This window comes from Pseudomonas sp. WSY_20 (assembly GCF_043104335.1).
Lineage (GTDB): Bacteria > Pseudomonadota > Gammaproteobacteria > Pseudomonadales > Pseudomonadaceae > Aquipseudomonas > Aquipseudomonas parafulva_B.
Map to the genome: position 1 here is coordinate 56,926 of NZ_JBICKP010000054.1, position 55,424 is coordinate 112,349.

Annotated in this window: 56 protein-coding genes (2 of these 56 only partly in view); 29 read left to right on the top strand and 27 right to left on the bottom strand. The window is 61.9% G+C overall.

The window, feature by feature from the left end:
* A protein-coding gene (locus tag ACF8E5_RS13460) for a phospholipase D family protein (protein WP_058602781.1) crosses the window boundary here: on the top strand, positions 1-875 show its 3' portion. 679 nt of this gene lie to the left of the window's left edge; the window shows 875 of its 1,554 coding nt (coding positions 680-1,554); its start codon lies off the left edge, out of view; its stop codon occupies positions 873-875.
* Between the two features lie 10 nt (positions 876-885).
* On the opposite strand, the gene ACF8E5_RS13465 is transcribed toward ACF8E5_RS13460, so the two are convergent.
* Together ACF8E5_RS13465 and ACF8E5_RS13470 are read right to left on the bottom strand one after the other, a co-directional pair.
* The gene (locus tag ACF8E5_RS13465; protein WP_196126278.1) at positions 886-2,025 is read right to left on the bottom strand and encodes an MFS transporter; all 1,140 of its coding nucleotides are present in this window, start codon (positions 2,023-2,025) and stop codon (positions 886-888) included.
* A 176-nt stretch (positions 2,026-2,201) separates the two neighbouring features.
* On the bottom strand, positions 2,202-3,695 hold the full coding sequence (locus ACF8E5_RS13470; protein WP_078479347.1) for an aldehyde dehydrogenase: 1,494 nt from the start codon (positions 3,693-3,695) through the stop codon (positions 2,202-2,204).
* Positions 3,696-3,888: 193 nt separating this feature from the next.
* Here ACF8E5_RS13470 and ACF8E5_RS13475 point away from each other — a divergent pair, with 193 nt between their 5' ends.
* Positions 3,889-4,248, top strand: coding sequence for a cupin domain-containing protein (locus ACF8E5_RS13475; RefSeq protein ID WP_058602778.1), 360 nt, complete (start codon positions 3,889-3,891; stop codon positions 4,246-4,248).
* An 83-nt stretch (positions 4,249-4,331) separates the two neighbouring features.
* Here the strand turns inward: ACF8E5_RS13475 and rpmG are convergent, their stop codons facing one another.
* The gene (gene rpmG / locus ACF8E5_RS13480; RefSeq protein ID WP_003253507.1) at positions 4,332-4,487 is read right to left on the bottom strand and encodes a 50S ribosomal protein L33; all 156 of its coding nucleotides are present in this window, start codon (positions 4,485-4,487) and stop codon (positions 4,332-4,334) included.
* Positions 4,488-4,498: 11 nt separating this feature from the next.
* A complete protein-coding gene (gene rpmB / locus ACF8E5_RS13485; protein ID WP_003253504.1) occupies positions 4,499-4,735 on the bottom strand; it encodes a 50S ribosomal protein L28 in 237 nt (78 codons plus the stop codon).
* 361 nt (positions 4,736-5,096) lie between these two features.
* On the opposite strand from rpmB, the gene ACF8E5_RS13490 reads away from it, so the two are divergent.
* Positions 5,097-6,686, top strand: coding sequence for an ABC transporter substrate-binding protein (locus tag ACF8E5_RS13490; protein WP_058602777.1), 1,590 nt, complete (start codon positions 5,097-5,099; stop codon positions 6,684-6,686).
* Positions 6,687-6,789: 103 nt separating this feature from the next.
* On the opposite strand, the gene radC is transcribed toward ACF8E5_RS13490, so the two are convergent.
* The gene (radC, locus tag ACF8E5_RS13495; protein ID WP_196124594.1) at positions 6,790-7,470 is read right to left on the bottom strand and encodes a DNA repair protein RadC; all 681 of its coding nucleotides are present in this window, start codon (positions 7,468-7,470) and stop codon (positions 6,790-6,792) included.
* Between the two features lie 123 nt (positions 7,471-7,593).
* Between radC and coaBC the strand changes: the two genes are divergently transcribed.
* The 4 genes from coaBC (at position 7,594) to argB (ending at position 11,716) form a co-directional block, all read left to right on the top strand.
* A complete protein-coding gene (gene coaBC, locus ACF8E5_RS13500; protein WP_023532606.1) occupies positions 7,594-8,805 on the top strand; it encodes a bifunctional phosphopantothenoylcysteine decarboxylase/phosphopantothenate--cysteine ligase CoaBC in 1,212 nt (403 codons plus the stop codon).
* Positions 8,806-8,810: 5 nt separating this feature from the next.
* Positions 8,811-9,266: a dUTP diphosphatase gene (dut, locus tag ACF8E5_RS13505; protein WP_058638836.1), complete on the top strand. Its 456-nt coding sequence runs from the start codon at positions 8,811-8,813 to the stop codon at positions 9,264-9,266.
* Positions 9,267-9,385: 119 nt separating this feature from the next.
* Positions 9,386-10,777, top strand: coding sequence for a phosphomannomutase/phosphoglucomutase (locus ACF8E5_RS13510; protein WP_392475408.1), 1,392 nt, complete (start codon positions 9,386-9,388; stop codon positions 10,775-10,777).
* 30 nt (positions 10,778-10,807) lie between these two features.
* On the top strand, positions 10,808-11,716 hold the full coding sequence (gene argB, locus ACF8E5_RS13515) for an acetylglutamate kinase (protein ID WP_023532327.1): 909 nt from the start codon (positions 10,808-10,810) through the stop codon (positions 11,714-11,716).
* A gap of 103 nt (positions 11,717-11,819) precedes the next feature.
* On the opposite strand, the gene pyrE is transcribed toward argB, so the two are convergent.
* Entirely contained in the window at positions 11,820-12,461 is a 642-nt protein-coding gene (gene pyrE / locus ACF8E5_RS13520; RefSeq protein ID WP_058602773.1) for an orotate phosphoribosyltransferase, read from the bottom strand.
* Positions 12,462-12,541: 80 nt separating this feature from the next.
* Between pyrE and ACF8E5_RS13525 the strand changes: the two genes are divergently transcribed.
* Complete coding sequence (locus tag ACF8E5_RS13525) at positions 12,542-13,321, top strand: exodeoxyribonuclease III (RefSeq protein ID WP_023532406.1); 780 nt, start codon at positions 12,542-12,544, stop codon at positions 13,319-13,321.
* A 34-nt stretch (positions 13,322-13,355) separates the two neighbouring features.
* On the opposite strand, the gene ACF8E5_RS13530 is transcribed toward ACF8E5_RS13525, so the two are convergent.
* Positions 13,356-13,724, bottom strand: a complete 369-nt coding sequence (locus tag ACF8E5_RS13530) for a DUF4870 domain-containing protein (RefSeq protein ID WP_023532399.1) — start codon at positions 13,722-13,724, stop codon at positions 13,356-13,358.
* A gap of 22 nt (positions 13,725-13,746) precedes the next feature.
* Positions 13,747-14,469, bottom strand: a complete 723-nt coding sequence (gene rph / locus ACF8E5_RS13535; RefSeq protein WP_023532860.1) for a ribonuclease PH — start codon at positions 14,467-14,469, stop codon at positions 13,747-13,749.
* A 225-nt stretch (positions 14,470-14,694) separates the two neighbouring features.
* Here rph and ACF8E5_RS13540 point away from each other — a divergent pair, with 225 nt between their 5' ends.
* Entirely contained in the window at positions 14,695-15,558 is an 864-nt protein-coding gene (locus ACF8E5_RS13540) for a YicC/YloC family endoribonuclease (RefSeq protein ID WP_058638834.1), read from the top strand.
* Positions 15,559-15,571: 13 nt separating this feature from the next.
* Positions 15,572-16,192: a guanylate kinase gene (gmk, locus tag ACF8E5_RS13545; protein WP_058638833.1), complete on the top strand. Its 621-nt coding sequence runs from the start codon at positions 15,572-15,574 to the stop codon at positions 16,190-16,192.
* 68 nt (positions 16,193-16,260) lie between these two features.
* On the opposite strand, the gene ACF8E5_RS13550 is transcribed toward gmk, so the two are convergent.
* Together ACF8E5_RS13550 and ACF8E5_RS13555 are read right to left on the bottom strand one after the other, a co-directional pair.
* Positions 16,261-17,802, bottom strand: coding sequence for an APC family permease (locus ACF8E5_RS13550; RefSeq protein ID WP_058638832.1), 1,542 nt, complete (start codon positions 17,800-17,802; stop codon positions 16,261-16,263).
* Positions 17,803-17,912: 110 nt separating this feature from the next.
* Positions 17,913-19,295, bottom strand: a complete 1,383-nt coding sequence (locus ACF8E5_RS13555) for a glutamine synthetase family protein (protein WP_197844315.1) — start codon at positions 19,293-19,295, stop codon at positions 17,913-17,915.
* 206 nt (positions 19,296-19,501) lie between these two features.
* On the opposite strand from ACF8E5_RS13555, the gene ACF8E5_RS13560 reads away from it, so the two are divergent.
* The 5 genes from ACF8E5_RS13560 to ACF8E5_RS13580 all read left to right on the top strand — a co-directional run bounded on the left by ACF8E5_RS13560 (position 19,502) and on the right by ACF8E5_RS13580 (position 24,236).
* Positions 19,502-20,374 (top strand): LysR family transcriptional regulator, encoded by an 873-nt coding sequence (locus ACF8E5_RS13560; protein WP_078479351.1) that lies wholly within the window; start codon positions 19,502-19,504, stop codon positions 20,372-20,374.
* A 237-nt stretch (positions 20,375-20,611) separates the two neighbouring features.
* Entirely contained in the window at positions 20,612-20,875 is a 264-nt protein-coding gene (gene rpoZ / locus ACF8E5_RS13565) for a DNA-directed RNA polymerase subunit omega (RefSeq protein WP_012312123.1), read from the top strand.
* 59 nt (positions 20,876-20,934) lie between these two features.
* The gene (gene spoT, locus ACF8E5_RS13570) at positions 20,935-23,043 is read left to right on the top strand and encodes a bifunctional GTP diphosphokinase/guanosine-3',5'-bis pyrophosphate 3'-pyrophosphohydrolase (RefSeq protein WP_058638829.1); all 2,109 of its coding nucleotides are present in this window, start codon (positions 20,935-20,937) and stop codon (positions 23,041-23,043) included.
* A 23-nt stretch (positions 23,044-23,066) separates the two neighbouring features.
* Positions 23,067-23,447 (top strand): RidA family protein, encoded by a 381-nt coding sequence (locus ACF8E5_RS13575; protein WP_009684531.1) that lies wholly within the window; start codon positions 23,067-23,069, stop codon positions 23,445-23,447.
* 57 nt (positions 23,448-23,504) lie between these two features.
* Positions 23,505-24,236: a hypothetical protein gene (locus ACF8E5_RS13580; RefSeq protein ID WP_197844316.1), complete on the top strand. Its 732-nt coding sequence runs from the start codon at positions 23,505-23,507 to the stop codon at positions 24,234-24,236.
* Between the two features lie 55 nt (positions 24,237-24,291).
* On the opposite strand, the gene ACF8E5_RS13585 is transcribed toward ACF8E5_RS13580, so the two are convergent.
* Positions 24,292-25,143, bottom strand: coding sequence for an SDR family oxidoreductase (locus ACF8E5_RS13585; RefSeq protein ID WP_078479354.1), 852 nt, complete (start codon positions 25,141-25,143; stop codon positions 24,292-24,294).
* 165 nt (positions 25,144-25,308) lie between these two features.
* Between ACF8E5_RS13585 and exbB the strand changes: the two genes are divergently transcribed.
* From exbB to ACF8E5_RS13615, 6 genes are all read left to right on the top strand, one after another.
* Positions 25,309-26,271, top strand: a complete 963-nt coding sequence (gene exbB, locus ACF8E5_RS13590) for a tonB-system energizer ExbB (protein ID WP_058638825.1) — start codon at positions 25,309-25,311, stop codon at positions 26,269-26,271.
* Between the two features lie 3 nt (positions 26,272-26,274).
* Positions 26,275-26,703: a TonB system transport protein ExbD gene (exbD, locus tag ACF8E5_RS13595; RefSeq protein ID WP_058602766.1), complete on the top strand. Its 429-nt coding sequence runs from the start codon at positions 26,275-26,277 to the stop codon at positions 26,701-26,703.
* Complete coding sequence (locus ACF8E5_RS13600) at positions 26,700-27,431, top strand: energy transducer TonB (protein WP_027913359.1); 732 nt, start codon at positions 26,700-26,702, stop codon at positions 27,429-27,431. Before exbD ends, ACF8E5_RS13600 begins: the two co-directional genes overlap by 4 nt.
* A gap of 93 nt (positions 27,432-27,524) precedes the next feature.
* On the top strand, positions 27,525-28,451 hold the full coding sequence (locus ACF8E5_RS13605) for a hydrogen peroxide-inducible genes activator (RefSeq protein WP_197843917.1): 927 nt from the start codon (positions 27,525-27,527) through the stop codon (positions 28,449-28,451).
* Positions 28,452-28,454: 3 nt separating this feature from the next.
* Complete coding sequence (gene recG, locus ACF8E5_RS13610; RefSeq protein WP_023532570.1) at positions 28,455-30,533, top strand: ATP-dependent DNA helicase RecG; 2,079 nt, start codon at positions 28,455-28,457, stop codon at positions 30,531-30,533.
* 75 nt (positions 30,534-30,608) lie between these two features.
* Entirely contained in the window at positions 30,609-32,012 is a 1,404-nt protein-coding gene (locus ACF8E5_RS13615) for an aminoacyl-tRNA deacylase and HDOD domain-containing protein (protein ID WP_058638824.1), read from the top strand.
* Between the two features lie 32 nt (positions 32,013-32,044).
* On the opposite strand, the gene ACF8E5_RS13620 is transcribed toward ACF8E5_RS13615, so the two are convergent.
* The 4 genes from ACF8E5_RS13620 to ACF8E5_RS13635 all read right to left on the bottom strand — a co-directional run bounded on the left by ACF8E5_RS13620 (position 32,045) and on the right by ACF8E5_RS13635 (position 34,384).
* Positions 32,045-32,419: a helicase gene (locus ACF8E5_RS13620; protein ID WP_078479356.1), complete on the bottom strand. Its 375-nt coding sequence runs from the start codon at positions 32,417-32,419 to the stop codon at positions 32,045-32,047.
* Between the two features lie 145 nt (positions 32,420-32,564).
* Positions 32,565-32,864 (bottom strand): HU family DNA-binding protein, encoded by a 300-nt coding sequence (locus ACF8E5_RS13625; protein WP_058602763.1) that lies wholly within the window; start codon positions 32,862-32,864, stop codon positions 32,565-32,567.
* Positions 32,865-33,053: 189 nt separating this feature from the next.
* Positions 33,054-34,202, bottom strand: a complete 1,149-nt coding sequence (locus tag ACF8E5_RS13630; RefSeq protein ID WP_392475393.1) for an NAD(P)/FAD-dependent oxidoreductase — start codon at positions 34,200-34,202, stop codon at positions 33,054-33,056.
* Between the two features lie 14 nt (positions 34,203-34,216).
* Positions 34,217-34,384: a rubredoxin gene (locus ACF8E5_RS13635; RefSeq protein WP_023532601.1), complete on the bottom strand. Its 168-nt coding sequence runs from the start codon at positions 34,382-34,384 to the stop codon at positions 34,217-34,219.
* 167 nt (positions 34,385-34,551) lie between these two features.
* Between ACF8E5_RS13635 and ACF8E5_RS13640 the strand changes: the two genes are divergently transcribed.
* From ACF8E5_RS13640 to ACF8E5_RS13660, 5 genes are all read left to right on the top strand, one after another.
* Entirely contained in the window at positions 34,552-35,109 is a 558-nt protein-coding gene (locus ACF8E5_RS13640) for a chorismate--pyruvate lyase family protein (protein ID WP_392475394.1), read from the top strand.
* Complete coding sequence (ubiA, locus tag ACF8E5_RS13645) at positions 35,109-35,999, top strand: 4-hydroxybenzoate octaprenyltransferase (RefSeq protein ID WP_100852503.1); 891 nt, start codon at positions 35,109-35,111, stop codon at positions 35,997-35,999. Before ACF8E5_RS13640 ends, ubiA begins: the two co-directional genes overlap by 1 nt.
* A 231-nt stretch (positions 36,000-36,230) precedes the next feature.
* On the top strand, positions 36,231-36,920 hold the full coding sequence (phoB, locus tag ACF8E5_RS13650; RefSeq protein WP_023532543.1) for a phosphate regulon transcriptional regulator PhoB: 690 nt from the start codon (positions 36,231-36,233) through the stop codon (positions 36,918-36,920).
* A 114-nt stretch (positions 36,921-37,034) separates the two neighbouring features.
* Positions 37,035-38,342, top strand: coding sequence for a phosphate regulon sensor histidine kinase PhoR (gene phoR / locus ACF8E5_RS13655; RefSeq protein ID WP_392475395.1), 1,308 nt, complete (start codon positions 37,035-37,037; stop codon positions 38,340-38,342).
* Between the two features lie 139 nt (positions 38,343-38,481).
* A complete protein-coding gene (locus ACF8E5_RS13660) occupies positions 38,482-39,822 on the top strand; it encodes a hemolysin family protein (protein ID WP_058602758.1) in 1,341 nt (446 codons plus the stop codon).
* A 33-nt stretch (positions 39,823-39,855) separates the two neighbouring features.
* Here ACF8E5_RS13660 and ACF8E5_RS13665 read toward each other — a convergent pair whose 3' ends face one another.
* The 8 genes from ACF8E5_RS13665 to ACF8E5_RS13700 form a co-directional block, all read right to left on the bottom strand.
* Positions 39,856-40,749, bottom strand: a complete 894-nt coding sequence (locus ACF8E5_RS13665) for a M23 family metallopeptidase (RefSeq protein WP_058638816.1) — start codon at positions 40,747-40,749, stop codon at positions 39,856-39,858.
* Positions 40,750-40,859: 110 nt separating this feature from the next.
* On the bottom strand, positions 40,860-41,756 hold the full coding sequence (locus ACF8E5_RS13670) for a response regulator (protein WP_058638815.1): 897 nt from the start codon (positions 41,754-41,756) through the stop codon (positions 40,860-40,862).
* 163 nt (positions 41,757-41,919) lie between these two features.
* Positions 41,920-42,690, bottom strand: coding sequence for a phosphate signaling complex protein PhoU (phoU, locus tag ACF8E5_RS13675; protein WP_058638814.1), 771 nt, complete (start codon positions 42,688-42,690; stop codon positions 41,920-41,922).
* Between the two features lie 107 nt (positions 42,691-42,797).
* Complete coding sequence (gene pstB, locus ACF8E5_RS13680; RefSeq protein WP_058638813.1) at positions 42,798-43,631, bottom strand: phosphate ABC transporter ATP-binding protein PstB; 834 nt, start codon at positions 43,629-43,631, stop codon at positions 42,798-42,800.
* A gap of 104 nt (positions 43,632-43,735) precedes the next feature.
* Complete coding sequence (pstA, locus tag ACF8E5_RS13685) at positions 43,736-45,352, bottom strand: phosphate ABC transporter permease PstA (RefSeq protein WP_178091247.1); 1,617 nt, start codon at positions 45,350-45,352, stop codon at positions 43,736-43,738.
* 71 nt (positions 45,353-45,423) lie between these two features.
* Positions 45,424-47,712 carry an ABC transporter permease subunit gene (locus tag ACF8E5_RS13690; RefSeq protein WP_058638811.1) on the bottom strand — a complete coding sequence of 763 codons (2,289 nt, stop codon included), beginning with the start codon at positions 47,710-47,712 and terminating at the stop codon, positions 45,424-45,426.
* Between the two features lie 137 nt (positions 47,713-47,849).
* A complete protein-coding gene (locus ACF8E5_RS13695; RefSeq protein WP_023532412.1) occupies positions 47,850-48,848 on the bottom strand; it encodes a phosphate ABC transporter substrate-binding protein PstS in 999 nt (332 codons plus the stop codon).
* A gap of 159 nt (positions 48,849-49,007) precedes the next feature.
* Positions 49,008-50,297 (bottom strand): MFS transporter, encoded by a 1,290-nt coding sequence (locus ACF8E5_RS13700; RefSeq protein WP_058638810.1) that lies wholly within the window; start codon positions 50,295-50,297, stop codon positions 49,008-49,010.
* A 353-nt stretch (positions 50,298-50,650) separates the two neighbouring features.
* Between ACF8E5_RS13700 and ACF8E5_RS13705 the strand changes: the two genes are divergently transcribed.
* Positions 50,651-51,049 carry an acyl-CoA thioesterase gene (locus tag ACF8E5_RS13705; protein WP_003253317.1) on the top strand — a complete coding sequence of 133 codons (399 nt, stop codon included), beginning with the start codon at positions 50,651-50,653 and terminating at the stop codon, positions 51,047-51,049.
* Positions 51,050-51,119: 70 nt separating this feature from the next.
* Positions 51,120-52,025 carry a D-hexose-6-phosphate mutarotase gene (locus ACF8E5_RS13710; RefSeq protein WP_078479361.1) on the top strand — a complete coding sequence of 302 codons (906 nt, stop codon included), beginning with the start codon at positions 51,120-51,122 and terminating at the stop codon, positions 52,023-52,025.
* Positions 52,026-52,038: 13 nt separating this feature from the next.
* On the opposite strand, the gene ACF8E5_RS13715 is transcribed toward ACF8E5_RS13710, so the two are convergent.
* From ACF8E5_RS13715 to purE, 4 genes are all read right to left on the bottom strand, one after another.
* Positions 52,039-52,572: a DUF3299 domain-containing protein gene (locus tag ACF8E5_RS13715; protein ID WP_058638808.1), complete on the bottom strand. Its 534-nt coding sequence runs from the start codon at positions 52,570-52,572 to the stop codon at positions 52,039-52,041.
* A 47-nt stretch (positions 52,573-52,619) separates the two neighbouring features.
* Positions 52,620-52,865 carry a GlsB/YeaQ/YmgE family stress response membrane protein gene (locus ACF8E5_RS13720; RefSeq protein WP_058602748.1) on the bottom strand — a complete coding sequence of 82 codons (246 nt, stop codon included), beginning with the start codon at positions 52,863-52,865 and terminating at the stop codon, positions 52,620-52,622.
* Positions 52,866-52,973: 108 nt separating this feature from the next.
* Positions 52,974-54,056 (bottom strand): 5-(carboxyamino)imidazole ribonucleotide synthase, encoded by a 1,083-nt coding sequence (locus ACF8E5_RS13725; protein ID WP_392475396.1) that lies wholly within the window; start codon positions 54,054-54,056, stop codon positions 52,974-52,976.
* 10 nt (positions 54,057-54,066) lie between these two features.
* Positions 54,067-54,558: a 5-(carboxyamino)imidazole ribonucleotide mutase gene (gene purE / locus ACF8E5_RS13730; RefSeq protein WP_058638806.1), complete on the bottom strand. Its 492-nt coding sequence runs from the start codon at positions 54,556-54,558 to the stop codon at positions 54,067-54,069.
* A gap of 268 nt (positions 54,559-54,826) precedes the next feature.
* On the opposite strand from purE, the gene ACF8E5_RS13735 reads away from it, so the two are divergent.
* A protein-coding gene (locus tag ACF8E5_RS13735) for a hypothetical protein (RefSeq protein WP_196185254.1) crosses the window boundary here: on the top strand, positions 54,827-55,424 show its 5' portion. It continues 29 nt past the right edge of the window; 598 of the gene's 627 nt are visible here — the first part of the coding sequence; its start codon is at positions 54,827-54,829; its stop codon lies off the right edge, out of view.

The window sequence follows — 55,424 nt, forward strand, 5'->3', positions numbered from 1 at the left end:
CCCTGAGCCGCCCGATCACCGATTTCCTCTGGCACCAGCCCAATGCCGGCGACCTGCGTACCAGCCGCCATCGGCTGGAAGTCTCGCTGGCCGAAGCCAGAACCCGGCGCAAGGTCTTGTACGACCGCTTGATGGCCTACCAATCCCAGCCGCGACTGGACACCTGGCGCAACGAACTCATCTGGGCTCATGCCCAGGCGCTATGGGACGCCCCCAGCAAGGTGCTGGCCGATGACGAGCCTGATCCACAGCTACTGCTGACCCGACAACTCGGCCCTGACCTGCGCGATGTGCGTCACGAGCTGATTCTGGTCTCCGCTTATTTCGTACCCGGCGAACCGGGGCTGCTTTACCTCACCCAGAGTGCCGACGCGGGTATTTCGGTAAAGCTGTTGACCAACTCACTGGAGGCTACCGATGTGCCTGCCGTACACGGCGGTTATGCACCTTACCGCAAGGCGCTACTGGAGCACGGGGTGAAGCTGTATGAAATGCGCCGCCAGCCCGGAGATCCCAGCGCGGGCAAACTGAGTTTCCATGGCAGCTCCAACTCCAGCCTCCACAGCAAGGCGATCGTGTTCGACCGTCACAAGACGTTCATTGGCTCGTTCAATTTCGATCCACGCTCGGTGCTGTGGAACACCGAAGTCGGCGTATTGGTCGACAGCCCCGAACTTGCCGAATACACCCGTGCACTGGCGGTGCAGGGCATGGCACCGGCCCTGAGCTATCAGCCTGAGCTCGTGGCCGGCAAGCTGGTCTGGGTGACCGAGGAAGATGGGCAGCGGCGGGTGCTCACGTCAGAGCCTGGTAGCCTGTGGCGACGATTCAATGCCTGGATCAGCAAGGCGGTCGGGCTGGAAAAGATGCTCTAGCGCTGCACCGTCACGCAGCCGCTGGCTCGAACGCTCCGCGCCGCCGGGTCAGCACCACAAGCCCAGCGGCGCCTGCTGCCATCAGCAGCGGCAAGGCATGCCCACTGATCCACTGGCTGCCTGCGCCGGCCAGCAACGGCCCAAGCAGGCAACCGATGCCCCACAGCTGGGCCACGTGGGCATTGGCCCGCACCAGGGCATCGTCTCGATAGCGCTCGCCGATCAACACCAGCGACAAGGTGAACAACCCCCCAGCGCTAGCGCCGAACAATACCCACACAGGCCAGATGGCCCAGGTGTGCAACAGCAGGGGGATGGCAAGGCTCGACCCCAACAATGCCAGCGCGCAACCGGTGAACAGCGCGCGCCGCGACATATGGTCCGCCAGTGCGCCAATGGGCAACTGCAGCACCGCATCGCCGACCACCACCGTACTGACCATGAACAACGCGATTTCCGTGCTCAGGCCCTGTTGCAGGCAGTACACCGGCAGCAGGGTCAGGATCATGGCTTCGAACGAAGCGAACAACGCAATGGCCCAGGCGATTACGGGCAGCCTTCTGCAGAAGGCGAACAGGTCGGCAAAGGTGACGTTGCAAGCCTCTGTAGAGGGCGCGCCCCCGCGGCCCAGCAACAGCAAGGGCGATACCAGCAGCAGGCCGGTCGCCGCCCAGAAGCCGAAGTCGTCATCCGAGCCCAGCATGCCCAGCACCAACGGACCCGCCAGTTGGCTCAGCGCATAGCTACTCCCGTACAGAGCCACCAGCCGTCCGCGCCACTGCTCGACCACCAGTTGATTGATCCAGCTCTCACCCAGCACGAACACCACGGTCAACGCCATGCCGATCAACAGCCGCAGCACCAGCCAAAGCGGATAGCTTGGCAGCAGGGCCAACAGGCCAATGGACAATGCCCCGCCCCACAGGCACAGGCGCATGGCCGCAGGCACGCCCACCCACCCGGCAAGCCGGCTGGCCAGGCTGGCGCCGGCCAGCACGCCCAGGGCAGGCATGGCGGCCATGACGCCAATGGCGAAGCTGCCATAACCCCAGGCTTCCAGACGCAAGGACACCAACGGCATGCTCACACCCAATGCGAGCCCGACGCTCAGCACCGATGCCAGCACGGCAAAATAGGTTACCCAACGCATGACGGCCTCCCAGGCAGCATTCTTGTACGGCAGAAATGACGAAGCCGGGACGGTATGCGCCGCCCCGGCCAGTATTGGAATGTCAGGCGCCTGGCAGTCGAGCTTGCTCAGTCCCGGCTCAGCTCGCGAAAGCGCGCCAGGGCCTTGGAAGCCGACCTGCCGAGGGGCCGCTGGGCTTACAGCTTGATCCAGGTGGCCTTGAGCTCGGTGTACTTCTCCAGCGCGTGCAGCGACTTGTCACGGCCGTTACCCGACTGCTTGAAGCCACCGAATGGCGCGGTCATGTCGCCGCCATCATATTGGTTGACCCAGACACTGCCGGCGCGTACGGCACGGGCCGTCCTGTGCGCCTTGGAAATGTCCGAAGTCCAGATGCCCGCCGCCAACCCATAGGGTGTGTCGTTGGCGATGGCAACCGCCTCCTCGGCCGTGTCGAAGGCAATCACGGACAGTACCGGGCCGAAGATTTCTTCCTGGGCGATTTTCATGGCATTGGTCACGCCGTCGAAGATGGTCGGCTCGACGTAGGTGCCGCCGGTATCTTCCAGCGTCCGCTTGCCGCCGGTCAGCAGCTTGGCGCCGTCCTTGTGACCCGCCTCGATGTACGACAACACGGTATTCATCTGCTGGGTATCGACCAGTGCACCCACGGTGGTCTGCGGGTCCAGCGGGTTGCCGGGCTTCCAGGCCTTGAGGGCCTCGACCACCATGGGCAGGAAGGTGTCCTTGATCGAGCGCTCCACCAGCAAGCGCGAACCTGCGGTGCACACTTCACCCTGGTTGAAGGCGATGGCGCTGGCAGCAGCCTGGGCGGCGGCCTCAAGGTCTGGCGCGTCGGCGAAGACGATGTTCGGGCTCTTGCCACCGGCTTCCAGCCAGATGCGCTTCATGTTCGACTCGCCTGCATACACCATCAGCTGCTTGGCGATCTTGGTCGAACCGGTGAATACCAGGGTGTCGACATCCATGTGCAGGGCCAGGGCCTTGCCCACGGTGTGGCCATAGCCAGGCAGCACGTTCAGCACACCTGCTGGGATACCGGCTTCCACTGCCAACTGAGCGATGCGAATAGCGGTCAGCGGCGACTTCTCGGAAGGTTTGAGCACGACCGAGTTGCCCGTAGCCAACGCTGGGCCCAACTTCCAGCTCGCCATCAGCAGCGGGAAGTTCCAGGGAACGATGGCACCCACCACGCCCACTGGCTCGCGTGTGACCAGGCCCAGTTGATCGTGCGGCGTCGGAGCGACTTCGTCGTACACCTTGTCGATGGCTTCGGCTGTCCAGTGAATGGCATTGGCAGCGCCTGGGATATCGATGCTGGAGGAGTCACCGATCGGTTTGCCCATGTCCAGTGTTTCGAGCAGCGCCAGCTCTTCGACGTTCTTGCGCAGCAAGTCGGCGAAGCGGATCAGGATGGCCTTGCGCTTGGCTGGGGCCAGCTGTGACCATACGCCCGAGTTGAAGGTCGCGCGGGCGTTTTCGACCGCGCGGTTGGCGTCGGCCAGGTCGCAGCTGGCAACCTTGGCCAGGAAGCGTCCGTCGACCGGGCTCAGGCACTCGAAGGTTTCACCGGATGCGGCATCGGTGTATTCGCCGTTGATGAAGGCGCGGCCTTCGATCTTCAGTTGCTGGGCACGTTGTTCCCAGTCTGCACGAGTCAGGGTGGTCATACGAAACTCCTCCTCTTGTTTAGGTGCAACGCTGCACTGAGGACTTGCAGGCGTTGTCGGGGTCCGGGCGTGCGACAGGCGCACACAGGCATGCGATACCCTAAACCAGCGCTTTCAAACTATCAATATATTTGACACTATCAGCTCAAACGCCCAGTGATGTTAATTTTATTGAACATGCAGGAGCCTCTTTATGAGTATCGACAGTATCATCGACTTCGCCCAGGCCATCACCGAGGCCGAGCGCTATCGCCCCGCAGCCGAAAAAGTGCTCAAAGGCGAGCCGGACCAGGCCGTGTACAACCACTATGCAAGCCCCTGCGGGCAGTTCGCCGCTGGCGTCTGGGAGGGGGAAGTGGGCCAGTGGGAGGTCAACTACACCGAGCATGAGTACTGCGAAATCGTGCAGGGCGTGTCGGTGCTGCGCGACGAACAGGGCGCCAGCAAGACGCTGCGTGCGGGTGATCGGTTCGTCATCCCCGCCGGATTCAAAGGGACATGGGAAGTGCTGGAGCCTTGCCGCAAGATCTATGCATTGTTCGAGCAGAAGTGATCCCTGGCCAGCTGACCCTTTCGGCCAGACATAAAAAAACCCGCCTCTCTTCAGAGGCGGGTTTTTTTCAGGTCGCCGATCAATTACTTGATCTTGGCTTCCTTGTACACCACGTGCTTGCGAACAACGGGATCGTATTTCTTGATCTCGATTTTGTCCGGGGTGGTGCGCTTGTTCTTGTCGGTGGTGTAGAAGTGGCCGGTACCGGCACTCGAAACCAGACGGATCAATTCACGCATGATGCTCTCCCTTAAACCTTGGCGCCAGCTTTACGGATGTCAACCAGTACGGCATCGATGCCGCGCTTGTCGATGATGCGCATGCCTTTGGCGGAAACGCGCAGACGCACGAAACGCTTCTCGGATTCAACCCAGAAACGGTGGTGCTGCAGGTTTGGCAGGAAACGACGACGGGTTTTGTTGTTTGCGTGGGAAATGTTGTTCCCGGTTACTGGACCCTTACCAGTAACTTGACAGACTCTCGACATGACTCAGCCCTCTAAAACCACATGCCCAACCCGGCATGGGTTGGCCGCTTAATCTCTCAGTCTTTGGCGCCGAGGCGCCGTGATTCTGGAGGTCTTATCGACCGGATTCGCTGATGCGACAGGCCGAGCCCCTAGAAAAGAGCGCTGCTTTATACCAGAAAGACTCGATTGCAACAATACCTGATCAACATTCGAGCCGAGGCGAACCGCCGCGAGCAGCATGACCGAAGGCCCTATCAGGCGCCGACCGTTCGTCGCCAATATTGTAAAAAAGAGTGTGGTCATTTTCTGGCAGTCACACTAGGGTAGGCCTTTTCCAGACTGCACTGGCAGATGGGCCACTGACAGCCAAGGAGCCACCATGCGTGCCGCCGCCCTTTCCTTATTGTTCACCTCCCTGCTTGCCGTGGGTGCAGCCCAGGCAGCGCCACTGAGCGTTTGCAGCGAAGCCAGCCCCGAAGGCTTCGACGTGGTGCAGTACAACTCGCTGACCACCACCAATGCCACGGCCGATGTGCTGATGAACCGCCTGGTGGAATTCGACGCAGGCAAAGGCAAGGTGGTGCCGAGCCTGGCCGCCAGCTGGACGGTGTCGGCCGATGGCCTGGTGTACGATTTCACCCTGCGCGACAACGTGAAATTCCATACCACTGCCTATTTCAAGCCCAGCCGTACGCTCAATGCCGACGACGTATTGTTCAGCTTCCAGCGCATGCTCTACCCCGCTCACGCCTGGCACAAGACAGCGCCCGGCGGCTACCCCCATGCCCAGTCGCTGCAACTGGGCAGCCTGATCAAGACGATCGACGCGCCGGCGCCCAATACCGTGCGCTTTACCCTTACCCACCCGGATGCGACCTTCCTGGCCACCCTGAGCATGGGCTTTGCCTCGATCTATTCAGCCGAATATGCCGACAAGTTGCTCAAGGCAGGCACGCCCGAGAAACTCAACAGCCAACCCATCGGCACCGGGCCATTCGTCTTCCAGCGGTTCCAGAAGGACGCGGTGGTGCGCTATCGCGCCAACCCTGACTACTTTGCCGGCAAGCCAGCCGTCGACCCACTAATCTTCGCCATCACCACCGATGCAAACGTGCGCCTGCAGAAACTCAAGCGCAACGAGTGCCAGGTAGCCCTGTCGCCCAAGCCACTGGACATTGCCGAGGCCAGCCAGGACAGCAGCCTCAAGGTGGCCAGCACGCCAGCGTTCATGACGGCATTCATCGCGCTCAACAGCCAGCACCCACCACTGGACAAGCCAGAGGTGCGCCAGGCCATCAACCTGGCCTTCGACAAACAGGCCTACGTGAAAGCTGTTTTCGAAGACTCGGCGATTGCGGCCAATGGCCCGTATCCGCCCAATACCTGGAGCTATGCCAAGGACCTGCCCGGTTACCCACTGGATGTGAAGAAAGCCAAGGCCCTGCTGGCCAAGGCCGGTCTGGCGGACGGCTTCAGCACAACGATCTGGACACGCCCTTCCGGTAGCCTGCTCAACCCCAACCCCAGCCTGGGCGCGCAGATGCTGCAGGCTGATCTCGCCAAGGTGGGCATCAAGGCTGAAATTCGGGTGATCGAATGGGGCGAACTCATCCGCCGCGCCAAGGCCGGCGAGCATGACCTGCTGTTCATGGGCTGGGCAGGCGACAACGGCGACCCGGATAACTTCCTCACCCCGCAGTTCTCCTGTGCAGCGGTCAAGTCCGGGACCAACTTCGCGCGGTTCTGTGACAATCGCCTGGATCAGCTGATCAGTGCCGGTCGCACCACCAATGATCAGAGCGTGCGCAGCCGGCTGTACCAGCAGGCGCAGACCCTGATCCAGCAGCAGGCGCTGTGGGTGCCATTGGCGCATCCGACGGCGGCGGCCCTGCTGCGTCAGGGTGTCGAGGGTTATCAGGTCAACCCGTTCGGCCGGCTGGACTTCAGCAAGGTGAGCGTGACCAAGTAGGCCTCGATCACGCTTGAGCGTTGCGGTGATCGGGGAAGGCGCCACCCTTACCCCCGGTCATGACAGGTCATCCTGAACTGCGCCGCGCTCGCGGTGGCGTGCCCTAAGCTACGACCCACCCGTGCTCGGCCATGGACAGCGGCTCCCCGTCGCCAATGATGATGTGATCCAGCACGCGTACATCGATCAAGGCCAGCCCACGCTTGAGCGAAAGGGTCAGGTGCACATCCTCTTTGCTGGGTTCGCTGTTGCCCGAAGGGTGGTTGTGACAGAGGATCAGCGCCGCGGCGTTGTGCATCAATGCACGCCGCACCACTTCCCGCGGATAGACACTGGCTCGGTCGATGGTACCCTTGAACAGGATCTCGAACGCCAACGGTCGGTGTTTGGTGTCCAGAAACAGGCAACCGAACACCTCGCTGGGTTCATGGCGCAGCATGGCCTTGAGGTAGCGCCTTACGGCCTGGGGTTCCTCCAACGCCGCTGCGCGGGTGATCCCTTCATTGAGGTAGCGGCGACCGATTTCCAGCAATGCCTGCAGCTGTGCGTATTTGACCTCCCCTATGCCAGGCTCGCGCAAGACCGCCCGCCGATCGGCCTCGAGAAACGGCCGTAAGCCGCCAAAGCGCACCAACAGGCCACGCGCCAGGTCGAGCACGTTGCGCCCTGCAACGCCTGACCCCAGCAGCACAGCCAGCAGTTCGGCGTCAGACAGCACCCCCGCCCCACGCTGCAGTAGCTTTTCCCTTGGCCGATCCTGAGCCGGCCATTCCCTGATGTTCATCGCTGCCCTGCCCCTGCTGCGGCCCATTTCGGCCCTGTGTTAATCTATTTGCCCTCGTACATGCGACGTTCTGCCGCACGCAGTTTCTGTCGCCGCCCGCTTTCACTGGAAAAAGGCAACCCTATGCAGCGGCTGTATCGCAAGCGCATCGTTCTTGGCGTCGGTGGTGGCATCGCCGCCTACAAGAGCGCCGAACTGATCCGCCGACTCCTGGAGCACGGCGCCCAGGTGCGTGTCGTCATGACCCGCGGTGGCGCTGAATTCATCACGCCGCTGACCTTGCAGGCGCTGTCCGGCCACCCGGTGCACCTGGACCTCCTCGACCCGGCAGCAGAGGCGGCCATGGGCCATATCGAGCTGGCCAAATGGGCTGACCTGGTACTGATCGCTCCGGCCACCGCCGACCTCATGGCACGCCTGGCCCAGGGCATGGCCGATGACCTGTTGACGACCCTGGTACTGGCCACCGATGCCACCGTTGCCGTCGCCCCGGCCATGAACCAGGCCATGTGGCGTGACGCTGCCACCCAGGCCAACCTCCAAGTGCTCAGGAGCCGCGGCATTCAGGTGTTCGGCCCTGCCTCGGGCAGCCAGGCCTGTGGCGACGTAGGCCTGGGCCGCATGCTCGAGGCCACCGACCTGGCCTGGTGCGCCGCCGAGAGCTTCAAGCGCCAGGCATTGACCGGCAAGCACGTGCTGATCACCGCCGGCCCCACCCAGGAGAACATCGACCCGGTGCGCTACATCACCAATCATAGCTCCGGGAAGATGGGCTTTGCCCTAGCCGAGGCGGCCGCCGAAGCCGGGGCTCGGGTGACCCTCGTGACCGGCCCCGTGCACCTGCCCACCCCCGATCGGGTCAGCCGTATCGACGTGGTCAGCGCGCGGGACATGCTGGCGGCCTGTGAGGCGGCCATGCCATGCGACCTGTTCATCGCGTCGGCGGCGGTGGCGGACTACCGCCCAGAGGTGATAGCGCCACAAAAACTGAAGAAAGATCCCACGACTGGCGATGGCATGCTGCTGCAGATGGTGCGCAATCCCGATATCCTTGCCACCCTGGCCGGTCGCACCGACCGCCCTTTCAGTGTCGGCTTCGCCGCCGAGACCGAACACTTGCTCGATTACGCCACGCGCAAGCTCAAGGATAAAAACCTCGACCTGATCGTCGCCAACGATGTGGCCAACCCCAGCATCGGCTTCAACAGTGAAGAGAACGCCTTGACCGTGATCGATCGCCAGCAGCACCAGACCCTCTTCGCGCAGACCAGCAAGGGCAAGATCGCCCGCCAGCTGGTTGCCTTCATCGCCGAACGGCTCAACCAGGTTCAATAAGTTACATGCACGCATTACAAGCCAAGATCCTCGACCCACGCCTGGGTACCGAATTTCCGTTGCCGCAATACGCCACGCCGGGCTCTGCCGGCCTGGACCTGCGCGCCCTGCTCGCGCAAGACACGGTGCTCGAACCCGGCCAGACGGTCCTGATTCCGACAGGCCTGTCCATCCATATCAGCGACCCGGGTCTTGCCGCACTGGTGCTGCCGCGCTCGGGCCTGGGCCACAAGCATGGCATCGTGCTGGGCAACCTGGTTGGGCTGATCGATTCGGATTACCAGGGCGAGCTGATGGTGTCGTGCTGGAACCGCGGCACCACCACCTTCACCATCGCAGTCGGTGAGCGTATCGCCCAGCTGGTGCTCGTGCCCGTGGTACAGGCGCAGTTCGAGATCGTCGAGTCGTTCGACCAGAGCCAGCGCGGCGCCGGTGGCTTTGGTCATTCCGGCACCCGTTGAACCGGACATGAGCGAAATCGCCACGGATGGCGAACTCCGGGCCGCAACCTTCGTCCAAGCGCTCTGCGTGCGCCTGCAACCGAGCGCTTCTGACTGATGGGGTTTTCCAGATGAACGACATGGCCCCGGCGGGTCGCGCCCACTTGCCGCCAGGTATCTTTCGCGCTTACGACATCCGCGGCATCGTCGGCAAGACGCTGTACGCCGATACCGCCTACTGGATAGGCCGCGCCGTCGGCGCACAGAGCCTGGCCATGGGCGAACCCCAGGTCAGCGTGGGCCGCGACGGTCGCCTGTCCGGCCCACTGCTCGTCGAGCCTCTGATCCGCGGCCTGGTCGAGGCAGGCTGCCATGTGAACGACCTCGGTCTGGTCCCCACGCCGGCGCTGTACTACGCCACCCACGTACTAGGCGGCAAGTCGGGCGTGATGCTCACCGGTAGTCACAACCCCCCGGACTACAACGGCTTCAAGATCGTCATTGCCGGCGACACCCTGGCCAACGAGCAGATCCAGGCGCTGCTCGGCCGCTTGCAGGCCAATGACTTGACCTTCGGCACAGGGCATGTGCAACAGGTAGCGATTCTGGAGCGCTATTTCCAGCGGATCGTCAGTGACGTGAGGCTGGCCAGAAAGCTCAAGGTGGTCGTGGACTGCGGCAATGGCGTCGCTGGCGTGATCGCACCGCAACTGATCGAAGCGTTGGGCTGCGAGGTGATTGCGCTGTTCAGCGAAGTGGACGGCAACTTCCCGAACCACCACCCCGACCCCAGCAAGGCGCAGAACCTTCAGGTGCTGATCGACACGGTCAGGCGCACGGGGGCGGACCTCGGCCTGGCATTTGACGGCGACGCGGATCGCGTCGGTGTGGTAACCGAGGCCGGCAGCATCATTTACGCCGACCGCTTGCTGATGCTGTTTGCCCAGGATGTCCTGGCTCGCAACCCAGGCGCCGAAATCATCTTCGACGTCAAATGCACCCGACGCCTGATCCCCCTGATCGAACGATTGGGCGGTCGTACCCTGATGTGGAAGACCGGTCATTCGTTGATGAAGAAGAAGATGCAGCAGACCGGCGCCTTGCTCGCAGGCGAGATGAGCGGTCATATCTTCATCAAGGAGCGCTGGTACGGTTTCGACGACGGCATCTACAGCGCTGCGCGCCTGCTGGAAATCCTCAGCAAGACCGAGCAGAGCGCCGAAACCGTGTTCGCCGCGTTCCCCAACGATATTTCCACGCCGGAACTCAATATTGATGTGACCGACGAAGGTAAATTCAGCATCATTGATGCACTGCAACGCGACGCCGATTGGGGTGACGCGCGCCTGACCACCATCGACGGTGTGCGAGTGGACTATGCACAGGGCTGGGGCCTGGTGCGTGCCTCCAACACCACGCCGGTTCTGGTACTGCGTTTCGAGGCCGACAGCGAGGCCGAGTTGCAGCGTATCAAGGATGTTTTTCGCACGCAGTTGCTGCGGGTAGAGCCTGACCTGCAACTGCCGTTCTGACCGACTATCTGGCCCTCACAGGAGCCCTGCATGACCCTCGATCGCGATGCCGCCACCCACGTAGCCGAAGTGCTGTCCGAAGCCTTGCCCTACATTCGCCGCTTCGTCGGCAAGACGCTGGTGATCAAGTACGGCGGCAACGCGATGGAAAGCGAGGAGCTCAAGACGGGCTTCGCCCGCGACATCGTGCTGATGAAGGCCGTGGGCATCAACCCGGTGGTGGTGCACGGTGGCGGCCCGCAGATCGGTGATCTGCTCAAGCGTCTCTCCATCGAAAGCCATTTCATCGACGGCATGCGCGTGACCGATTCGGCGACCATGGACGTTGTGGAAATGGTACTGGGCGGCCAAGTCAACAAGGACATCGTCAACCTCATCAACCGGCATGGCGGCAGCGCCATCGGCCTGACCGGCAAGGACGCGGAGCTGATCCGTGCACGCAAGCTCACCGTCAGCCGCCAGACGCCGGAAATGACCACCGCCGAGATCATCGACATCGGCCATGTGGGTGAAGTGGTGAGCGTGAACACCGACCTGCTGAACATGCTGGTCAAGGGTGATTTCATTCCCGTGATCGCCCCCATCGGCGTCGGCATCAATGGCGAGTCCTACAACATCAATGCCGACCTGGTAGCAGGCAAGGTCGCCGAAGCGCTGCAGGCCGAGAAGCTGATGCTACTGACCAACATCGCCGGACTGATGGACAAGCAGGGCCAGGTCCTGACCGGGTTGACCACAGAGCAGGTCAACGAGCTGATCGCCGACGGCACCATCTACGGTGGCATGCTTCCGAAGATCAAATGCGCCCTGGATGCGGTGCAAGGCGGCGTGAACAGCTCACACATCATCGACGGCCGCGTGCCGAACGCGGTGCTGCTGGAAATCTTCACCGACAGCGGCGTAGGTACTTTGATCACCAACCACAAGTCGCTTTCCTGACCTGCATGGCCCTGTCGCCGGCAGCCGGTAACAGGGCCAAACTGGCGACACAAAAAAAGGCGACCTCAAACCGAGGTCGCCTTTTTCGCTTCCAGGCCCTGGGTCAGATCCCGTACTGCGCCCGATAGGCCTCAACCGCCGGCAGGTGCTGCTTGAGCTGCGGATCGTCAGCCAGGAACTCCAGTACCTGAGTCAGCGAGACGATACTGACCACCGGTATGCCGAAGTCGCGCTCCACCTCCTGGATGGCCGAGAGCTCACCATTGCCACGCTCTTCACGATTCAATGCGATCAGCACGCCAGCGGCGTTGGCCTGCTGCGCCTTGATGATCTGCATGACTTCGCGAATGGCGGTACCGGCAGTGATCACGTCGTCGATGATCAGCACATCGCCTGCCAGGGGCGCACCGACCAGGCTGCCGCCTTCGCCGTGGTCCTTGGCTTCCTTGCGGTTGAAGCACCAGGGCACGTCTTGCCGATGCTGGTCAGCCAGCGCGACGGCAGTGGTCGCGGCCAGGGGAATACCCTTGTAGGCCGGGCCGAACAGCACGTCGAACGAGATCTTGCTGTCAACGATGGCGGCGGCGTAGCAACGCCCCAGCTCGGCCAGCGCCGAACCTGTGTTGAACAGGCCGGCGTTGAAGAAGTACGGGCTGGTACGCCCAGACTTGAGAGTGAATTCACCGAAACGCAGGACCCCGCGATCGATGGCAAAACGGATGAAGTCGCGCTGATACGGCTGCATGGAAAGTCCCGGACACCACGGATTTAGCTAAATGGGTTGAGCTCGGGTATCATACACGCACGAGATTTATGGGGCCATTTATGCGGATCATCAGTGTGAACGTTAATGGCATTCAGGCTGCGGCCGAGCGTGGTTTGCTCAGCTGGCTACAGGCCCAGAATGCCGACGTCATCTGCCTTCAGGATACCCGCGCCTCGGCCTTTGAACTCGATGACCCAGCTTTCCAGCTCGATGGCTATTTCCTTTATGCCTGCGACGCGGAGGTGCCTGCCCAAGGTGGTGTGGCCCTTTATTCGCGCATGCAGCCCAAGGCAGTCATCACCGGCCTGGGCTTCGAGACAGCCGACCGTTACGGGCGTTACCTGCAAGCAGATTTCGACAAAGTCAGTATTGCCAGCCTGCTCTTGCCTTCGGGCATGAACGGGGATGAAGACTTGAACCAGAAATTCAAGTTGATGGACGACTTCGCCAAGTACCTGGACAAGCAGCGTCGCAAGCGCCGCGAGTACATCTATTGCGGCTCGTTCTATGTGGCCCAGCAGAAGCTCGACATCAAGAACTGGCGTGACAGCCAGCAGTCGCCGGGCTTCCTGCCGCCAGAGCGTGCCTGGATGGATGCCATTACCGGCGAGATGGGTTACGTGGATGCCCTGCGAGAAGTCAGCCGTGAGGGTGACCAGTACAGCTGGTGGCCGGACAACGAGCAGGCCGAAATGCTGAACCTGGGCTACCGGTTCGACTACCAGATCCTTACCCCCGGCCTGCGCCGCTTCGTGCGCAACGCGCGCTTGCCACGCCAGCCGCGCTTCTCCCAGCATGCGCCGCTGATCGTCGACTACGACTGGACGCTGACCATCTGAGCAACCAGTGGGGCTGCCTTGCAGCCCCACCTGGCTATTTGATCGGTCGCCAGATCATGGGGTAGCGGTAAGGCTTGCCTTCGTTGGCCCGTACCGCAGCAATGACGATCAGAATCATCACCGCCACTGACAGCACGGCAAACAGCACCAGCCCGATCACCACGAATATCAGCAGGAGGCAGATGAACCCTGCCACGGTCACGCTGATCTGGAAATTCAGCGCTTCCTTGCCTTGCGCATCGATGAATGGGTCCTGCTCGCGCTTCAGATGCCACAGCACCAACGGCCCCAGCAGGTGCCCGAGCGGGATCACCAGGCCAAGGAGCGCGGAAAGGTGGCAGAGCATCGCCCACTGCCTGACCTCGGCACTGGGCGGGATGATCGAAAGATTCGGATCGGTCATGCCTGCACCCTCCTGATCAGGTTCAGTCTGCCAGCGCGGCTTGCTGCAGCTGGAAGATCTCGTCCATGCCCTTCTGCGCCAGGGCAAGCATGGCGTTGAAGTCTTCTGGCTGGAACGGCGCACCTTCTGCCGTACCTTGCACCTCGATGAACCCGCCAGCGCTGGTCATGACCACGTTCAGGTCGGTTTCGGCTGCCGAGTCCTCCAGGTAGTCCAGGTCGAGCACCGCTTCACCCTGATACATACCCACCGACACGGCGGCGATCATGTGCTTGAGCGGATTGCCCGCCTTCAGGCCACCACGCTTCTTGATCACGGCCAGGGCATCGCAGACGGCAACCATGGCACCGGTAATGGAGGCTGTACGGGTGCCGCCATCGGCCTGGATGACATCGCAATCGATGTAAAGCGTAATGTCACCGAGCTTGCTCATGTCCAGTGCCGCACGCAATGAACGGCCGATCAGGCGCTGGATCTCCAGCGTGCGACCACCTTGCTTGCCACGGCTGGCTTCGCGCTGGTTACGTTCACCCGTCGAGCGTGGCAGCATGCCATATTCGGCGGTCAACCAACCTTGGCCCTGGCCTTTGAGAAAGCGCGGCACGCCGTTTTCCACGCTGACCGTGCAGATGACTTTCGTGTCACCGAACTCGACCAGTACCGACCCTTCGGCGTGCTTGGTGTAGTTGCGGGTGATGCGGATCGAGCGGAGCTGATCGGCGGCGCGACCACTTGGACGTTTCATCTGGGATACCTGTACTGGGACATTGAATCTGGCAGGCATTATAGAGCCCGTAGCCTAGTGAGGACACGCCTATCGTCGCTGACGGTCCAGCGCGCCTGCATTTGCGGCGGTCCTGTCCGTCGCTCAGGCGCAGCGGCGCATTGGGCCGCAAGGCCCCAGTGCGCTACAATCCTGCGCCTCGCAGCCAGCAGGCTGCAATGTCCAACCTATACGCGAGGTACCCCCATGGTGCACAGCATGACCGCGTTCGCACGGGTCGAGCGCGCCGGCAGCCAAGGCACCCTGGTCTGGGAGCTGCGCTCGGTCAACCACCGTTACCTGGAGCCGCACCTGCGCCTGCCCGACGCCCTGCGCGACCTTGAAGGTGGCGTGCGTGAAGGCCTGCGCCAAGGCCTTTCCCGAGGCAAGGTGGAGTGCACCCTGCGCCTGAACGAGGACAGCAGCGGCAAGCCGTTGCAGGTCGACCGCGAGCGCGCTGCGCAGCTAGTGGCCGCCGCCGAGCAAGTGGCGGCGTTGATCCAGCAGCCGGCGCCGCTCAACCCCTTGGAAGTGCTGTCTTGGCCGGGCGTATTGGTCGCTGATGCCAGCGACCCACAGGCACTCAATGCCCAGGCCATGGCACTGTTCAACGACGCGCTTGCCGAACTCAAGGCCGGGCGTCAGCGCGAAGGCCAGGAACTGGCCCGTCTGATCAACGAGCGCCTGGACAGCATGGCCGAAGAGGTCACGACGCTGCGAGCGCTGGTGCCGCAGATGCTGGCCGCGCAACGTCAGAAGATCCTGGACCGCTTCAACGACCTTCAGGTTGAAATCGACCCGCAGCGCCTGGAACAGGAAATGGTCCTGCTGGCCCAGAAGAGCGACGTGGCCGAGGAGCTTGATCGCCTAGACACCCATGTAGCCGAAGTACGACGCGTACTCAAGGGTGCAGGTGCCGCCGGGCGTCGTCTGGATTTCCTGATGCAAGAACTCAATCGCGAAGCCAACACGCTCGGTTCCAAAGCCTTCGATCCCCGCAGCACGCAGGCGGCGGTCAATTTGAAGGTACTGATCGAACAGATGCGTGAACAAGTACAGAACATCGAGTAAGGCCACACCGACCATGAACCACACCAGCGGCACCCTCTATATCGTTTCCGCTCCGTCCGGCGCCGGCAAGACCAGCCTGGTCAACGCCCTGACCCAGGACGACAAGCAGATCCGTGTTTCCGTCTCGCACACTACCCGCGCCATGCGTCCTGGCGAGCAGCATGGTGTGAACTACCATTTCGTCGAGCATGATGCGTTCAGGGCACTGATCGAACAGGGCGATTTTCTGGAGCATGCCGAGGTGTTCGGCAACTTCTATGGCACCTCGCGCAGCGCCCTGCAGCAGACGCTGGACCAAGGCTTCGACCTGATCCTGGAAATCGACTGGCAAGGCGCGCAGCAGGTGCGCAAGCTGATGCCACAGGCGCTGTCGGTCTTCATCCTGCCGCCAAGCCAGGCCGCATTGCGCGAGCGCCTTGATGGTCGAGGCCAGGACAGTGACGCGATCATCGCCGGGCGCATGAAAGAGGCCGTCAGCGAGATGGTGCATTACAACGAGTACGACTACGTGATCATCAACGATGTTTTCGATACGGCACTGGCGGACTTGAAGGCCGTGTTCCGTGCCAATCGGCTGCTCCTGAAGAAGCAGCAACACCGTCATGGGGCACTGCTCGAGCAGTTGATCGGCTGATGTGCACGGGCCTCCTGGGAGGCCCTTGCATAACCTTCAGCACGTCTTAGGCAAGGCCCTGGCCCTGGTCAGTCCTGCAACGGCAAAGTGGCGTGCTGACGCAGCGTAGCCCCCAGGAAGTAGGCCGGGGCTCGCAGCCGGGACATCAGCATCAACACGATCCCCAGGACAGAGATGATCGCCGCGATCACGAACACCAGCCCGACCCCGCCCACGTGCGAGCCACTGCCGAAGTCCGGCGAGGCGCTGTCTATGGCCGTGCGCACGAAGATCACCGACAGAATCACCCCGCCCACCAAAGGGCACAGCCCGCGCATGAGTAAATGCCGAAGGCTGCCGAACAGGCTGCTGCGGAAATACCAGACGCAGGCGAAGGCCGTGAGTGAGTAATAGAAGCAGATCATCATGCCCAGGGCGGTGATGGTGTCGGCCAGTACGTTCTCGCTGAGCGTGCGCATGGTGACGTAGAAAAGTCCGGCGGCCACCCCGGCGCAGATCGTGGCGTAACGCGGCGTCTGTGAGCGCGGGCAGACCTTGGCAAACTTCTGCGGTACCGCCCCGTAGTAGCCCATGGCAAGCAGGGTGCGCGCAGGCGAGACGAAGGTCGATTGCAAGGAAGCGGCAGTGCTGGCCAGTACCGCGATGGACATCAGGATTGCCAGCGGCCCCATGACCGGGCCGGCCAGGTGAGCGAACACGTTTTCCTGGATGCGCGGGTTATTCAGGCCCAGCCCCGACTCGCTGATGCCGGCGAACTGCAAGGTGGCAATGGCCGTCAGCAGGTACAGGCCCAGAATCAACAGCACGGTCCAGGTGGCTGCCTTGCCCGGAACCTCTTCGCTGCCTACCGACTCTTCACTGACGGTCAGGCATACGTCCCAGCCCCAGAAAATGAAGATCGACAACGATAGGCCGGCGGCGAACGCCGAGAAGGATTCAACCCCGAACGGGTTGAACCAGGCGAAATCGAACGCCAGGGGCGGTGGTGCCGTTGTTTCGCCGAACGCTGCGAAGGCAAAGCCCACCAGTACCAGCAGTTGCAACGCCACCAGACCGTACTGCACGGTCATGGTCGTGGTCATGCCTCGGCAACAGATCCATACGGCCAAGGCAATGAACACGCAACAGGTCACGATGTTGATCAGCAAGTTGTCGGCAAGCGCCGCCAGTTCAGGGTTGCCCGTGATCTGGCCGAGGAACAGGTAGAAGAAATCCACCGCCACACCGGCCAGGTTCGACAGCACGATAGTAGTCGCCACCACCAGCCCCCAACCGCCGATCCACCCGATCATCGGGCCGAAGGCTCGCGCCGACCAGGTGAACGACGTACCGCTGTCCGGCTCGGCCGAATTCAGCTCGCGATAGCCCAGGGCGACCAGCAGCATAGGCAGGAACCCGACGATGAACACCGCTGGCAGGTGAGCCCCGACCTCGCGCACGGTCGGGCCCAAGGCGCCGGTAAGGGTGTAGACCGGCGCAATGGTGGAGATGCCCAGCACCACGCTGGCCAACAGCCCCAATCGGCCCTTGGCCAGGCCCTTGCTACCCTGTTGGATGCTTTCGCCAGCCGCCACATCGGGTGGGCGGCCGGCTTCTGTGTAATCGCTCATGAGTATCAGCCGTAGATGTTGGAATTGTTTTTAACAAGCCTCTCGCCAAGGCCTGCCCACTCAGAGCCCGCTGCGAAACCTTCCCCTGGCCTCATGCAGGCGCCTTGGCGCTACACCGTGTGCAGGTACCAGTTGTATTCGAGGTCGGAAATCGACGCCTCGAATTCGGCCAGCTCGCTGTCCTTGCAGGCCACGAAGACATCGATGTAGTGCGCACTGATGTATTGCCTGAGTACGTCACTGTCTTCCAGCGCACGCAACGCGTCGCGCAGGTTGTTCGCAAGGCTCTGCTCCAGTTGCTCGAAAGCATTGCCTTCAATGGGCGCCTGCGGCTCGATCTGGTGGGTCAGGCCATGGTGAACGCCAGCAAGAATCACAGCAAGCATTAGGTAGGGATTGGCGTCTGCACCTGCCACGCGATGTTCCAGGCGCGTGCTTCGGCTGTTTTCTGTCGGTACACGCAGGGCGACGGTACGGTTATCCAAGCCCCAGCCTGGGGCATTTGGCACATTGAACTGGGCGCCGAACCTGCGATACGAATTGATGTTCGGGCACAGGAAGGCCATGGACGCAGGGAGCGTCTGCAGCATGCCGCCGATAGCATGGCGCAGAGCGTCGCACCTCATTGGGTCTTCGCTTGCAAAGAGGTTCCTGCCGCTGTGTTTTTCCACCAGCGACAGGTGAACATGTAGACCACTGCCCGCCTGGCCGGGATAGGGCTTGGCCATGAATGTCGTGTCCATTTCGTGGTCGTAGGCAACGTTCTTGATCAGGCGCTTGAGCAGGATCGCTTGATCACAAGCTTTCAGAGGGTCGGCCACGTGATGCAGATTGACCTTGAACTGCGCAGGCGCGCTTTCCTTGACGATGGCATCCACCGGCAAGCCCTGGGCCTTTGCCGCTTCGAGAATGTCCTGCAAACAGTCGGCGTACTCGTCCAGGTCGTCGATGAAGTAGGCCTGGGTCGAATGGGCACGCTTTCCGGATAACGGCGAGCGCGGCGGCTGCGGTCGGCCATTGAGGTTGTCCTGGTCGATCAGGTAGAACTCGAGCGCCAACGCAACGCACAGGGACAGGCCCAGCGCGTCGAACCGGCTCACGACCTGATGCAAGACCTCGCGCGGATCAGCGAAGAACGGCTGACCGTCCAGTTCGTGCATGGTCATGAGCAACTGGGCGGTGGGACGCTTCTGCCAGGGCTCGTGCGCAAGCGTATCGGCAATGGGGTAGCAGATGCGATCGGCATCGCCCATATCCAGGCCCAGCCCGGTGCTTTCTACGGTGGCGCCGTTGATGTCGAGCGCAAACAGCGATGCCGGCAGGTTGATGCCTCGCTCATACACCTTGTGCAAGCTGGCCCGCTCGATGCGCTTGCCGCGCACGACTCCATTCATATCGGCAATCAGCAAGTCGACGTACTGGGTGTCGGGGTGTGCCTGCAGGAAGTCATTCATCTCGCGTGAGGAACGGGCGCACGGGGCTACCGACGTCATGGCTGTACATCCTTTGCTGGGCTGCGGCGATGTGGAGAGACGGCTGGCGCCTGGTAGGCGACGATGGTTGCAGCTGTTGTTGTTTTCACTTTCCCATCGTGGGGATTGGTAACCGCAGCGGGCGCATTGATTCCCGGGGGTCGTTTCACTATAAAATGGCTCTCACGCAACAGACATTGGCAATTCGGCAACGAGAGCGTGCACCAATGCAATATCAAATTACCCATGCCGATCTTTCCCTGGTTCTGGCGTTGGAACGCGGGCGCTCTCTGGCCAAGGCGGCCGAGTTGCTCAAAGTGGACGTATCGACCGTTTTCCGGTCGATACGCCGCCTGGAGTCGGCGCTGGGCACGGCTCTGTTCGTCAAGAGCCGCAAAGGCTACTTGCCTACCGATACTGCACAGGCCCTCGCCGAGCAGGCCGAGCGCGCCGAGCAAGCACTCGAGGCGGCGCGCATTGCCATGACCAGCGGTGAACAGGTCGTCAGCGGCACCGTGCGCCTGACCTGCACTGAGGCCGTCATGCACAGCCTGCTGCTGCCTGCACTGGCCGACTTCATGCAGAATTACCCCGCGCTGTCGCTGGAGATGGGCACCTCAAACGTGTTCGCCAACCTCAGCCGGCGAGATGCAGACATCGCCCTGCGTTTGACCAACACGCCTCCCGAACACCTGGTGGGGCGCAACCTGGGGTCAACGTCCTACGTGATATGTGGCCAACCTCAGTGGCGCGACCGCCTCGGTGAAAGCGCCAGCGCGGTGCCATGGATCGCGCCGGATGACGCCATGCAGGACCATCCGACGGTAGTCTGGCGCAACCAGCAACACCCTGGCCTGAGCCCGCGCTACCAGTGCAGCAGCATGTCCACCATTGCCCAACTGGTCACCGCTGGCCTGGGCGTGGCAGCGCTGCCGGACTACATGGTGCATAGCCTGCCAGGGGTCGATGCACTCAGCGGGCCGCTGCCAGGTTGCGACACCCAGTTGTGGCTCTTGACCCGACCGGACTGCCGCGCGCTGCGCTCGGTCCAAACCCTTTTCGAGGAGCTCACCCCGCGGTTGCGCGACGCAATGCTCTGAGGTTATTGTCGGGGCCATTGCAAGGCGTCTATGGCGGTCCTTGCACTGCGTCCCAGAGGTATCGTCAGGCCTGGCAAACGCGGGCATGCACCGCAGTACCTGAATGACTCGCACCGCACCGCACGGCGGCGCTCGACAAAACAGCGCTTCCCTATTGGCTGGTGAATTTTTATACTATCGAGTCCGCCTGCCCACTAATGGGCTGCACGCCTACCGCATTTGCTACTGAGGAAGACCATGGCCCGCGTAACTGTTGAAGACTGCCTGGAACACGTGGATAACCGTTTTGAGCTGGTCATGCTCTCGACCAAGCGCGCTCGCCAGCTGGCGACCGGCGGTAAAGAGCCACGCGTTGCGTGGGAAAACGACAAGCCCACCGTCGTTGCCCTGCGCGAAATCGCCGAAGGCATCGTGACCAACGAATTCATCGCCGCTGAAGAAATTGTCACCGAGGATCCGGTCTTTGCCGCGTTCGAGGACGAGTCGAACGAGGCTGTCTGATTGATGCCCGGTCGACGTCGCAAGGCGCAAGGCCCCCTATCTCGGCAGGAGGCTAAGCCATGCCGGGTATAGAGGCCTTGGCCGAACGGCTGTCGACTTACCTGGGCCCCGAACAGGTCAACCTGGTACGGCGTGCCTACTTCTACGCAGAACAAGCGCACGATGGGCAACGTCGCCGCAGTGGCGAGCCCTACGTAACGCACCCGTTGGCCGTGGCCAGCATCCTTGCCGACATGCACATGGACCATCAAAGCCTGATGGCAGCCATGCTCCATGACGTGATCGAAGACACCGGCATTGCCAAGGAAGCCCTCAGCCAGCAGTTTGGCGAGACGGTTGCCGAGCTGGTGGACGGCGTCAGCAAGCTGACCCAGATGAACTTCGAAACCAAGGCCGAGGCGCAAGCCGAGAACTTCCAGAAAATGGCCATGGCCATGGCACGCGACATTCGCGTGATCCTGGTCAAGCTGGCCGACCGCCTGCATAACATGCGCACCCTGGAAGTGCTGTCCGGCGAGAAACGACGCCGGATTGCCAAGGAAACCCTCGAGATCTACGCCCCCATCGCCAACCGCCTGGGGATGCACACGGTACGCGTCGAGTTCGAAGACCTTGGCTTCAAGGCCATGCACCCGATGCGCTCGTCGCTGATTCATCGCGCCGTCAAAAGTGCACGGGGCAACCGCAAGGAAATCGTCGCCAAGATCGAGCAGTCACTGGCCAACTGCCTGGCTGCCGACGGTATCGAAGGCGAGATCAGTGGCCGGCAAAAACACCTCTATGGCATCTACAAGAAGATGCGCGGCAAGCGTCGCGCCTTCAACGAGATCATGGACGTGTATGCCTTCCGCATCATCGTCGACAAGGTCGATACCTGCTACCGCGTCCTCGGTGCCGTGCACAACCTGTACAAACCGCTGCCAGGGCGGTTCAAGGACTATATCGCCATTCCCAAGGCCAACGGCTATCAGTCGTTGCACACCACCTTGTTCGGCATGCACGGCGTGCCCATCGAAATCCAGATCCGTACGCGCGAAATGGAAGAGATGGCCAATAACGGTATCGCTGCGCACTGGCTGTACAAGGCCAATGGGGATGAGCAGCCCAAGGGCAACCATGCCCGTGCCAGGCAGTGGGTCAAAGGCATCCTTGAATTGCAGCAACGTGCAGGCAACTCGCTGGAGTTCATCGAGAGCGTCAAGATCGACCTGTTCCCGGACGAGGTGTACGTCTTCACGCCCAAAGGCCGCATCATGGAGCTGCCCAAGGGTTCCACTGCCGTGGACTTCGCCTACGCAGTGCACACCGACGTTGGCAACAGCTGCATCGCATGCCGTATCAACCGGCGCCTGGCACCGCTCTCCGAGCCGTTGCAGAGTGGCTCGACGGTAGAGATCGTCAGCGCACCGGGGGCTCGACCCAATCCGGCGTGGCTCAATTTCGTGGTCACCGGCAAGGCGCGCACACATATTCGCCATGCGCTCAAGCAGCAGCGCCGCTCCGAATCCATCAGCCTGGGCGAGCGGCTGCTCAACAAGGTACTGACTGGTTTCGACAGCGCGCTGGATCAGATTCCCCGCGAGCGCGTGCAGGCAATCCTCAGCGAATACCGCCTGGAATTGATCGAAGACCTGCTTGAAGACATCGGGCTGGGCAACCGCATGGCCTACGTGGTCGCGCGCCGTCTGCTGTCTGCAGAAGGCGAGCAACTGCCGGCCCCCGAAGGTCCGCTGGCGATTCGCGGTACCGAAGGCCTGGTGCTCAGCTATGCCAAGTGCTGCACGCCGATTCCGGGCGACCCGATCGTGGGTCACCTTTCGGCGGGCAAGGGCATGGTCGTGCACCTTGAGAACTGCCGAAACATCAGTGAAATTCGCCACAACCCCGAGAAATGCGTCCAGCTTTCCTGGGCCAAGGACATCACTGGCGAATTCAACGTCGAGTTGCGCGTAGAGCTGGAGCACCAGCGCGGCCTGATTGCCTTGCTGGCCAGCAGCGTCAACGCGGCCGATGGCAACATCGAGAAGATCAGCATGGACGAACGCGACGGCCGTATCAGCGTGGTCCAACTGGTGGTCAGCGTGCACGACCGCGTGCACCTGGCGCGTGTGATCAAGAAGCTGCGTACCCTGACCGGTGTGGTTCGCATCACCCGCATGCGTACGTAGTCCGCCAACCGCAAGGAGTCATCATGAGCAAGACCGTCATCAACAGCGACAAGGCCCCTGCCGCCATCGGCACCTATTCGCAGGCGATCAAGGCCGGTAACACCGTGTACATGTCTGGCCAGATCCCACTGGACCCCAAGACCATGGAACTGGTCGAAGGCTTCGAGGCCCAGACCGTCCAGGTGTTCGAGAACCTCAAGGCTGTGGCCGAAGCAGCAGGCGGTTCGTTCAAGGACATCGTCAAGCTGAACATCTTCCTGACCGACCTGAGCCATTTCGCCAAGGTCAACGAGGTGATGGGTCGCTACTTCGAGCAGCCTTACCCCGCTCGCGCCGCCATCGGCGTGGCCGCGCTGCCAAAAGGCGCGCAGGTCGAGATGGACGCCATCCTCGTCATCGAGTGATGCCCCAGGCGGCGGGCATTGCCCTCGCCGCCTTCTCTCTCCTGGAAGGTTCCCGACATGCGCATAGCATTGCCTCTTACGCTGGCAGCCCTGGTCCTGGGCGGCTGCGCCAGCCACAAACCTGAAGACTTCAACGGCACCTGGATCAATCAGGACGCCATCACTGCGGCCGTCAAGCAAGGCAACCTTCGCCAGGCCCTGAATGAGCATGGCCCGGTCTTCGAGTGGAAGCTCGATGTTGCCACCCAGCGCGCCAGCTACAGCAATGGGTTCGAGGCCTCGGACGGTCAGCTCAGCGCCAATGACAAGCAGTGGCTGGCCACCTTCGATGGCGGTGCCACCGAGCAACTGTCGCTGGACGGCGACGAACTGCAAACAGTCGACCAGCAAGGCGCGAAACAGCGCTTCGAGCGTGCCAAGACGCCCAGTGGCAACAATGCGCCACTGGGCAGCAGCTTCGAGCAGGCGCTGTACCAGGCTTATCTCGGCGGCGCCTGGACAATCATGGAGGGCCCAGGCAAGGGCGCCAACGTAACGTTCAGCGACAGCGGCAACGTCACCGGCCTGCCCGGTCCGGATCGTTTCGCCCTGTGCCTGGCCGGTGATTGCGCAACGATGGGCGGCAGCAATGACAGCCTGTGGCTGGAGCGCAACCAGCGCGGGGCCCCGTTCATCATCAAGCGCAATGGCGATCAGCTGGAAATCTTCCAGGCGGTGAACCGCGCCCAGCCGGATGAAATGCCGATGCTCGCAGCCGGCAAGCGCCAGTGGCTGCTGCAACACAACTGACGATACCCCAGCCGGCGCGCAGGTAACGCAAGCTACCTGCGCGCCGGCCAGGGGATCATTGCCCGAGGATCGCTGCGTAGCCTTCCTTGTAACTGGGGTACTGCGGGGACCAGCCTAGCCCCCGTGCGCGGGCGTTGCTGCAGCGCTTGCTGCCCGTGCGACGCACACGCTCCTCATCGGACCACTGCGTAACCCCCAACTGTTCACGCAGCCAGGCCACGACTTCGGCCAGCGGTGCCGGGCTGTCGTCCACGCCGATGTAGCAATCGTCCAGCGCCTTGCCTTGGCTGTCGCATTGCAGCAGAAATGCCAGCAGGCTGGCAGCATCGTCCACGTGAATACGGTTGCCATACAACGGCGGTTGCTCGGCGACGCGATAACCCTGACGCACCTGACGCAACAGCCACTCTCGACCTGGCCCGTAGATGCCGGTCAGGCGAACCACGCTGGCTGGCGCAGCACCGGACAGCGCCAGCCTTTCAGCCTCGAGCATGATGCGCCCCGAGTACCCCTCAGGTTCGGTGGCCGATTGCTCATCAACCCACTCCCCACCCTTGTGCCCAAACACGCTGCTGCTGGACACGAACAAAAGGCGTCGGGGTTGTTGCCCACGCTCGGCCAGCCAGCGCTGCACGTGACGCAACCCCTGGACATACGCCGCCTGATACCCTGCCTCGTCATGCTGGCTGGCAGCCACGCAATAAACCACGTAGTCAGGTGCCCGCTCAGGCCAGGCAGCTGGGATGTTCGGGTTCGATAGATCAGCTGCAATCGGCGCTACGCCATCAGGCAACTGCGCCACCGAACGGCGCAGGCCGCTGACTTGCCAACCACGCGTCAGCATTTGCCGAGCCAGGCGACTGCCGACGTCCCCACATCCTACGATCAACACACTCAAGTCAGACATCTGAAGCCCTCTAGGGCCGATTGCTCAGCCCCTCTGCAGGAGAAAAAGCAACAATATTACTTTTGTTAACAAGAATTACTTGCAATAATGGCGACCAAATTGTTCTCGGCCTGCCTCGAGGCCTTGAAGAACGCTCACCCATCATCTTCATCAGGTCCGGCCAGCATGACACGTACCCAACCTTCCGCTTCGCCAACCCCATCGCGCGCCTGGCGTGCCACCGCTGCGCTGATTCTCAGCCTGGCGCTGGCCCCGGTCGCCATGGCCGATGAGCCCAATGCCGCTGCCCCAGTGACGGCCCCGGCGGCCAGCGCTGCTGCACCAGCTAGCGCTCCGGCCGGCGAAGCGGCACCGGGTACCGTTGCACAGGCTCCGGTTGCTGCAGACCCGGACGCCCAAGCCCTGGTGGAAGATACCTCGCTCGGCATGGCCCATGACCTGTCGCCTTGGGGCATGTACAAGAACGCCGATGTCGTGGTCAAGGCCGTCATGATCGGCCTGGCCATCGCCTCGATCATCACTTGGACCATCTGGATCGCCAAAGGCTTCGAGTTGATGGGGGCCAAGCGCCGCCTGCGCGGGGAAATCGCCCGCCTGAAGAAATCGACCAGCCTCAAGGAAGCCAGCGAAGTCTCCGACAAGCAAGGCACCCTGGCCCATACCCTGGTTCACGATGCGCTCGAGGAAATGCGCCTGTCGGCCAATGCCCGTGAAAAGGAAGGCATCAAGGAGCGCGTGAGCTTCCGCCTGGAACGACTGGTACACGCCAGCGGGCGAAATATGAGCAGCGGCACGGGCGTGCTGGCCACCATTGGTTCCACTGCGCCATTCGTGGGCCTGTTCGGCACCGTGTGGGGCATCATGAACAGCTTCATCGGCATCGCCAAGACTCAGACCACCAACCTCGCCGTGGTCGCCCCGGGTATTGCCGAAGCGCTGCTGGCCACCGCACTGGGCCTGGTTGCCGCCATCCCGGCCGTGGTCATCTACAACGTCTTCGCCCGCTCCATCGCCGGCTACAAGGCACAGGTGTCCGACGCTTCGGCCCAGGTGCTGCTGCTGGTCAGCCGTGACCTGGACCATCAGGGCAGCGATCGCGCCGCCCCGCACATGGTGAAAGTGGGGTAAGCCATGGGCCTGCATCTGAACGAAGGTGGCGACGACCTCGCCGAAAACCACGAAATCAACGTGACGCCGTTTATCGACGTGATGTTGGTGCTGCTGATCATCTTCATGGTCGCAGCGCCCCTTGCCACGGTCGACATCAAGGTCGACTTGCCTGCTTCGACGGCCAAGCCGGCGCCCAGGCCCGAGAAGCCTGTCTTCGTCAGCGTCAAGGCCGACCAGAAGCTCTATGTCGGCGATGACCCGGTCCCAACGCCCGAGCGCCTTGGCCCGATGCTGGACGCCAAGACCAAGGGTGACAAGGACACCACCATCTTCTTCCAGGCCGACAAAGGTGTGGACTACGGTGACCTGATGGAAGTGATGAACAACATGCGCGCGGCCGGCTACCTCAAAGTCGGTCTGGTAGGTCTTGAGACGGCAGCCAAGAAATGACGAAGACGCGGCACAATCTGGCGCGTTACAGCGGCAGCCTGGCGCTTGTGCTGGGTGTCCATGCCGTCGCTGTGCTGCTCATGCTTAACTGGTCGGTGCCCCAGGCCATCGAGCTGCCCCCGGCAGCCATGATGGTCGAGCTGGCACCGCTGCCGGAGCCAGCGCCACCACCCCCTCCCAAAGCAGTTCCCCAACCACCGGCGCCGGTCGAAGAACCCCCGCTGCCGAAGGTCGTGGAAGCCCCTAAACCCAAGATTGCCATTCCCAAGCCGCCCAAGCCGAAGGCCAAGCCACAGCCGCCCAAGCCTGAGAAAAAGCCTGAGCCGCCGAAGGAAGCGCCGCCGACCAAGGAAACGGTAGACGCACCACCGAGCAATACGCCGCCGCAGAAGTCCGCAGCGCCCGCACCGAGCGTCGCCTCCAACAGCACCGCACTGCCGACCTGGCAGAGTGACCTGTTGCGCCACCTGGCGAAGTACAAGCGGTACCCGGAAGACGCGCGGCGCAGAGGCTTGCAGGGCATCAATCGCCTGCGTTTCGTGGTCGATGCCGAGGGTAAGGTCGTGTCGTATTCACTGGCCGGTGGGTCGGGTAGTGCGTCCCTGGACCGGGCAACCATGGAAATGATTCGGCGAGCGGGCAAGGTACCCAAACCGCCAGCTGAGCTGCTGAACAACGGGACGATCGAAGTCGTCGCGCCGTTCGTGTACTCACTGGACCGCCGCTGACGTTTTGTTTCTGTCACAAGTCGGCAAGTCTGATAACGTGCGTCTATCGATTGCAGCCGCTATGCTGGGCTCGCAACTTCATGGACGCACGTTATGACCCTCACAGAACTCCGTTACATCGTCACACTCGCCCAGGAACAGCACTTCGGCCATGCAGCCGAGCGTTGCCATGTGAGCCAGCCTACCCTTTCGGTGGGTGTGAAGAAGCTCGAGGATGAGCTCGGCGTACTGATCTTCGAGCGCAGCAAGAGCGCGGTGCGCCTCACGCCGGTTGGCGAAGGCATCGTGGCCCAGGCCCAGAAAGTGCTCGAACAGGCTCAGGGCATCCGCGAACTGGCCCAGGCCGGCAAGAACCAATTGACCGCCCCGCTCAAGGTAGGCGCGATCTACACCGTCGGCCCCTACCTCTTTCCTCACCTGATCCCACAGCTGCACCGTGTGGCCCCGCAGATGCCGTTGTACATCGAGGAAAATTTCACCCATGTGCTGCGTGAGAAGCTGCGTAACGGTGAACTGGATGCGGTGATCGTCGCCTTGCCCTTCAACGAAGCCGACGTGCTGACCCTGCCGCTCTACGACGAGCCTTTCTGCGCACTGATGCCAGCCGACCACCCGTGGACGGCGAAGAAAACCATCGATGGGGCATCGCTCAACGACAAGAGCCTGTTGCTGCTGGGCGAAGGTCACTGCTTCCGTGACCAGGTGCTGGAGGCGTGCCCTACCCTGAACAAGGGCGGTGAAGGCGCACGCCACACCACGGTCGAATCCAGCTCGCTGGAAACCATCCGCCACATGGTGGCCTCTGGGCTGGGTGTCTCCATCCTGCCGCTGTCTGCCGTGCACAGTCATCACTACGCACCGGGCGTGATCGAAGTGCGTCCGCTGACAGCACCAGCGCCATTTCGTACCGTGGCGATCGCGTGGCGCGCCAGTTTCCCGCGGCCCAAGGCCATCGAGATTCTTGCCGACTCGATCCGCCTGTGCTCGGTCGCCAAAACGCCCACCGAGCAAACTGCCTGAGCCATGAGTGAGTTGTCGAAGGTACCGGTCACTGTGCTCAAGGGTGTCGGTGACGCCATGGCGCAGAAGCTTGCCAAGGTGGGCCTGGAAAACCTGCAGGACGTGTTGTTTCACCTGCCCTTGCGTTACCAGGACCGCACCCGCGTGGTGCCGATCGGGCAACTGCGGCCAGGGCAGGACGCGGTGATCGAGGGCGTGGTCAGCGGCGCGGACGTGACCATGGGCAAGCGACGTAGCCTCGTCGTTCGTCTGGGCGACGGGAGCGGCGTGCTGAGCCTGCGCTTCTACCATTTCAGCAACGCACAGAAGGAAGGGCTCAAGCGCGGCACTCACCTGCGTTGCTATGGCGAAGCCCGGCCGGGCGCATCGGGCCTGGAGATCTATCATCCTGAATACCGTGCACTGAACGGCGACGAACCGCCGCCGCCGGTCGAACAGACGCTTACCCCGATTTACCCGTCTACCGAGGGGCTCACCCAGCAACGGCTACGCCTGCTCTGCCAACAGAGCCTGGCCTTGCTCGGGCCGCGCAGCCTGCCGGACTGGCTGCCCGAGGAGCTTGCGCGCGATTATCAGCTGGCCCCGTTGGACGATGCCATACGGTACTTGCACAACCCGCCGGCTGACGCCGACCTCGATGAGCTTGCCGAAGGCCACCACTGGGCCCAGCACCGCCTGGCATTCGAAGAACTGCTGACCCACCAGCTGTCGCAGCAGCGATTGCGCGAAAGCCTGCGCAGCCTGCGCGCACCGGTGCTGCCCAAGCCTTCACGCCTGCAGGACGAGTACCTGGCCAATCTCGGCTTCAAGCCTACGGGGGCGCAGCAGCGGGTCGCCAATGAAATTGCCTACGACCTCAGCCAGCACGAACCCATGCTGCGCCTGGTGCAAGGTGATGTGGGCGCCGGCAAGACCGTGGTCGCGGCACTGGCAGCCCTGCAGGCGTTGGAGGCGGGTTACCAGGTGGCGCTGATGGCACCTACCGAGATTCTTGCCGAGCAGCACTACATCACCTTCAAGCGCTGGCTGGAGCCACTGGGCATCGAAGTCGCCTGGCTGGCCGGCAAGCTCAAGGGCAAGGCCCGGGTCAGTGCACTGGAGCAGATCGCCGCCGGTGCGCCAATGGTGGTGGGTACCCACGCCCTGTTCCAGGAAGAGGTCAAGTTCAAGCACCTCGCCCTGGCCATCATCGACGAGCAGCACCGTTTTGGCGTCCAGCAGCGTCTGGCGTTGCGCAAAAAGGGTGTGAATGGCGAGTTGTGTCCTCATCAGCTGATCATGACGGCGACGCCCATTCCGCGTACCTTGGCCATGAGCGCCTATGCTGACCTGGATACTTCCGTGCTGGACGAATTGCCTCCCGGGCGTACACCGGTCAACACGGTGCTGGTGGCCGACAGCCGTCGCTTCGAAGTGGTCGAGCGGGTACGCGCCGCCTGTGCTGAAGGGCGTCAGGCCTACTGGGTCTGTACCCTTATCGAGGAGTCTGAAGAGCTGACCTGCCAGGCCGCCGAGAGCACCTACGAGGAACTTGGCAGCGCCCTGGGCGAATTGCGGGTCGGGCTGATTCACGGGCGTATGAAACCGGCAGAAAAAGCCGAGATCATGGCGCAATTCAAAGCCGGTGATCTGCAGCTGCTGGTTGCCACGACCGTGATCGAAGTTGGCGTCGATGTGCCCAACGCCAGCCTGATGATCATCGAAAACCCAGAGCGCCTGGGGTTGGCCCAGCTGCACCAGTTGCGTGGGCGGGTGGGCCGTGGCAGCGCTGCCAGCCACTGCGTTCTGCTGTATCACCCGCCCTTGTCACAGGTGGGCCGCGAGCGCCTGGGCATCATGCGCGAAACCAACGATGGCTTCATCATCGCGGAAAAGGACCTGGAGCTGCGCGGCCCGGGCGAGATGCTCGGCACGCGCCAGACGGGTCTGCTGCAGTTCAAGGTCGCTGACCTGATGCGCGATGCCGATCTGCTTCCGGCCGTTCGTGATGCAGCCCAGGCATTAGTGGCCCGCTGGCCGGAACATGTCAGCCCCTTGCTTGAACGCTGGCTGCGTCACGGGCAACAGTACGGCCAAGTCTGACCCAAGCGGTCAATGGATCCAGCCTCCCGGCGAGGCTGGTTATACTTCGCTTTTAGGAACCAGTGGACACGGACCATGACTCAAGCTGCCTTGGACACCGCAACCCCACAAACACCGTCGGTTATCCGGTTGCTGCTCGACAAGCTCGGCGTTGCCTACCGTGAAGTGTTGGCGCATCCCCCCCCGCCGGCTCAAGCCTGTGTACAGGCGGTGCTGCTGGACGACGAGGTGGGCGCACTGATGGTGCTGCTGCCGCAAAGCCAACTGCTGGACCTGAGCCGGCTCACCGAGCTGACTGGCCGGACACTTACCGCTGTGCCGGTGCCCCGCTTGCGCCAAATGCTGGAAAAACACCATCTCAAGGTTCTTCCAGGCATACCGGCGCTGACCAGCTCACCTTGCCAGTACGAAAAAAGCCTGCTCGAACCCGCGACCGTGTTCATTCAGTCAGGCCAGGAAGGCCTGCTGCTGGCCATCGACCGTGACCCGTTCAAACGCCTGCTGAGCAAAGCCAGCGCCAGCGCATTCGGGCAGGAGGTGCAGGCCATTGCCCTGAACCTGGACCGTCCGGACGATGACACCCGCGAGATCAGCCAGGCAGTTCAGGCCTTCACTGCACGACGCATTCAAAAGCGGCTCGAAGAAACCATCGAAATCCCGCCCCTGGCCGATACCGCGCAGAAGATCATGAAGCTGCGTGTCGACCCGAATGCCAGCATCGACGATATCACCGGGGTGGTGGAAACCGACCCGGCGCTGGCTGCGCAGGTCGTGAGCTGGGCGGCATCGCCCTATTACGCCTCGCCCGGCAAGGTACGCTCGGTCGAGGATGCGATTGTCAGGGTGCTGGGTTTCGATCTGGTGATCAACCTGGCTTTGGGCCTGGCCATGGGCAAGACGCTCAGCCTACCCAAGGACCAGCCTCAGCAAGCGACGCCTTACTGGCAGCACTCCATCTACACAGCGGCTGTCATCGAGGGCCTTACCCGTGCAATGCCCCGTGCCGAACGACCTGAGGCAGGCCTCACCTACCTTGCCGGTCTTCTGCACAATTTCGGGTACTTGCTGCTGGCACATGTGTTTCCACCGCATTTTTCGCTGATCTGTCGGCATCTGGAGGTCAACCCCCATCTGTGCCACACCTATGTGGAGCGCCACCTTCTAGGGATCAGCCGCGAGCAGATTGGTGCCTGGCTGATGAAGCTGTGGGACATGCCCGAGGAGTTGTCCACGGCGCTGCGCTTCCAGCATGACCCTACCTACGAGGGCGACTATGCAGCCTTTCCCAACCTCGTCTTCCTCGCGACTCGATTGCTTCGCTCACGGGGTATCGGCTCGGGCCCGAAAGAGGAGATTCCCGATGCATTGCTTGAGCGTCTTGGGCTTTCCCGCGACAAGGCCAATGATGTCGTGAACAAGGTACTCGAGGCTGAGACCTTGCTGCGCGAGCTTGCGTCCCAGTTCGCTGCGCCACACTGATTGACTGGAGCCGTCGCTCGGCCCCTGCGCGGTCAATGCTTCTTTTTAGGTTTCAGGTACTTCATCAGGCCCTGGAACCACATCACCAAGGCCGGGTTGCCCTTGATCTGGATCGCCTTGTCCTGGATGCCCTGCATGAATGCCAGCTGCTTGTTGCGCGCCTGCAGGGTAGTGAAGCCATAGGCAGCATCCTTAAAGGCGATGGCGAAGGCAGGCTGCGCGAACGCGCCCCCTTTGCTACGGATGCGTTCGTTGGCGACGATGAAGTGTCGAGCGATCTTGCCGTCGAGGGTTTGCATCTGGAACACCAGATCCTTGCCCTTGAGCTGCTGCTGGAAAGCCGGATTGTTTCGGCTTGCCCTAGCCATCAGCAGGCCCAGGACCCAGAGAAGTAAGCGGAACTTCATTTGAGCGTCTCGTCTAAGAAGTGACTGTGAGCGCCAGTTTATCCGCTTTATGTGCTTTTCAGGGAATCGAAGAATCTTTTTCGTATGCGAAGACAACGGGCGCTGTGGGCGCCCGATTGATCGTCATGCCGCTGACAGGCCCAGGTCATTTAGTCTTTTTAGCAGGCTTGGCGGGCACGTTGATACTGTCGCGCAAGTTCTTGCCTGGCTTGAAGGCTACCGTGTTGCTTGCCTTGATCTTGACGGGCTCACCCGTCTGCGGGTTTTTACCGGTTCGCGCCCCACGATGACGCTTCTCGAACGTGCCGAACCCCACCAGCGTCACTGTATCGTTGTTCACAGCCTGGGTAATGCTTTCGAGAATCGCGTTCAGCACCTCGTTGGCCTGGTCTTTGGTCAGGTCGGTCTTCTCGGCGATGACAGCGGCGAGTTCTGGTTTGCGCATGATGATGAAGCCTCTTTGACGGAATTCTTGTTGTTATGCCGTGCCGCCTCAAGGGCAGCGTTCAAGGCGCCACGGGCTCTAAGCCGCGGCAGACGAGTGTGAGAATGGCACGCGCTTGAGTACCGCGCCAGTATCGGTACGGCCATAATGCACAGGCAAAAAAGGCATACATGACAGTTCGTGAGCTATTTACGCCATGACGGGTGGAAGCTGGCGGTTGAGCGTCAGTCTTTCCATCACGGTATTGCCGGTAAGGGCGTACCCGATCAGCTGGCCATCGGCGGCGTGGCAGAGCGCTTTGACGTCATTGCCCTCACCCTCTGCCTGCCACGTACCCATCTGCCCATTCGGCGGTGGCGACACCACCACAGGACAGGCAGGCGTCTTGACGGTGATGGGCATTGGTCCATAGCTGACGGCAGTGGGGGTGCCTGTCAGTGTCTGCGCCAGCGCTCGAACGCCACTCATCAACGGCATCACGTAGAGCAGGTTGATGCCGTCAACCTCGGCACAATCGCCCAAGGCGTGGATATTGGCATGGGAGGTACGCAAGAATCGGTCCACACAGATACCCCGCCCAGTCTGCAGGCCCGCTGCGGCAGCCAGGTCCGTTCGTGGGCGCAGACCTACGGCAGACACGACCAGGTCGCACGCGATGACCTGGCCGTCGGACAGCTGTGCACGCACGCCATGCCCCTGGCGCTGCAAGCGCGTCAGCACGGGCCCGAGATGAAAGCGAATGCCGATACCCTGTAGCCCGCTCTGTACCGCCTGGGCCGCTGCCGGGTGCAACAGGGTGGGCATGATCTGCTCGCAGGGCGCGACCACATCAACCTCGAAACCACCAAGACGCATGTCGTTCGCAAACTCACAGCCGATAAGACCGGCGCCCAGGATCAATACCCGCTGCTTGCCGGCAGCCGCGGCGCGCAGGCGCGCGTAGTCTTCAAGGTCATTGATCGGGAAGATCAGGTCGCTGGCGTCACCTTCCACAGGCACGCTGATGGTCTGTGCACCCAGCGCCAGGACGAGATCGCGATAGGGCACTGCCTCCTCGCCAATCCACAGGCGCTTGTGGCCTGGGTCGATACCCGTTATGCGCGTATGGGTACGCACCTCGACGTTCAATTGCTCGGCCATGGCGCCGGGCTCGGCCATGCACAGCCCCTCGGCGTCCTTCTGCTTGGCGAAGCCGGTCGAGAGCATGGGCTTGGAGTAGGACCGCCCGTCATCGGCAGTGATCATCAGCACGGGGGTGAGTGCATCGAACTTGCGTAATTCTCGGGCGAGGTTGTAACCCGCAAGCCCGGTGCCAATGATGACTACAGGAGGCGTCATGGGGGGTTCCTCGATCAACCGATGGCGATCATTTCAAAGTCGCTCTTGCCAACCCCGCAGTCTGGGCAGAGCCAGTCTTCGGGTACGTCTTCCCAACGCGTGCCGGGCGCGATCCCATCATCCGGCCAGCCATCGGCTTCGTCATAGATCAGACCGCAGACAATACATTGCCACTTTTTCATCGGAACGGGTTTCCTCGGTTCAGGCTCGGCTTGGGTTTGGACGTGCGGCCTCTTCACGGGCCAAGGTGCAATCGAAAGGCTTTGTAGCGGCCCTGCCGGCAGTATGCAAGCAGTCGGGGCATTCATGCTAAGCTCGCGGCCTCTTTGGTTGTTACAAGCAGACCGACGTGTCGTACCCAACCCCGCACGCAGCCGCTGTCGCGTGGCTAGCGTATCCACAGGTGCAGGCCAACCTCGCCCCCTCCATGCTGGACTGGTTGTTCGATGAGGGCTCGCTCACACGTCGGCTGACCCGACTGTCCGGCGACGATTTCTGCGTAACGCCCCTGTTCGAAGGCTGGCAGTCGCTGCGCGAGGATGAATGCCAAGCCCTTGGCATCGCGCTCGGTGCTCAGGGTTGGGTCAGGGAAGTGTTCCTGCGCGGGCATGGCCAGCCGTGGGTATTCGCCCGCAGCGTAGCCAGCCGTGCGGCGCTCGAACGTGGCGGCCTGGACCTTGAATCGCTCGGTAGTCGCTCGCTGGGCGAGCTGCTGTTCTGCGATCGAGCGTTCACCCGCCATCCCCTGCAGGTATGCCACTACCCCGAAGCCTGGCTCCCTGCTGAAGTTGCAAGCCCAGGCTTGTGGGGACGTCGTTCGCGCTTCTCCCGAGATGAACTCGACCTGCTTGTCGCCGAAGTGTTCCTGCCGGCGTTGTGGCAGGTGGCACGCGAGGATACCCGCTGATGTACCTGCAACTGCTCAAATCGCTGAACCGCCTTCATCCGCGCGCCTGGGACTTCGTCCAGCTAAGTCGCATGGACAGGCCCATCGGCATTTATCTGCTGCTCTGGCCAACCCTGTCGGCGGTGTGGATTGCAGGTCAGGGCTCACCCTCGTTGGCCAATGTGCTGATCTTCGGGTTGGGCGTGGTGCTCATGCGCGCGGCCGGGTGCTGCATCAATGATTTTGCCGATCGCAAGGTGGATGGACACGTCAAGCGTACCGCCGATCGACCCTTGGCCAGTGGGCGTGTACGCCCCCGCGAAGCGCTGACGCTGTTTGCTGTTTTGGTAGGCGTGAGTTTCCTGCTGGTGCTGTGCACCAACAGTCAAACCGTCTGGCTTTCGTTCGCGGCCGTCGCGCTCGCATTTTGCTACCCCTTCATGAAGCGCTACACCTACTACCCACAGGTGGTGCTGGGCGCCGCCTATTCGTGGGGTATCCCCATGGCCTTCACCGCTGCCGGCGGCGAGCTGCCGGCCGCTGCCTGGCTGCTGTACATCGCCAACCTGCTGTGGACGGTGGCTTACGACACCTACTACGCCATGGTCGATCGCGACGATGACCTGAAGATCGGCGTGAAGTCCACGGCCATTCTGTTCGGCGAGGCTGACCGGGTGATAATCCTGAGCTTGCAGGGCCTTTCGCTGGGCTGCCTGATGCTGGCCGGCAGCAGCTTCGCCCTCGGCGGCTGGTTCTACCTGGGCCTGCTGGGCGCCGCGTGCTGTTTCGCCTGGGAATTCTGGTCCACCCGCCGCCTGGATCGAGACGCATGCTTCAAGGCGTTCCTGCACAACCACTGGGCCGGGCTGATGGTGTTCATGGGCGTGGTACTGGATTACGCGCTACGTTGAGCGGTGGGTTGAGGCGCGGCACCACCTCAGCAAGGTCCACCTGGTGCACACCGCATGAGGCTTCACCGTATCGAGGGGGTAAAGCGTCGTTTACAGGTGCAACCGCCGCCCCGGTCAAGCCTGGCCCAGTCATTGAATGTCGCGAGAACCACCAACACCCTGTCACACAGCTGCAATAATTCCGTTATCTAATGCGGGGCCAAGACAGCGAATCCAGGAGAGGTTTTGAGCATGGCTGGCAGGAATATTCTGATCGTCGACGACGAGGCGCCCATCCGCGAGATGATTGCCGTGGCCCTGGAGATGGCAGGTTATGAGTGCCTGGAAGCAGAAAGCTCCCAACAGGCCCATGCCATCATCGTCGACCGTAAGCCGGACCTGATTCTGCTGGACTGGATGCTCCCCGGCACCTCGGGCATCGAACTGGCCCGGCGGCTCAAGCGCGACGAGCTGACCGGGGACATTCCGATCATCATGCTCACCGCCAAGGGCGAGGAAGACAACAAGATCCAAGGCCTGGAAGTGGGTGCGGACGACTACATCACCAAGCCGTTCTCGCCGCGTGAGCTGGTAGCCCGCCTCAAGGCCGTGCTGCGACGTACCGGCCCCAGTGATGGCGAGACGCCGATCGAAGTGGGCGGGCTGCTGCTGGACCCTATCAGTCATCGCGTCACCATCGATGGCAAGCCGGCCGAGATGGGGCCCACCGAGTACCGCCTGCTGCAATTCTTCATGACCCATCAGGAACGCGCCTATACCCGCGGCCAGTTGCTGGACCAGGTATGGGGGGGCAATGTCTATGTCGAGGAACGCACGGTCGATGTCCACATTCGCCGCTTGCGCAAGGCGCTGGGTGAGGCGTATGAAAACCTGGTACAAACGGTTCGCGGCACAGGCTACCGCTTTTCGACCAAGGTCTGACCTGAAACGCAGCACTCGGCTCAAAGCCGTCGAATGGACGTGAACGCGCTACCGATCCGCTTCTGCATGCAGGTTCGTGCTTGCTGTTGATCGCTGGATTCGAAGGATCCCCAATTGAACCAGAACTGGCATGCGACCTTGATTCGCCACCTGCTGCTGTTGATCACCCTTTGCCTGATCGGTGGCCTGGTCAGTGGCTACTATGGCTGGAGCCTGGCCATTGGCCTGGCTCTCTACCTGGGCTGGACGCTCAAGCAACTGCTGCGCCTGCATGCCTGGCTGCGCAATCACCAACCGGACGAAGCACCGCCTGACGGCTACGGCCTATGGGGCGAGGTGTTCGACAGCATCTACCATCTGCAACGCCGCGACCAGCGTGTGCGTGGCAGGCTTCAAGCGGTGATCGACAGGGTGCAGGAATCCACCGCAGCGCTGCGCGACGCCGTGATCATGCTCGACAGCCACGGCAACCTGGAGTGGTGGAACCGCGCAGCCGAGACGCTCCTGGGCTTCAAGACACCCCAGGACGGCGGCCAGCAGGTGACCAACCTGGTGCGGCACCCGCGCTTCAAGGAATACTTCGAAACCGAAAACTATGTCGAGCCACTGGAGATTCCATCCCCCATCAACGATCGCATGCGGGTGCAACTGCACATCACACGCTACGGTAACAACGAACACCTGATGCTGGTTCGGGACGTCACCCGCATCCACCAGCTCGAACAGATGCGCAAGGACTTCGTGGCCAACGTGTCCCACGAACTGCGAACGCCGCTGACCGTGATTGCCGGCTACCTGGAAACCCTGCTGGATAACGTCGAGGACGTGAACCCCCGCTGGCGCCGAGCGTTGCAGCAGATGAGCCAACAGGGCTCGCGCATGCAAACGCTGCTCAACGACCTGCTGCTGCTGGCCAAGCTGGAGGCCACCGACTACCCGTCCGACAACCAGCCAGTGGCCGTGGACACCCTGCTCAGTGCGATCAAGCAAGACGCGCAAGCGTTGTCCGGGCCGCGCAACCAGCGCATTACCCTGGAGGCCGAGCCAGGCATCTGGCTCAAGGGCAGCGAGTCGGAATTGCGCAGCGCGTTCTCCAACCTGGTGTTCAATGCCGTCAAGTACACCCAGGACGAGGGCAGCATTCGCATTCGCTGGTGGGCCGATGCCCAAGGCGCCCATCTGTCGGTGCAGGACTCAGGGTCCGGCATCGATGCCAAGCACCTGCCACGGCTGACGGAGCGGTTCTATCGGGTGGATTCGAGCCGTGCATCTCATACCGGTGGCACGGGCCTTGGGCTGGCAATCGTCAAGCATGCGCTGATGCGCCACCGCGGGCGCCTGGAGATCAGCAGCGTGCCAGGCCATGGCAGCACCTTCACCTGCCATTTTGCAGTGGCGCAACAGGTCACAGGTAAGGTTTGAGGCCGTTCGGGCCACTTTGCAGCATCGATCAAGTGGTCGCCCTTTGCTTTTGCGGCCCTAGCCGCTACATTTGATCCCTTGCGCCGGCTGGAGCCGGCACTTTTCTCATCTTCAAGACGGATCCCGTAAAAACTCCATCATGGACCCTTCCCCTGGTATCAGCCTCACCTCCCTGTTCGCCGATTTCGGCATGATCATTTTTGCTTTGGTTCTGGTGCTGCTCAACGGCTTCTTCGTTGCCGCCGAGTTCGCCATGGTCAAGCTGCGCGCAACCCGCGTGGACGCCATCGCCGAGCAGCACGGCTGGCGCGGCAGCATCCTGCGCAAGGTTCACAACCAGCTCGATGCCTACCTCTCTGCCTGCCAGCTCGGCATCACCTTGGCCTCGCTGGGGCTGGGCTGGGTGGGCGAGCCGGCCTTCGCGCACTTGCTCGAACCGCTGCTGGCCTACTTTGGCGTCGATACCCCTGAGCTGATCAAGGCCGTCTCGTTCTTCGTCGCCTTCTTCGTGATCTCCTACCTGCACATCGTGGTGGGTGAGCTGGCGCCCAAATCGTGGGCCATTCGCAAGCCGGAACTGTTGTCGCTGTGGACCGCAGTACCGCTGTACCTGTTCTACTGGCTGATGTACCCGGCCATCTACCTGCTCAATGCCAGCGCCAACACAATCCTGCGCATTGCCGGCCAAGGCGAACCCGGCCCGCACCACGAGCACCACTACAGCCGGGAGGAGCTCAAGCTGATCCTGCACTCCAGCCGCGGCCAGGACCCAAGCGATCAAGGCATGCGCGTGCTGGCGTCCGCGGTGGAAATGGGTGAGCTGGAAGTGGTGGACTGGGCCAACTCTCGCGAAGACATGGTCATCATCGACGCCCATGCCCCGCTCAAGCAGATACTGGCCCTGATCCGCCGTCACAAGTTCAGCCGCTACCCGGTGTACGACACCGAGCGCGAGGAGTTCACGGGCCTGCTGCACATCAAGGACCTGCTACTCGAACTCGCCGAACTCGAACACCTGCCTGAAACCATTGACCTGGAAGACCTGGCTCGCCCACTGGAGCGCGTTTCCAGGCACATGCCGCTGTCCCAATTGCTCGAGCAGTTCCGCAAGGGCGGTGCGCACTTCGTGCTGGTCGAGGAGGCCGATGGCAAGGTCATCGGTTACCTGACCATGGAAGATGTGCTGGAAGTGCTGGTGGGCGACATCCAGGACGAACACCGCAAGACCGAGCGCGGCATCCTGGCCTATCAGCCAGGAAAGCTGCTGGTGCGCGGCGATACTCCGCTGTTCAAGGTCGAGCGCTTGCTGGGCGTGGACCTGGACCATATCGAGGCAGAGACACTGGCCGGCCTGGTCTACGAAACGCTCAAGCGCGTACCCGAAGAAGAAGAGGTGCTCGAGGTCGAAGGGCTGCGCATCATCGTCAAGAAAATGAAAGGCCCCAAGATCGTGCTGGCCAAAGTGCTCAAGCTGGACTGAGCACATCGACGCCCTGCCCCGATCAAGCCCTGATCAGGGGTTGCCTGCGGTGTAGTCGGGCAACCCACTGATCGGCCGGTCGAACCGATAGGGAATCGACTCAAGCGCCAGCCCCACATTGCGCTGAACCACGAAGTGCAGATGGGGCCCGGTGCTGTTGCCGGTGTTGCCCGACTTGGCCAACACCTGCCCTTGGCGCACACGCTGCCCGGACGCGACCACGATCGACCCGCGCATCAAGTGCAGGTACACCCCCATGGTGCCGTCAGGGTGCAGAATGCGGACAAAGTTGCCCGAGGGATTGTCCCCTCGCCCGCTCTGCTCGCTGCGCGTGCTCACCACTACCCCTTCGCGTGCCGCCACGATAGTGGTGCCCTCGGGCATGGCGATATCCATTGCATAGCGCCCCTTGGGCCCGAAGTGGCTGAACCTGCCATTGGGCCCTTGGCTCACACGAAACGGCCCACCTACCCATGGAAACGCATAGCGATAACCTTGTGGGCGCTTGCCGGGGTCGCCCATGGCCTGCAGCAGTGTGGAGCGGTAGTTGAGCAGCTTGCCTGGCTGGCCCCGGACGATGCTGAGCACTTGGGTCGAACGCGGCGGCAACAGACGCCGCACGGTCCGCGGCGCGTCGCCACCCTGCGCGTTAACCAGGTTATCCAGGCGCAGTTCCACCTGCACGGCGACCGGCAGTTCGTTGCGGGCCGAGAAGCTCACGCCGCCCTGGAACACGATCGCGTTGAGACGCACATCGTGTTCGTTGATCTCCACGGTGGACTCATCCACGACCGTGGGCTTGATGCCCGGGCCGGGTCGCTGCGCATAGGACACCCTTCCCGTTTCATCGGTGACTGGGTGCAGCGTCACGCCCAGGCTAGAGGCGCTGACCAGGGTTAACGCACATAGCAGCAGGCGTGAATGCATGATGGTGGCTTTTTGACAGTGAAGGACCTGTCCAAGCCTAGCAGCAGACACCCTGGTCACCATGACAGTTGGTCGGATGCTGCTGGCCAGCTCGCTGTTGCGGCGGCCCGTCAGGCCCCTGGCGTGAAATGCTTCTGGGCAGTGCCGCGGGCGATCAGGCGGGACAGGTAGTCCAGCTTCTGGGCGTCTTGATCGACGAACTTGAACGTCAATTGCAGCCAGTCGCTGTCAGGCTTGGGCTCGAAGGCCGCCACCGCGTGCAAGTAACCATTCAAACGCGCGATTTCCGCGTTCTCGCCCTGCTCCAGGTTCAGCACGGCGCCTTCGAGCACTTGCGGCAGTGTCTCACTGCGCCGTACGACCAGCAGGGCTTCCTTCAAGCTCAAGGCCTTGATCACGCAGGCTTGCATGCCGCTCGCCAAACGCAGCTGGCCCTGGCCGCGACCGCTGGGTGCGGGTGTCGCTGCGCTGGACTTGGCAGGGGTGGCGGCCGCCTTGGCAGGCACAGGTGCTGGCGCAGCTACCTTGACGGCTTCTGGCCGTCCAGCGGTCAGGGCGTTGAGCGAGTCGTTGGCGAACGCGGCATTAGCCCGCGCAGGCCCTGGGCTCATCAAGCTGTCGAGCTTGCCGATCTTGGCCAGGGCCTTCTTGACCTTGGTCAGCAACTGCTCGTTGGTGAACGGCTTGCCGACGAAGTCCGACACGCCGGCCTGAATCGCCTGGATGACATTTTCCTTGTCGCCACGGCTGGTCACCATGATGAACTGAAGGCCCTTGAGCTCAGGTTGCTGACGGCACCAGGTGAGCAGCTCCAAGCCCGACATTTCTGGCATTTCCCAGTCGCACAGCACCAGGTCGAACGCCTCTTTGCCCAACAGGGTCATGGCCTTGCGACCGTTTACGGCGTCATCCACGGTCATGCCCGGGAACGCGTTGCGCAGGCACTTACGGATCAGGTCACGGATAAATGGCGCGTCATCCACCACCAGCACATTCACTTTACTCATCGATACTCCTTCTGAACCCGACTAGCCTACTGCCATTTGCTGGCCACTTGCCACCACCTGTGTCACGCCGGGTCGTCTACAGCCGGTCGATGGTCTCTGGCACCTCCAGGCGTACTAACGAAAACGCCCGGCACAAGCCGGGCGTCGATGCTCGGAGAGAACTTTATTTATCGCCCGCTTCGGCTGGAACATTAGGTATTTCACCCTCGGCATTGGCGCGACCCTGCACCTCCGCTGTCATGCGCTTGAGGCCCATGTGGCGTACATCGGTGCCGCGCACCAGGTAGATCACCAGTTCGGAGATGTTGCGTGCATGGTCGCCGATCCGCTCCAGCGAACGCAGGACCCAAATCACACTTAGCACACGAGAGATCGAACGGGGATCTTCCATCATGTAGGTCACCAGTTCACGCAAGGCTGTCTTGTACTCACGGTCGATAGTCTTGTCGTATTGAGCCACTGACAAGGCCAGGTCGGCATCGAAGCGGGCGAAGGCGTCGAGTGCATCGCGCACCATGTTGCGCACCTGATCGCCGATGTGCCGCACCTCCACATAGCCCCGCGGCGATTCACCCTCCTCGCAGAGCTGGATGGCCCGCCGGGCGATCTTGGTCGACTCGTCGCCGATACGCTCGAGGTCAATCACCGACTTGGAAATACTGATGATCAGCCGCAGGTCCGATGCTGCCGGCTGGCGACGCGCCAGAATACGCAGGCATTCCTCGTCGATGTTGCGCTCCATCTGGTTGATCTGCTCGTCGACCTCGCGCACCTGCTGAGCCAGGCCGGAATCGGCCTCGATCAGCGCAGTGACCGCATCGTTGACCTGTTTCTCGACCAGCCCGCCCATGGCCAGCAGGTGGCTGCGTACCTCTTCGAGCTCGGCGTTGAACTGCTGGGAAATATGATGCGTCAGGCTTTCTTTGTTGATCATGCTGTGGCTCCGCGAAGCTGCTGGCTGCGAGCTTCAAGTCGTTCGAGGCGTGCCCCTGCGCTGCGCCGAGTGCCTTCACGCGGCGAGCAGCAGTGCGCGGTGTTTCTTCAGCCGTACCGGCCAGTGATGTAGTCTTCTGTCTGCTTCTTGGCGGGGTTGGTGAACAGGGTATCGGTGTCACCGAATTCCACCAGTTTGCCCATGTACATGAAGGCGGTGTAGTCCGATACGCGGGCCGCCTGCTGCATGTTGTGGGTCACGATGACGATGGTGAACTTGGTTTTCAATTCGTAGATGAGCTCTTCGACCTTGAGCGTGGAAATCGGGTCCAGCGCCGAGCAAGGCTCGTCCAGCAACAGTACCTCGGGCTCGACCGCAATGGTGCGGGCGATGACCAGGCGCTGCTGCTGCCCACCGGACAGGCCCAGCGCCGACTCGTGCAGACGGTCCTTGACCTCGTCCCACAGCGCCGCGCCCTTGAGGGCCCACTCGACGGCCTCGTCCAGGACACGTTTTTTGTTGATGCCCTGAATCCGCAGGCCATAGACCACGTTCTCGTAGATGGTCTTGGGGAAAGGGTTGGGTTTCTGGAACACCATGCCCACGCGGCGGCGCAGCTCGGCCACGTCCTCGCCCTTGCGGTAGATGTCATGCCCGTACAGGTTGACGGCGCCTTGCACACGACAGCCGTCGACCAGGTCGTTCATGCGGTTGAAGGTCCGCAGCAAGGTGGACTTGCCGCACCCGGAGGGGCCAATGAACGCCGTCACGCGCTGCTTGGGAATATTCATGCTGACATCGAACAGGGCCTGCTTGTCGCCGTAGAACAGGCTCAGCCCAGGCACTTCGATGGCGACCGTTTCCTCGGCCAGGCGCAGGCCCTGTTTGCTGCGGCCCAGCGCGGACATGTCGATGCCGTGGGTAGGCGGTTGTTGCTGCATGGTCTCACTCCATTGGGTGCTGCCGGCGTATGGCCGCCAGTGGCACGTTGGGACGAAGCGGCCGCTTCGCGTCGGCGACGCCGCTTGAACGTTCGACACCTGGCTCAGCTGTCGAGCGCCTTGTATTTCTCACGAAGGTGGTTACGGATCCACACGGCCGACAGGTTCAGTGTCGCGATGACCATCACCAGCAGCAATGCAGTGGCGTACACCAGTGGCCGTGCCGCCTCCACGTTCGGGCTCTGGAAGCCTACGTCGTAGATGTGAAAGCCCAGGTGCATGATCTTCTGATCCAGGTGCAGGTAGGGGTAATTGCCATCCACCGGCAGCGATGGCGCGAGCTTGACCACCCCCACCAGCATCAGCGGTGCGACTTCACCCGCAGCCCGGGCCACGGCCAGGATCATGCCGGTCATCATGGCCGGGCTGGCCATGGGCAGAACAATCTTCCACAGCGTTTCGGCCTTGGTGGCACCCAATGCCAGCGAGCCTTCGCGCAGGGTGCGCGGAATGCGCGCCAACCCCTCCTCGGTGGCCACGATCACTACCGGCACCGCCAACAATGCAAGGGTCAGTGACGCCCACAACAGGCCCGGCGTGCCCAGGGTGGGCGCCGGCAAGGCTTCGGCAAAGAACAGGCGGTCAATCGAGCCGCCCAGCACGTACACGAAGAAGCCCAAGCCGAAAACGCCGTAGACGATGGCCGGTACACCGGCAAGGTTGTTGACCGCGATGCGAATCAGGCGCGTCACCGGCCCCTGCCGGGCATACTCGCGCAAATAGACCGCTGCCAGCACGCCAAAGGGCGTGACGATCACGGCCATGATCAGGGTCATCATCACAGTGCCGAAGATAGCCGGGAATATACCGCCCTCTGTGTTGGCCTCACGCGGGTCGTCGCTGAGAAACTCCCACACCTTGGCAAAGTAAGCCCCCAGCTTGGCCAGGGTCGACATGCCGTTGGGCTGGAAGGCATGGACCACCTTGCTGAGGTTGATCTCGACTTCACGGCCATTGCCATCGCGCGCGACCAGCGTGTCGCGGGCAAAATCCCGGTGAAGCGTGGACAGGCGATCTTCGATGGCCGTGTAGCGGCTGTTGAGCTCGGCACGGTCAGCCTCGATATCAGCCTGGGCCGCAGCGTCCAGCTTGCCTTCGAGCTCGAGCTTGCGCGCCTGCAGGCGCAACCGCTCCAGGCCATGGTTGATGGCACCGATGTCTTTCTTCTCCAGCGCCTGCAGCGTCTTGTTGAGCTCGCTGGCCCGGGCCAGCCGCGCTTGCAGCTCACCCCAGGCCGCTGCTCCTTCTGCCACCACCCGGCCTTGTTCCTTGACGCTCACCAGGTAGCCATAGAAGTTGCCCCACTCGCGCCGTTCCAGGGCCATCAGCTGCTCGGGGCGCTGCTGATCGACGAGCCAGTCGCCCACGACCCAGGTGAAGTCGCTGCCATTGAGGTCCCGGTTTCCGACCTTGATCAATTCGCGTGTCATGAACTCCGGGCCCTGGTCGGGCACTGGCAAACCGGCGCCCTTGAGGCGCGCACGCGGCACTTCTTCCTGCTGTACCACTTCGCCGATGACCGTCTGCTGGGCCTGGCCCGGCACGGCGTAGCTGGCCTGAATCAAATCGGCCGGCCAGAAATGCCCCAGGCCGCGTACTGCGATCACAGCCAGTAGACCAACGGTCATGATCACCGCCATGGCCACGGCGCCGCCGCTCATCCAGACACCGGGGGCACCGCTCTTGAACCAGCCTTTGAGGGAATCCTTTTTCACGGATCGCTACCTTTCTATCAAAGCGACGAGTATTTCTTGCGCAGACGCTGGCGAATCAGCTCGGCCAAGGTGTTCATGACGAAGGTGAACATCAGCAGCACCAACGCGGCGAGGAACAGCACCCGGTAGTGGCTGCCCCCAACTTCGGATTCCGGCATTTCCACCGCCACGTTGGCAGCCAGCGTGCGCATGCCTTCGAACAGGTTCATCTCCATCACCGGTGTGTTGCCGGTGGCCATCAGCACGATCATGGTTTCACCGACGGCCCGGCCCATGCCGATCATCAGCGCCGAGAAGATGCCGGGGCTGGCGGTCAGGATCACCACCCGGGTGAGGGTCTGCCAAGGCGTTGCCCCCAGCGCCAGGGAACCCAGCGTCAGGCTGCGCGGCACGCTGAAGACGGCGTCCTCGGCTATCGAGTAGATGTTGGGAATGACGGCAAAGCCCATCGCGATCCCGACCACCAGTGCATTACGCTGGTCATAGGTGATACCCAGGTCATTGGTGATCCACAGGCGCATGTCGCCGCCAAAGAACCAGCTTTCAAGGTGTGGGCTCATGCCAAGGGCAAGCCAGCCGGTGAGCAGAATGACCGGGATCAGGATCGCCGCCTCCCAGCCATCCGGTACCCGCAGACGAATGGATTCAGGCAGCCGGCTCCAGGTGAACCCTGCCAGCAGGATGCCGACCGGCATGAGCAGGAAAAGGCTGAAGACCCCTGGCAGATGGCCTTCCAGGTACGGCGCCAGGAACAGCCCCGCGAAGAACCCCAGAATGACCGTGGGCATCGCCTCCATCAGTTCGATTACTGGCTTGACCTTGCGGCGCATGCCAGGGGCCATGAAGTAGGCCGTATAGATCGCGGCGGCAATGGCCAGCGGCGCGGCCAGGATCATGGCGTAGAAGGCCGCCTTGAGGGTACCGAACGTGAGGGGCGAAAGGCTCAGCTTGGGCTCGAAATCGGTATTGGACGCGGTCGACTGCCACACGTACTTGGGCGCGTCATAATTCTCGTACCACACCTTGCCCCACAGCGCGCTGAAGGACACTTCCGGATGGGGGTTGTGCAGCTTCAATGGCAACAACCTGCCGGGCTCTTCGATCATGATGCGGTTGGCGCGCGGTGACAGGGCAAGGATACCCGGGCCCTGGGCCACGGACTCGACCAGGAGGGTACGGTGCGCCGTGCTGTGGAAAACACCCAGCTTGCCTTCTGCGTCCAGGGCGATGAAGCCCTTGCGACGCTCCTCGGCGTCGATCTGCACGATGGGCGACGTGCCCAACTGGAAGGTACGAATCTGCTTGAAACGAGACTCCCCGTCCGGGTCACGGGCCATGAACCACTGGGCCAGCCCACCGTGCGAGTCACCGATGATCAGTGAAATGCCGCCTACCAGCTGGGCAGTGGCCGTCACTTCGGTATCGGCGCTCTGCGCCAGGGAATAGCGCCCGTTGAGGCTCTTGTCGCGCAGGCTGAACACGTCGGCAGTGGCGCGACCGTTGATCACGTACAGCCACTGCTGGCGCGGATCGATGAAGATGTTCTTCACCGTTTCGGTCATTTGCGGCAACTCGATACGGGTCTGCTCGGTGGTGACTTCGGCGGTCAGCATGTTTTCGCTGCGCGTCAACGCGAGGACCTGCAGGTGCGCGCCCGTAGAGCCTGCCAGCAACAACGTGTCGCCATTGACACTGGCGCTGACGTGCTCCAGCGCCCGCGCCTGCTCATCCAGCACGAAAGGCTGTTCGCCATAGGGGTAGTCGATGGCCGGCGTAATGGTTTTCTTGTTGCCGGGGTAGGTGATCTTGTAGGTATGGGTGAACACCAACGCCTGGCCATTGGACAACCCCAGCATCACCATCGGGCTGCCTGGCTGATCGGTACCGATCGAAGACACCTGTACGCCGGCAGGGATGGGCAAGTCGACGCGTTCGAGCGCTGCGCCGGTCTTGGTATCGAAGAACAGCACCTGGCCCTTGTCCGAAACCCGCATGCCAACCAGGTTCTGCTCCTCGAGGGCGATCATCAACGGCTTGCCCGCCTCCTCTTTGAGCCAGGCAGGCTGCAATGCCTGCCTGCTGGTCAGCTCGGCGCCCTGGAACAACGGCAGTACCACGTACGCCAGGTAAAAGAAGATCAAGGTGATCGCAGCCAGCACTGCCAGCCCGCCTACCAGCACGTACCAGCGCGTCAGGCGGTCCTTGAGCGCACGCAGGCGGCGCTTGCGCTGCAACTGCGGGGTATTGAAATCGATGCGTGCAGGCTGGGAATCTTGGGTCATTGTGGAGTTGGCCAGATCATTCATGGGGCACACCCTAGCGGTCCCGTATGACAAAAACATGACAATGCAGTGACGCACGAAAGCCCGAAGCACAGTAAGGCTGGCCCCGGGCTGGGAGTGCTGAAGAGGCTAGCCCAACGGCTTGCCCCTGCAGGGTTCGATTACTGCTTGGCGACGTTGCCGGCGTGGGACAGGCCCAGGTCGGCCAGGGTCTTGTCGACGACTTTGGCAGGCAGCGGGATGTAGCCATCCTTGACGACCACCTGCTGGCCGGCCTGCGACAGTACCAGCTTCACGAATTCGGCCTCCAGCGGGGCCAGCGGCTTGTTCGGTGCCTTGTTGACGTAAACGTACAGGAAGCGCGAAAGCGGGTAGCTGCCGTTCAGGGCGTTGGTCTCGTTGTCCTCGACGAACTCGCCGCCGTCTTTCTTGGCCAGCGGCACGGTCCTGACGCTGGCCGTCTTGTAGCCGATGCCCGAGTAGCCAATGCCATTGAGCGACGAGCTGATGGACTGCACCACGGAGGCGGAACCGGGTTGCTCATTGACGTTGGGCTTGAAGTCCCCTTTGCACAGGGCTTCTTCCTTGAAGTACCCATAAGTGCCGGACACCGAGTTGCGGCCGAACAGCTGGATCGGCTTGTTGGCGAGGTCGCCGGTTACTCCGGCATCGCCCCAAGTCTTGATCTCGGCCTTGCCACCACACAAACGAGTCGAGGAGAAGATGGCATCGACCTGGGCCATGGTCAGGCCCTTGATCGGGTTGTCCTTGTGCACGAACACCGCCAGGGCGTCGACCGCAACCGGGATGGCGGTCGGTTTATAGCCGTACTTCTGCTCGAACGCCTGCAATTCGACGTCCTTCATCTTGCGGCTCATGGGGCCGAGGTTGGCGGTGCCTTCGGTCAGCGCCGGTGGCGCCGTGGAAGAGCCCGCTGCCTGAATCTGGATGTTGACGTTCGGGTATTCCTTTTTGTAAGCCTCGGCCCACAGGGTCATCAGGTTCGCGAGGGTATCGGAGCCGACGCTGGAGAGGTTGCCCGAAACACCCGTGGTCTTGGTGTAGGTCGGGATAGCAGGATCGACAGCGGCCACTGCGTTGGCGGTTGCAACGCCAGCGGCGGCAAAGGTAAGGGCCGCCATCAAACGCTTCAATTTCATGCCTTGCTCCTAGCTGGAATGGGGGTGCTGAGAGGGAACGGGGGCCAGTATCTGCAGCGCGCATGAACACGATATGACTTGATTGTGACAATTGGATGAAATGCCATCATCGTGTCGAAGCGCTGCCTGCAGGGAGCAAGTGTCAGTGGGCAAGGCGATTCAACGCTTTTTGGCGAGCAAGTACAGACCTACCGAAAAGCCGACCACGCACAGTACAGCCACATAGTAAGCAGGCGCCATGGGGCTGACTTTCAGAAGCCCGGTTACCGCCATCGGCGTCAGGCCGCCGAAGATGGCATAGGCGACGTTGTAGGAAAACGACAAGCCGCTGAAGCGCACCGCAGCCGGGAATGCCTTTACCATCACATAGGGCACTGCGCCGATCACACCCACGCACAAGCCGGTCACCGCATACAACGGGAACAACAGCTCCGGCCGCGTGGGCAAGCTGTGGTAGAACGCCCAGGAACTGACCAGCAACATCAGGCTACCGATGACGAACACACGGCCTGCACCGAAGCGATCGGCCAGGCTACCGGCGCCAATGCAACCCAGGCTCAACAGCACGATCGCCAGGCTGTTGGCCTTGAGCGAGTCGGTAGGGCTGATGTGATAGATGCTCTGCAGCAAGGCTGGTGTCATGAGGATCACCACCACGATGCCTGCCGACAACACCCAGGTCAGCAACATGGACAGCACGATGGGCCCGCGATGATCGCGCAGCACGGCCCGAAGCGGCAGCCCTTCGGCCAGGGCCTTGCGTTGCTGCATTTCTGCGAATACCGGGGTTTCATGCAGCCAACGGCGCAGGTAAACCGAAAACAGACCGAACACGCCGCCCAGCAGGAACGGGATTCGCCAGGCATAGCTGGCCACTTCTTCAGCGCTGTAGACGCTGTTGATCAAGGTCGCGACCAGCGAGCCCAGCAAAATACCGGCAGTCAAACCGGCAGTGAGCGTGCCGCAGGCATAACCGGTATTGCGCGCCGGCACATGCTCCGAGACGAATACCCAGGCGCCTGGCACTTCCCCGCCGATGGCCGCCCCCTGGATCACCCGCATCAACAGCAACAGGATCGGCGCCCACAGGCCAATCTGCGCGTAGGTCGGCAACAGGCCCATGATCAAGGTGGGCAGGGCCATCATGAAGATGCTCAGGGTGAACATCTTCTTGCGGCCCAGCAGGTCGCCAAAATGCGCCATGATGATGCCGCCCAGGGGCCGTGCCAGATAGCCTGCGGCGAAAATGCCGAACGTCTGCATCAACCGCAGCCACTCGGGCATGTCGGCCGGAAAGAACAGCTTGCCAACCACGGTGGCGAAGAACACAAAAATGATGAAGTCGTAGAACTCCAGCGCACCGCCCAGTGCAGATAGTGAAAGGGTCTTGTAGTCACTGCGGGTCAGCGGCCGCGGGGCCTGCTCGATACTGCTCGGCGCGGAAGTCATCACGGTTATTCTCTTTATAGGGCAAGGCCACACGGGATGCGGCTTGTTCAAGGCGAAGGCGAAGATAGCAAATTGCCGGACACGGCTGAAAGCGACACGCAATCCTTACCGACCTGCAAGAACGCATGGTCGTCGCTCGCGTAGATGCTCTATATACTGGCGTTTCGTACGAAATGTGTCCTGCTAGCGTGGGATATTGTGCGAAAACACCGGTCACTATACTCAGACGGTTTCGAAGCATTTCCCACGGCCGTCCCGTCATACGAATCGGCGTAGTATGTTGTCAGCTGAATCGTTTACCGGCCTAAGCGCCGCATCCAAGAAAAGCGTCACGGGTCAGAGGCCCCCACCGCATGATTGAGCTCGAACAAGAAGATCCAATTCCGCAGGGCGACCTTGCTCTGCAGATCACCGCACTGCCACGGGAAACAAACGGCTTTGGCGATATCTTCGGCGGCTGGCTGGTCGCCCAGATGGACCTGGCAGGTACCGCCATGGCCAGCCGTGTTGCCGGTGGCCGCGTTGCCACCGTGGCGATAGATCGCATGGCGTTTCTGGTACCGGTGGCCGTGGGCGCACAGTTGTCTTTCTATACGCAGACGCTGGAGATCGGACGCAGCTCCATCCAGATGATGGTCGAAGTATGGAGCGACGATCCACTGTCCAGCGAATGGCGCAAGGTGACCGAAGCCGTCTTCGTCTTCGTCGCCATCGATGGCAGCGGCCGTACCCGTTCCGTCCCTCGTCGCTGAGGCCTGCCGGCGGTAAACTCATTGCCTGCGACCGGGTCCAAGGCCCACTGGCAACTAATGAGATGACGCAATGGCCACCTTCCAGGTATCGACCGAGCAACATGGCGAGCTTCACTGCTGGCGTATCCGCAGCAGCTTCGCCGAACTACTGATCGCCCGCCAGGGTGCGCAGGTCCTCAGCTATCAGCGCACTGGCGAGCCGCCATTGCTCTGGTTGAGCGACGAGGCCATTTTCCGCCAGGGGAAGTCGGTTCGGGCAGGGGCGCCTGTGTGCTGGCCCTGGTTCGGCAACCTGCAGCGCAACCCCGAAACCGTGCAGTCCATGTACCACGCTGAACACGCGCCAGCCCATGGGCTTGTCCGGACGCGTGACTGGCAATTGCTGGGCGTTGAGGAAGTGGGCGAAAGCCTGCGGATCGAGTTCGAAATGGCCGAAGCGCAAGGTGGGTTGCCCGGGTGGCCGCACACTGTGGAGCTCAAGCTGGTGGTCGTGCTGGACGCGGCGTTGACGCTGCAACTGACCAGCCGCAACCTTGGCCATAGCCCGGTCACCCTCAGCCAGGCCTTGCACAGTTACTTTGCAGTCAGTGATGTGCGCCAGGCCGAGGTCCACGGTGTCGAAGGTTTGTCTTACATCGAAACCCTGTCCGACTGGCAACAGCGCCATCAGGAGGGCGCGCTGGTGTTTAGCGGCGAGACGGACCGGATCTATCTGAATACGCCGCAAACGTTGAGCATCGTCGACCCGTCCTGGGGCAGGCGGATCATCCTGACCAGCAGCCGATCCCGTTCAGCGGTGATCTGGAACCCCTGGACCGCACGGGCCAAGGAATTACCGGACATGGCCGATGACGGCTGGCAGCGCATGCTGTGCATCGAGACGGCGAACGTATGGGATGACGTGGTGCAGTTGCAGCCCGGGGCCAGCAGCTCGCTGGGGGTCAGGATCGATTGTGAAGTGATCTCAAAGGCCTAGTCCCACACACGCCTCAAAGATCGGCGTCCACCACTACCCGCACCTTCGCGGCGTCCAAGGCATAGGCCGCGTCGGCCAGGTCGTTGCTGACCTTTTCCACCTTCAGCGTGCCGCTGACCCACACCGGTGTGTAGATGTCATCGATCTTCAGCCCTTTTGGGTAGCGCACCAACACCAGCTGGTTAGGTGGTGGTGGCGGGACGTGGATGCACGCACCAGGGTAAGGCACCAGAAAGAACAGGGTGCTGTTGCCCTTTGCATCGCTTTCAAGTGGCACAGGGTAGCCGCCCAGGCGAATGTCCTTGCCGTTGAGGGCAGGCACGGTTTTGGTCGAGTACATGACCGCAGGCAACCCCTTGCTCTGCTTCAAGCCGCCTTTGGCGGTGAAGGTACCCATGGCTTCAGGGGAGTTGTGGTCGATTTCAGGCATCTGCTCGAGTGCCTTTTGGTCCGACTTGGGCATCAATTCCAGCCAGTCGGTCTCGGGCAGTTCGGCATGGGCCAGGGAACTGGCCGACAACAGGAGGGCAATGAAGAAGGCACGCATGGAATGCTCGGCAACTCGGGATGAATTGCCGGCATTCTAACCAGTATTCAGCGTTTCTTGATGAATCCGTAGATCACCAGGAGGATGATGGCGCCTACCAGTGCACCAAAGAAGCCGGCTGCCTGACCTGCCTGATAGATACCAAGCGCCTGACCGCCATAGGTGGCCAACAGCGAGCCAGCGATACCGAGCAGGATGGTCATGATCCAGCCCATGCTGTCGTCGCCCGGTTTGATGAAACGAGCCAGCAAGCCGACGATGAGGCCGATGAAAATGGTTCCGATGATACCCATGGCAATCCCCTTGCAGTAAAGATGGAACACGCCAAAGCCTAGGCTGCGCTTTGGCGTGTTGCCACTTCAGAGGGCCCGCCGGATGCAGAAGTTCGAATTGACGCTCGATCAGTTGCCGATCAGCGCCTGCACTTGCGCAATCTTGTGCTCGAGCGTGGCCATGTCCTGGCACCGCAATGTGGCATGTCCGACCTTGCGCCCGGCCTTGAACGCCTTGCCATAGTGGTGCAGGTGGCAGTCGTCGATGGCCACGACCTGCTCCACTGGGGGAACTTCACCGATGAAGTTGAGCATGGCGCTCTCGCCGACCTTGGCCGTGGAACCCAATGGCAAACCGGCGATGGCACGCACGTGGTTTTCGAACTGGCTGCACTCGGCGCCTTCGATGGTCCAGTGCCCGGAGTTGTGCACGCGCGGTGCAATTTCATTGGCCTTGAGCCCGCCGTCGACCTCGAAGAATTCGAACGCCATGACCCCGACATAATCGAGTTGTTGCAACACGCGACCGACGTAGTCTTCAGCCAGCGCTTGCAGCGGGTGCGCCTGACTGGCGACCGACAGGTGCAGGATGCCGCTGTCGTGCGTGTTGTGCACCAGCGGGTAGAACCGTGTTTCGCCATCGCGGGCCCGGACAGCGACCAGCGATACTTCACCGGTAAAGGGTACGAAGCCTTCGAGCAGGCACGGCACGTTGCCCAGTTCGGCAAAGGTGCCTACCACGTCCTGCGCGGTGCGCAGGACTTTCTGGCCCTTGCCGTCGTAGCCCAACGTCCGGGTCTTGAGCACCGCTGGCAGACCGATGCTCGCCACTGCGGCGTCTAGGTCTGCCTGCGACAGGATGTCGGCGAACGCAGGGGTGGGGATCCCCAGGTCACGGAACATGCTTTTCTCGAACAAACGGTCGCGGGCGATGCGCAGGGCCTCGGCACTTGGGTACACCGGCACGAACTGCGAAAGAAAAGCCACGGTCTCGGCCGGAATGCTCTCGAACTCGAAGGTAACCAGGTCAACCTGGTCGGCCAGCTGGCGCAGCTGCTCCTGGTCGCTATAGCCTGCGCGCAGGTGCTCGCCCAGAGAGGCGGCACAGGCATCAGGCGCCGGGTCGAGGAAGGCGAAGTTCATGCCCAGCGGAGTACCCGCCAGTGCTAGCATGCGACCCAGCTGGCCGCCTCCGATTACACCGATTTTCATGGATTGAACCTCAAGCCTGACGCGGATCTGGGTTATCCAGCACGGTGTCGGTCTGTTCCGTGCGGAACTGCTTCAACGCCGCGTGGTACTGAGGGTGCTTGGCGCCGAGGATGCTGGCCGACAACAGCGCGGCATTGATCGCGCCCGCGCGGCCGATGGCCAGCGTGGCAACCGGCACGCCGGCCGGCATCTGCACGATCGACAGCAGCGAATCAACACCTGAAAGCATCGACGACTGCACGGGCACGCCCAGCACCGGCAGGTGGGTCTTGGCCGCGCACATGCCAGGCAAGTGGGCCGCACCACCGGCACCGGCGATGATCACCTCGATGCCCCGGCCGTCAGCTTCTTCGGCGTACTGGAACAGCAGATCCGGCGTACGGTGGGCGGAAACCACCTTCACCTCGTAGGGAATGCCGAGTCTTTCCAGCATATCGGCGGTGTGGCTAAGGGTGGACCAATCGGACTTGGAGCCCATGATCACGCCAACCAGTGCACTCATCGTCGAGCCTCTCCTGCAAGCGCCTTCTGGCGCGCTAAAAGCAACAAGCCACGCAGGTGGACCGGCGTGGCTTGTCATACGGATTATGAATCGACCAGGTCGGCCGAAGGCGCAGGATTGTAGCGTATTCATGAAGGGAGCGCCCACCCCCATAAGCACATGCCGGATCAAAGGGCAAGCTGTCTCGCGGGACAAGTTTTTCCCGCTGCTGCCTGGGCGCTGCACGCTGAATGCTAGGGCCTTCAATCAATGACCCAGGCAGGTGCACATGACTATTCCACGCCTCTCAACGATCTCGCTTGCCCTTCTGTTCAGTGTGCAGGCATTGAACGCTTCGGCAGCCCGTTCACTGACCGTCAACGTCTATATTCATGACGACTTGGCCGACATGCAGGACGCTCAACTGCACAACGACTACTTTGAGCATTGGCTTAAGGAAATGCGCCGTTTTACCGATCACCCCATTGAAGTGATCTTTCAGCGAAACGTACCTCTTATCACCGATATTGCGTATGCAGGCATGCCATCGTCGCAAATACTGGAAGTGTTTACCGACGGCATCCATGAAAAAACGCGGCATAGCCCTTTTTCATTCGTGGACAAACACCTGCTGCTAACCCGCGACAGTTACGATCGAAGCGGTTGGAACTACACCGCTGGACTTGCCTACACGAAGCAGAACACGGCTATCTCATCAATCGCCGCGTATGGCGCTCCCGCCCATGAAATCGGCCACATGCTGGGCGCTACCCACGAAGATGCCGAACTTAAGTTCAACGGCTGGGTATGCGAAACCTACACTCACCCACGGGTAACCGCTCGCTCGAACTGCTATCGCTACAGCGACAAGAACCGCGCAACCATCG

Coding starts and splice junctions, on each gene's coding strand:
- ACF8E5_RS13465 (WP_196126278.1), bottom strand. CDS start 2,025: ATGCGTTGGGTAACCTATTTTGCCGTGCTGGCATCGGTGCTGAGCGTC.
- ACF8E5_RS13470 (WP_078479347.1), bottom strand. CDS start 3,695: ATGACCACCCTGACTCGTGCAGACTGGGAACAACGTGCCCAGCAACTG.
- ACF8E5_RS13475 (WP_058602778.1), top strand. CDS start 3,889: ATGAGTATCGACAGTATCATCGACTTCGCCCAGGCCATCACCGAGGCC.
- rpmG (WP_003253507.1), bottom strand. CDS start 4,487: ATGCGTGAATTGATCCGTCTGGTTTCGAGTGCCGGTACCGGCCACTTC.
- rpmB (WP_003253504.1), bottom strand. CDS start 4,735: ATGTCGAGAGTCTGTCAAGTTACTGGTAAGGGTCCAGTAACCGGGAAC.
- ACF8E5_RS13490 (WP_058602777.1), top strand. CDS start 5,097: ATGCGTGCCGCCGCCCTTTCCTTATTGTTCACCTCCCTGCTTGCCGTG.
- radC (WP_196124594.1), bottom strand. CDS start 7,470: ATGAACATCAGGGAATGGCCGGCTCAGGATCGGCCAAGGGAAAAGCTA.
- coaBC (WP_023532606.1), top strand. CDS start 7,594: ATGCAGCGGCTGTATCGCAAGCGCATCGTTCTTGGCGTCGGTGGTGGC.
- dut (WP_058638836.1), top strand. CDS start 8,811: ATGCACGCATTACAAGCCAAGATCCTCGACCCACGCCTGGGTACCGAA.
- ACF8E5_RS13510 (WP_392475408.1), top strand. CDS start 9,386: ATGGCCCCGGCGGGTCGCGCCCACTTGCCGCCAGGTATCTTTCGCGCT.
- argB (WP_023532327.1), top strand. CDS start 10,808: ATGACCCTCGATCGCGATGCCGCCACCCACGTAGCCGAAGTGCTGTCC.
- pyrE (WP_058602773.1), bottom strand. CDS start 12,461: ATGCAGCCGTATCAGCGCGACTTCATCCGTTTTGCCATCGATCGCGGG.
- ACF8E5_RS13525 (WP_023532406.1), top strand. CDS start 12,542: ATGCGGATCATCAGTGTGAACGTTAATGGCATTCAGGCTGCGGCCGAG.
- ACF8E5_RS13530 (WP_023532399.1), bottom strand. CDS start 13,724: ATGACCGATCCGAATCTTTCGATCATCCCGCCCAGTGCCGAGGTCAGG.
- rph (WP_023532860.1), bottom strand. CDS start 14,469: ATGAAACGTCCAAGTGGTCGCGCCGCCGATCAGCTCCGCTCGATCCGC.
- ACF8E5_RS13540 (WP_058638834.1), top strand. CDS start 14,695: ATGGTGCACAGCATGACCGCGTTCGCACGGGTCGAGCGCGCCGGCAGC.
- gmk (WP_058638833.1), top strand. CDS start 15,572: ATGAACCACACCAGCGGCACCCTCTATATCGTTTCCGCTCCGTCCGGC.
- ACF8E5_RS13550 (WP_058638832.1), bottom strand. CDS start 17,802: ATGAGCGATTACACAGAAGCCGGCCGCCCACCCGATGTGGCGGCTGGC.
- ACF8E5_RS13555 (WP_197844315.1), bottom strand. CDS start 19,295: ATGACGTCGGTAGCCCCGTGCGCCCGTTCCTCACGCGAGATGAATGAC.
- ACF8E5_RS13560 (WP_078479351.1), top strand. CDS start 19,502: ATGCAATATCAAATTACCCATGCCGATCTTTCCCTGGTTCTGGCGTTG.
- rpoZ (WP_012312123.1), top strand. CDS start 20,612: ATGGCCCGCGTAACTGTTGAAGACTGCCTGGAACACGTGGATAACCGT.
- spoT (WP_058638829.1), top strand. CDS start 20,935: ATGCCGGGTATAGAGGCCTTGGCCGAACGGCTGTCGACTTACCTGGGC.
- ACF8E5_RS13575 (WP_009684531.1), top strand. CDS start 23,067: ATGAGCAAGACCGTCATCAACAGCGACAAGGCCCCTGCCGCCATCGGC.
- ACF8E5_RS13580 (WP_197844316.1), top strand. CDS start 23,505: ATGCGCATAGCATTGCCTCTTACGCTGGCAGCCCTGGTCCTGGGCGGC.
- ACF8E5_RS13585 (WP_078479354.1), bottom strand. CDS start 25,143: ATGTCTGACTTGAGTGTGTTGATCGTAGGATGTGGGGACGTCGGCAGT.
- exbB (WP_058638825.1), top strand. CDS start 25,309: ATGACACGTACCCAACCTTCCGCTTCGCCAACCCCATCGCGCGCCTGG.
- exbD (WP_058602766.1), top strand. CDS start 26,275: ATGGGCCTGCATCTGAACGAAGGTGGCGACGACCTCGCCGAAAACCAC.
- ACF8E5_RS13600 (WP_027913359.1), top strand. CDS start 26,700: ATGACGAAGACGCGGCACAATCTGGCGCGTTACAGCGGCAGCCTGGCG.
- ACF8E5_RS13605 (WP_197843917.1), top strand. CDS start 27,525: ATGACCCTCACAGAACTCCGTTACATCGTCACACTCGCCCAGGAACAG.
- recG (WP_023532570.1), top strand. CDS start 28,455: ATGAGTGAGTTGTCGAAGGTACCGGTCACTGTGCTCAAGGGTGTCGGT.
- ACF8E5_RS13615 (WP_058638824.1), top strand. CDS start 30,609: ATGACTCAAGCTGCCTTGGACACCGCAACCCCACAAACACCGTCGGTT.
- ACF8E5_RS13620 (WP_078479356.1), bottom strand. CDS start 32,419: ATGAAGTTCCGCTTACTTCTCTGGGTCCTGGGCCTGCTGATGGCTAGG.
- ACF8E5_RS13625 (WP_058602763.1), bottom strand. CDS start 32,864: ATGCGCAAACCAGAACTCGCCGCTGTCATCGCCGAGAAGACCGACCTG.
- ACF8E5_RS13630 (WP_392475393.1), bottom strand. CDS start 34,202: ATGACGCCTCCTGTAGTCATCATTGGCACCGGGCTTGCGGGTTACAAC.
- ACF8E5_RS13635 (WP_023532601.1), bottom strand. CDS start 34,384: ATGAAAAAGTGGCAATGTATTGTCTGCGGTCTGATCTATGACGAAGCC.
- ubiA (WP_100852503.1), top strand. CDS start 35,109: ATGTACCTGCAACTGCTCAAATCGCTGAACCGCCTTCATCCGCGCGCC.
- phoB (WP_023532543.1), top strand. CDS start 36,231: ATGGCTGGCAGGAATATTCTGATCGTCGACGACGAGGCGCCCATCCGC.
- ACF8E5_RS13660 (WP_058602758.1), top strand. CDS start 38,482: ATGGACCCTTCCCCTGGTATCAGCCTCACCTCCCTGTTCGCCGATTTC.
- ACF8E5_RS13665 (WP_058638816.1), bottom strand. CDS start 40,749: ATGCATTCACGCCTGCTGCTATGTGCGTTAACCCTGGTCAGCGCCTCT.
- ACF8E5_RS13670 (WP_058638815.1), bottom strand. CDS start 41,756: ATGAGTAAAGTGAATGTGCTGGTGGTGGATGACGCGCCATTTATCCGT.
- phoU (WP_058638814.1), bottom strand. CDS start 42,690: ATGATCAACAAAGAAAGCCTGACGCATCATATTTCCCAGCAGTTCAAC.
- pstB (WP_058638813.1), bottom strand. CDS start 43,631: ATGCAGCAACAACCGCCTACCCACGGCATCGACATGTCCGCGCTGGGC.
- pstA (WP_178091247.1), bottom strand. CDS start 45,352: ATGAGCGGCGGCGCCGTGGCCATGGCGGTGATCATGACCGTTGGTCTA.
- ACF8E5_RS13690 (WP_058638811.1), bottom strand. CDS start 47,712: ATGAATGATCTGGCCAACTCCACAATGACCCAAGATTCCCAGCCTGCA.
- ACF8E5_RS13695 (WP_023532412.1), bottom strand. CDS start 48,848: ATGAAATTGAAGCGTTTGATGGCGGCCCTTACCTTTGCCGCCGCTGGC.
- ACF8E5_RS13700 (WP_058638810.1), bottom strand. CDS start 50,297: ATGACTTCCGCGCCGAGCAGTATCGAGCAGGCCCCGCGGCCGCTGACC.
- ACF8E5_RS13705 (WP_003253317.1), top strand. CDS start 50,651: ATGATTGAGCTCGAACAAGAAGATCCAATTCCGCAGGGCGACCTTGCT.
- ACF8E5_RS13710 (WP_078479361.1), top strand. CDS start 51,120: ATGGCCACCTTCCAGGTATCGACCGAGCAACATGGCGAGCTTCACTGC.
- ACF8E5_RS13715 (WP_058638808.1), bottom strand. CDS start 52,572: ATGCGTGCCTTCTTCATTGCCCTCCTGTTGTCGGCCAGTTCCCTGGCC.
- ACF8E5_RS13720 (WP_058602748.1), bottom strand. CDS start 52,865: ATGGGTATCATCGGAACCATTTTCATCGGCCTCATCGTCGGCTTGCTG.
- ACF8E5_RS13725 (WP_392475396.1), bottom strand. CDS start 54,056: ATGAAAATCGGTGTAATCGGAGGCGGCCAGCTGGGTCGCATGCTAGCA.
- purE (WP_058638806.1), bottom strand. CDS start 54,558: ATGAGTGCACTGGTTGGCGTGATCATGGGCTCCAAGTCCGATTGGTCC.